Here is a 57,671-nt window from a genome sequence, read left to right on the forward strand (position 1 = left end):
CCGTGCGGGGGGCGCGGTCTTTTTAAATCCCCCCCCGCCCCCCCCCAACCCCCCCTACCCCCCCGGGCCACGCCCCCTCGTCGGTGGTTGTTCTAAACCCCCCGGGCGGTGCCCTTGGCCCCGGCCCGCGTAACCGTTCGGTCGCTTAGGCCGCGAACGCTCTGACCCTGACGCCGCTTGCCTCAAGCCGTCTCCTGACATGCGCGGCGATGGCGACGGCAGCCGGCGTGTCGCTGTGGACGCAGATCGAATCGATCGGCGTCCGCAGCATCTGCCCGGAAAGCGTCTCGATGGCGCCTTGCTTGACCATTCGGACGACCCGTTCGGCTGCCCTCTCGGCGTCGTGGATGACAGCGCCTTCCAGCTTGCGCGAAACAAGGAAGCCTTCCTCCGTATAGGCGCGGTCGGCGAATATCTCGGACCTGACCGTCAGCCCAGCGTCGCGCGCGATCCTGTCCTGGAAGCCGAGCGCAATGACCAGGCAGATCAGGCCGGGATCGACGGCCTTGACCGCGCGCGTCACCGCTTCGGCGACGCCACGATCGGTCTGGGTAAGATTGCCTAGCGCGCCATGCGCCTTCACATAGTGGATCGGGTGGCCGGCATAGGCGGAAAGCGCCTGCGCCGCGCCGATCTGGTAGGCGACCAGCCTTTCGATCTCATCCATGGAATGCGGAATGATGCGGCGTCCGAACCCCCACAGATCGGCGAAGCTCGGATGCGCGCCAACGGCAACGCCCTTGTCGCGCGCCATCGAGAAGGTGGCAGCCATGATCTCGGGGTCGCCGGCATGAAAGCCGCAGGCGACATTGGCGGAACTGACGATGTCGAGGATCGCCGCATCGTCGCCGAGCCTGTAGGCTCCAAAACCCTCGCCCATGTCGGAATTGATATCGACCTGCAATCCTTGGGCCGCCATGGCGCTTTCCTCAGTGGTTCGAACCATCGCCTTTGCTTCACACCAGCTCGTAGAGCGGCGTGCCGTAGCCGACGACCGCTCCGTCCTCGATCAGCGCCGCGCCCAGCACGCCGTCTACCGGCGCGAGCACGGCCTTCAGGCATGGGCCGACCTGCAGGACGCCGACCGTCTCGCCCTTGCGAACCACCTGGCCAGGGTCGGCAACCGGCCGACCGGTCGTTGGATGATCGAGACGGAACACGCCGACGCCGGGCGCGCGCACGCCTTTGAAGACCGTTTCGGCCTTCGGGGCTTCGGCCGCGGGTGTCGAGGGAACAACGGATTGCATGTGCAGGCGCAACGAAAAGCCGGCCTCCGACACTTCGATCTCGCCGATGCCGGCGCTAACACACCAGCCGGCCAGCCTTTCGAGCTCCTCAACCGTCATCGCCGCCTCGTCCCTGGAGCAGACCGCCTTCAATGAGACGTTCAAGATGATGGATATCGAAGCCGCCGGCGGCAAAGCCGGGCTCCTCCATCAGGAGGCCGTGGAGCGGCGCGTTGGTGGCGATGCCGACAGCCTCCATCTCGCCCAGCGCGCCGCTCATGCGCCGGATCGCCTCGGCCCGCGTCGCGCCATGCGCCAGCAGCTTGGCCACCAGGGAATCGTAGTGCGGCGGCACGGTGTAACCGGAGTAGAGATGCGATTCGACGCGGATTCCCGGGCCGCCGGGCGGCGTCCAGCGCTCGACCCGGCCCGGATGCGGGCGAAAGCTGTAGGGATCTTCAGCGTTGATGCGGCATTCGACGGCGTGGCCCTGGATGCGGATGTCTTCCTGGCTGAACGACAGGGCTTCGCCCCGGGCGATGCGGATCTGCTCGCGCACGATATCGATGCCGGTGACAAGTTCCGTGACGGGATGCTCCACCTGCACGCGGGTGTTCATCTCGATGAAAGAGAAGCGCCCGTCCTCGTAGAGGAATTCGAACGTGCCCGCGCCTGTATAGCCGATGGTTAGGCATGCGTGGGCACACAGCTCGCCGATCTCGGCAATCGCCTCGCGGGCGATGCCGGGCGCCGGCGCCTCCTCAATGATCTTCTGGTGGCGGCGCTGCATGGAGCAATCCCGCTCGCCTAACCACACCGCCTTGCCATGCTTGTCCGCCAGAATCTGAATCTCGATATGGCGCGGGTGCTCAAGGAATTTCTCCAGATAGACTTGCGGGTTGCCGAAGGCCCGGTCCGCCTCTTTCACCGCCATCGAAACGGCTTCCAACAGAGCGCGCTGCTCGCGCACGATGCGCATGCCGCGCCCGCCGCCGCCGCCCGCCGCCTTGACGATGACCGGATAGCCGATGGCCTCGGCAATGGCGCGCACTGCCTGCTCGTCCTGCGGCAGCGCCCCCTCCGACCCTGCAACGCAGGGAACGCCGGCAGCGATCATCGTGCGCTTGGCGGAGACCTTGTCGCCCAAGGTGCGGATCGCCGCGGCCGACGGCCCGATGAAGGCGAGGCCGGCATTTTCGACGGCCTCGGCGAAGGCGGCGTTTTCCGAGAGGAAACCATAGCCCGGATGGATCGCGCCCGCGCCGGTGAGTTGCGCGGCCGCGATGATCTCGGCGATATTGAGATAGCTCTCCGTCGCCGCAGCCGGCCCGATGCAGATCGCCCTGTCCGCCAGCGCGACATGGCGAAGGCTCGCGTCGGCTTCCGAGTGCGCTGCCACCGTCTTCAATCCGAGATCGCGGCAGGCGCGCAGGATGCGCAGCGCGATTTCACCGCGGTTGGCGATAAGGACGGTGTCGAACATCGCCGCTAGCCCAAATCTTCGAGAACGAACAGCACATCGCCGGACTGCACGGCGGCATGGTCGTCCAACGCGATCTGGACGATCCGCCCAGCGCGATCGGATTCCACGACGTTGAACGTCTTCATGGCTTCGAGGACACCGACCTTCTGCCCTTCCACGACCACATCGCCAACCGAAGCGAGCGGCGGTTCGCCTTCGGTGCCGGAACGGTAGAACACGCCGGTCAGCGGCGCGCGGATCGAATGCCGCGCGATGGGCGGAGCTGTCGAAGCCGGATTTGTGAAGACGGCAGGGCCGGCGGCTGACCCCGACTGCGGCGAAGGCTGCGACGCGGATTGCGCCAGCACCCCCTGCCTGGACATGCGGATACGAACGCCATCGCGCTCGATCTCCAACTCGGCAATGGGCGAACGCGAGACAAATTCGATCAGCTTCTGGACGAAGTCGAGATCCATCGCCGGCCCTACCGCAGCGCTTCGACAGCCTCGGCGATACGCCCGATCGCTTTTTCGATCAGGTCCATCGACGTGGCTATGGAAATGCGGAAATGCGGCGACAGGCCGTAGGCAGAGCCCTGCACCACCGCGACCCGCGCCTGATCGAGCAGGTAAAGCGAGAAGTCGTCGTCGCTGCCGATAGGAGTGCCGTCCGGGCGGCGACGACCGATCAGGGCCGAGCAATTGGGATAGAGATAGAAGGCGCCCTCGGGCGTCCGGCAGGTGAGACCGGGAATCGCGCGCAGCAGATCCAAAGCGCGGTCGCGCCGTGCCTGGAATTCGAGCGCCCGAGGGCGAAGAAAGTCCTGAGGACCTTCCAGTGCGGCAATGGTCGCGGCCTGCGAGATGGATGACGGGTTGGACGTGCTTTGGCTCTGCACGGTCGCCATGGCGCGGATCAGCGGTTCCGGCCCGCCGGCATAGCCGATCCGCCAGCCGGTCATGGCATAGGCCTTCGACACCCCGTTCACTGTCAGCGTACGGTCCTTCAGCCTCGGCTCGACGCCGGCGATGGTATGGAAGGTTCGTCCATCGAACAGGATATGCTCGTAGATGTCGTCGGTCAGAACGTGCACATGCGGGTGATCGAGCAACACCCCCGCCAGCCCCGCAAGTTCGTCGCGGCTGTAGACGGCGCCTGTCGGGTTGGAAGGCGTGTTGAGAAGCAGCCATTTGGTGCGCCCGGTGATCGCGGCTCGCAGGGCTTGCGGTGTCAGTTTGAAGCCCTGCGGCTCCGTGCAGGGAACGACCACGGGCTTGCCTTCGCCGAGCAGGACGATGTCGGTGTAGGAAACCCAATAGGGCGCTGGGACAACCACCTCGTCGCCGGGGGCCAGCGTTGCCAGCAGGGCGTTGTAGATGATCTGCTTGGCGCCGCCCGCGACACTGATTTGCGAAGGCTTGTAATCGAGGCCGTTCTCGCGCCTGAATTTTCCGGCCACCGCCTTCTTCAGCGCGGCGGTGCCGTCGACCGCCGTATAGCGCGTCTCCCCCCTGCGCATCGCCTCGTAGGCCGCCTCGACGATGTGCGGTGGCGTTGGAAAATCCGGCTCGCCGGCGCTCAGGCTGATGACGTCGATGCCGGCCGAACGCATTTCGATTGCCCGCGCGGTGACCGCCATGCTGGGGCTTGGCTTGATGACGTCGAGACGGGGAGCGATGAGGCCCACGGGAAATCCTCGGCATGGCTGCCGCGACGTTGCCGGGCAGGTGATATCTGTTACAAATTGGATAATGTATTCTGTTTTTCACGTCAAACCTCTTTTTCTGCATCGAAGACCGGGTTATGTCTCGTTTTGGACGTGGACCGATAGAGGAAGATATCCAATCCTTGTCGCCGCGGATGATATTCGAGATAGGGAACGCGATTGGTATGGGCACAAACTATGATGTGGTGATCGTCGGCGGCGGCGTTGTCGGCAGCTCGATCGCCTACTTTCTGTCAGCCAATCCGGATTTCGATGGCAGGATCGCGGTGATCGAGCGGGACCCGTACTACACGGCGTCCTCGTCTTCCTTGTCGACCAGCGCCATCCGCCAGCAGTTCGGCACGGCGCCCAACATTGCCATGTCGAAGTTCAGCATCGACTTCCTGCGCCAGGTAAAGACGCGGCTTGCCATCGGCGACGAGTTGGCCGACATCGGCCTGCATGAGCCCGGCTACCTCGTGCTGGCGACACCCGAGCGGGCCGACGCGCAGCGTGCCAAGAACCGCGTTCAGCGCGGCATGGGCGTCGACGCCGAACTGATCGAGCAGGCCGATCTGGCGCGACGCTTCCCATGGCTCAACACGGACGATCTCGCCCTTGGCTCGCTCGGCCTTGGCAGCGAAGGCTGGTTCGACGGCCCCGGCCTGATGCAGGCATTCCGCCGCAAGGCACGCACGCAGGGCGTGGACTATCTTGCCGCGACCGTGACCGGACTGACCATGGCGTCTCCCGGCAAGGTTGGCGAAGTGGTTCTGGACAATGGCGACCGGCTTGCCGCCGGCACGGTGATCAACGCGGCCGGGCCATGGAGCGCGGGCATTGCCAGGATGGCCGGCGCCGACCTACCGGTCGTCCCGAGCAAGCGATGCGTCTTCGTCTTCGAAACACCGGCAAGGATCGAGAACTGCCCCTTCATCTTCGACACAAGCGGCCTCTGGCTGCGGCCGGAAGGTCAGCTCTTCCTGTGCGGTATTCCACCGGTACGCGAGAACGACCCGGACGATTTCGGCCTGGATGTGGACTACGACCTGTTCGACGAGTTGATCTGGCCAGCACTCGCCTATCGTGTGCCAGGCTTCGAACAATTGCGCATGCTGCGCGCCTGGGCGGGGCTCTACGAGTACAACACCTTCGACCACAGCGGCATCATCGGCCGGCATCCCGAGATCTCGAACTTCGTCCTGGCCACCGGCTTCAGCGGCCACGGCATGATGCACGCGGCGGCGACCGGGTCGGGCGTCAGCGACCTCATTGCCTACGGCGAGTACCGATCTGTCGACCTCTCGGCCTTCCGCTACGAACGGATCGCTGGCAATCAGCCTATCGAGGAACATGTCTACTGAAGCGAAACGGGCGACATGGCATCGCAGTGACAACGGTGCTATGCGTCCACTTCTTCAATCAAAACGGCGCCAGTCAACAAACACGGCGGCCGCCTCAGGCTGATTCATGCTCGTACAGAAGAAAACCATCTCGACCCAGGTCGCCGATGCCATCAGGCAGAAGATCCTGATCGGCGAATACGAGGCCAACTTTCAGCTGCGGCAGGAGCATCTGGCCACCGAGTTCGGCGTCAGCCGAATTCCGGTGCGAGAGGCGCTGCATCAGCTTCATTCGGAAGGCTTCGTCACGCTGGTTTCCCACAAGGGCGCCGTCGTTACCTCCATTTCCCTGGACGAGATTCTCGAGCTCTACGAATTGCGAGCCCGGATCGAAACATGGCTGCTAGCCCTGGCCATTCCAAGGATGACGGAGGCAGACCTCGCGCTGGCCCGCGAGCGCGCAAAGCAGCACCAGGAGCAGGGCAAGACAGGCGAGTACTCGAACCAGCTCAACTGGAACTTCCACGCCGCGCTCTACGCGCCGTCCGGCCGCAAGGCGACGATCGAACTGGTCGGGCGCATCTACCAGCAGCTGGAACGCTACACGCGCATGATGGTGACGCTCACCGAAATCCAGGCCCAGTCCGACCGCGACCACTGGCAGCTCATCGACCTGTGCGAAGCCAAGGATACGCTGCGCGCCGTCGGCCTTTTGGAAATGCATATCATCACCAGCGGCAAATTCCTGGTCGACCGGCTTGAGGAATTGCGGGGCAGCTGATCAGTCGCCCCGTCTCCTTGTCCAGCCCCAATCCTTCGCGCGAAGATCATTTGCCGGGCAGATTGGTCGCCCGGGTCAGCAGGATCACGCCTGCCTTGTCGGCTGTGTCGTAGTAGGTGAAGCCGGTGCGGTTTTCCCGGCGCCCGCGCATCAGCACGGCAAGTCCGTCGGTTTTCGCCTTGGTTTCGGCTGCGTCCGCATCACGAACCTCGAAGCCGATATGGAAGACACCTTCACCCTTGCTGTCGAGATGAATTCGCTGCGGTGAAGGATCGCCGTTCGGCTGGCACAGCTGCAGCTGAACGTTCGGCAAGTTGCAAATCCGATATTGCATCGCCTTGAAACCCTCGGGGCTTGGGACCTGCAGTTCTTCGTATTCAGCCAGCGGCGGATAGGGCTCCCATGGCCCGATGCCGATGGAGTCGTAGTAGGCCTGCGCCTTGTCGATATCGTGCACGACGATGCAGATGTGATGCAGCTTTTCGAAATTACCCATGTCGTCACTCCCCATTCTTCTCACTCCTTGATCGGGACCGTATAGTTCAGCACGCGGCGCCCCCCGTCGGGGTAGATCGTCTCGCCGGTGATGTAGGAAGCGTCGTCGCTGGCCAGGAACGCCACGACCGAGGCGATCTCGGCTGCCGTGCCGAGGCGCCCGAGCGGTGTACGCGAAAGGACCGCCCGTCTCATTTCTTCCGAATCGATGAATGTCCCGTCCATGACCATGTCCGTGGCGATGGTGCCCGGGCCGACACCGACCACACGGATGCCATGGGGAGCGAAGGCGACGGCCGCGGTGCTGGTGACCTGGTTCATGCCGCCCTTGGAGATCGCGTAGGTGGCGACACGCGGGTTGGCGAGGCCCGAATTGATCGACGACATGTTGATGATGACGCCGCCTCCACCTTGCGCGATCATCTGGCGGGCGGCCGCCTGGGTGCCCATGAACGCGCCCTTCAGATTGACGGCGAGAACCCTGTCGTAGTCCGCCTCTGTGATGTCGAGAAAGTCCTGGACCGGAGCGATGCCGGCATTGTTGACCATGATGTCGACACGGCCGAACTTCGCCACCGCCGCTGCAATCAGCCCATCGATCTGTTCCTTCTTGCTGACATCCGTAACGACCGCCAGGACGCTGTCGGTGGTGCCGATTTCAGCGGCACATTTTTCTAGCTCCACGGCATTGATGTCGCCGAGCACGAGCTTCGCGCCTTCGGCCAAAAAGCGTTCCGCGCAAGCGCGTCCGATGCCGCGCGCCGCGCCTGTGACAACCGCCACCTTGCCTGCCTGTCTCATGTCCAATCCTTCGATCATTTGTAAGTCGGCCACCGTCTCAAGGAGTATGGGCCGAGCTTGGCTACGGATGGGGATTCTCCCACCGAAGCCTAGCCTAGCGGATAACGAAGGGATTGGCGGTCTTGCCGGCGGTGTCTATCCACACCGTCTTGGTCTGCAGATAGGAATTGATGGCATCCTGCCCGCTTTCGCGCCCGATACCGCTCCTCTTGTAGCCGCCGAAGGGCGCCATGTAGGAGACGGCACGGTATGAATTGATCCAGACCATCCCCGCCTCCATTGCGGCCGCGCCGCGCAACGCCCGGCCCATGTCGCTGGTCCATATTCCTGCCGCCAGCCCGTAGGGGCTGTCATTGGCAATGGCGAAAGCCTCTTCCTCGTCGTCGAACGGAATGACCGAAAGGATCGGTCCGAACACCTCTTCGCGCGCGATCCGCATGGTGTTGTTCACGCCAGTGAAGATGGTGGGCTCGACGAACCAGCCCTCGGCCAATTCACCCGAGGCCGGCTTGCCGCCGCCCAGCACGCAAAGCGCACCCTCGCGGCGCGCGATGCCGAGATAGGACAGCACCTTCTCGCGCTGGGCTTGCGTGGTGATCGGCCCGACCTGCGTCTCTTGCAGCGCCGGATTGCCCAGTCGAGCGCTGGCCGCCAGCGTTATGACGCTCTCCACGAACCGGTCGTGGATTTTGCGATGCACCAGCAGCCGCGAACCCGCGATGCAGGTCTGGCCACTGGCGGCGAAGATGCCTGAGATCGCGCCGTTGACCGCGCCCTCGATGTCGGCGTCGTCGAAGACGATGTTGGCCGATTTGCCGCCGAGCTCCAGCGTGACGACTTTTAGCTGTTCGGCAGCCGCTCGATAGACCGCGATCCCGCCAGGCTCACCACCGGTGAAGGCGATCTTGGCGACGTCGGGATGAGAGACGAGTGGCGCGCCGACATCAAGCGGCATGCCGGTAACGGTGTTGACCACGCCGGGCGGGAAGCCTGCCCGCGCAAACAGTTTCACGAACTCCAGCGTCGAGGCCGAGGCGTGTTCCGACGGCTTGATGACGACAGTGTTGCCTGCCGCCAGCAGCGGCGCGAGCTTCCATGTCAGGAGTAAAAGCGGCGAATTCCAGGGCACGATCGCTGCAATGACACCCAGCGGCTCGTGGCGGGTGAACGCGAACATGCCAGCCTTGTCGATCGGCAGCACCGCACCTTCGATCTTGTCGGCAAGACCGCCGAAATAGCGGAACCATTCCGGGATATAGCGCAGCTGTGCCGTCATTTCGGTGAGCAGCTTGCCATTGTCGCGCGTCTCGATGGCGGCAATGCGATCCGCGTTCTCCGCGATCAGCTCAGCCAGCCGCACGAGCAGCTTGCCGCGCGCGGTGGGCGTGATCCCGGCCCACTCCTTCGACCGGAAAGCAGCCTTGGCGGAGGCTACGGCGGCATCCACCTCGGCCTGTCCATCGCGCGGAATCAGCGCCCAGGGCCTGCCGGTGAACGGATCATGGCTCTCGAATGTATCGGCTGTCGATTGCAACCGACCGCCGACCGTGTTCTGGAAACTGACCAGCGCCATATCGGTCCTCAACAGGTGGTAAAGCCCAGATGGGCGCGAAAGCGGTTCTTGACCTCGACCGCGTCGCGCGGCGGCAGCGAGCGCGGCAGGTTCTCGGCGGTGATTTTCAGCACGAAAAGGCGCGGACCGTCGGCCGGATGCCGAAGCTCTTCACACAGCGTGTCGACCTCCTCCAGCGTACGCAGCTCGGCGGTCTTCAAAAAACCGCAAGCGGCCGCGACCTTGTCGAAACCAATGCCCTTGCCGGTATGGCTGGACTGCATGCCGGTCTCGCCGAAATGCTGATTGTCGAGCACGATCAGGTCGAGATTTTTCGGCCGCGCCACCGAGATCGTCGCCAGCGAACCGAACGCCATGAGCTGTTCGCCATCTCCGGTGATCACCATGACCCGCTTCTGCGGCTGGGCCTGGGCAAGCCCCAGGCCGATCAGCGCAGCACCGCCCATGGCGCCCCACAGATAATAGTTGTCGTTGCGGTCACCGGCAGCATGCACGTCGTAGCTCGGCGAGCCGAGACCGGTCACGACCAGGGCTCCGTCGCGGGCGTCAAGCAGCTTCTTCACCGCAACCCGGCGGTCCATCGTCGGTAAATTCATGTCGCTCACCACTTCTTCTTGCCGAGCAGCCGCTGCCCGATCAGCACGGCAATCTGCTGGTCGGCGTCGAAAGCCATCAAGGCTGCCTGCGCCACCGTCTCCACGAGATCGGGACCGGTCTCGGCGCGCAGCACCCTGAGGCCGATCGCCTTCAGCGAGGCCTCCGTCGCCTGCCCCATTGGCACCTGCCACGGATTGAACTCGGCCCACTCGCCTCGCATCGTCACCAGGACGAGCAGGGGAAAGCGCGCCTGCACGGGAAGCGACAGCATGTTGATGCAATTGCCGACGCCTGAGGATTGCATGAGCACGACGCTCCGCTTGCCGCCGAGCCAGGAGCCTGCGGCAATGGCGATGCCCTCCTCCTCCGTCGTCAGCACATTGGTGACAACCTCGGGATCCGTGCTGAAGCGCTCAATCAATGTGGTGTGGCCTGCGTCGGGCACGTAGGACATCTGGCTGATGCCGGCGGCCTTGAGCACGTCATAGACCGGATCCGGCCACTGCTTTTCAGACGCCGCCGGAGCGGCTGCAAGTGCTGCCGCTTGCGGATGTTTTGCTTCTATGCTCGCCGTCACCTTGGACCCCCGGGAATTTGGATTGGAACCAGGTTACCTCGGCTGTCCAATCTAATCTTCGTCCCTTTATTGTGATCAGATATAATGATATTCGATAGCTCATGGAGTTATCGCAGCTACGCACGCTCATCCACGTCGCCGAACTCGGCAGCCTCAGCAAGGCCGCCGACCGGCTGCACATTGCGCAGCCGGCGCTCAGCCGGCAGGTGCGCATGCTGGAGGAGGAATTGGGCTTTGCCCTTTTCCTGCGCCATGGACGCGGCATGGTGCTGTCTGAGCAGGGCAAGGAGGTGCTGGCGCACGCCATGCGCGTGATGGCCGAGATCGACGAGATCCGCGCCACGGCCACGCCCGCCGATGCGCCGCTAACCGGCGAAGTGGCCATCGGCCTGCCGCCCACCGTTGCCGACATTATTTCGCTACCGCTGGCGGCCGCCTTCGGCAAGGCCCATCCCAAGGCCAAGCTCAGGCTTGTCAGTGCCTACACCGGCTATCTGCTGGACTGGATGCACCGCGGCGAGGTGGACGTTGCGGTGCTCTACGACCCGCGGATGGCGCGTTCGCTGCGCTCGCGCCCGCTGCTCCTGGAAAACCTGTTCCTGATCGGACCGCCGGACGCGGGTTTTTCAACCGTGCGCGCCGTATCGTTCGCCTCGCTCGCGGGCAAGCGCCTGCTGCTGCCCAGCATCAAGCACGGGTTGCGCATCATCGTCGAACGCTGCGCCACGGATGCCGGCATCACGCTCGATGTCGGCATCGAAGCGGACTCATACTCCGCGCTGAAGGACCTAGTGCGCAACGGCCATGGCTGGACGATCCTGCCGCTCGCTCCTATCCATGCCGACGTGACCGCCGGGCTGCTCACCGCCGCGCCGTTGATCGATCCGGTGCCCGTGCGCCGCCTGATCCTTGCATACCCGGCGGACCGGCCTGCCTCGCGGCTGGCGCGGTTTGCCGGACAAGCGATCGAGGACATCGCCAAGGATCTTGTCGGGCGGGCCGTCTGGGTTGGCCAGCTTCTCGGTCCTCCGCCATAAGCATTTGAATTTCGTTATATCTGCTCACGCCTGCCTTGCATTGCGGATAGGGCGTCGAGGCGCGATAGTGAGGCCTGCAGCAAGACGAAAAGCCGGACAAACCTCATGGAACACTACCAGGACATTCGCGATGCCGTCGCCAGGTTGTGCGCGCGCTTTCCCGGAGAATACTGGCGCGCACTCGACAGGGACATGACCTACCCCGGTGAATTCGTCGCAGCGCTGACGCAGGCCGGTTGGCTCTCGATCCTGATCCCGGAGGCCTATGATGGCTCGGGCTTGCCGCTTTCGGCCGCCGCTGCCGTGCTGGAGGAAATCCAGCGCGCCGGCTGCAATGGTGGCGCCTGCCATGCCCAGATGTACACGATGGGCACGCTTGTTCGCCACGGCTCGGAAGCCCAGAAGCAGCGATATCTGCCGAAGGTCGCCACAGGAGAATTGCGCCTGCAGGCCTTCGGCGTCACGGAACCGAGCAGCGGCACCGACGCCGGCGCGCTCAAGACTACTGCTCGCCTCGACGGCGATCATTTCGTGGTCAAGGGCCAGAAGATCTGGACCAGCCGTGCCGAGCATTCCGATCTGATGCTGCTGCTGGCGCGGACCACGCCGCTGAAGGACGGCATGAAAAAGACCGACGGCCTCTCCGTCCTCATCGTCGACATGCGCGAAGCCGTCGGCAACGGCCTCACAATCCGGCCGATCCGCACCATGATGAACCATGCCACCACGGAAGTCTTCTTCGACGATCTGCGCGTGCCGGTCGAAAACCTGATCGGCGAAGAGGGAAAGGGATTCCGCTACATCCTCTCGGGCATGAACGCCGAGCGTATCCTGATTGCCGCCGAGTGCATCGGCGATGCGAAATGGTTCATCGAAAAGGCCAGCACCTACGCAAAGGAGCGGCATGTGTTTGGCCGGGCAATCGGCCAGAACCAGGGCATCCAGTTCCCGATCGCAAGGGCCTACGCCAACATGCGCGCAGCTGAATTGATGGTGCGCCAGGCGCTGAGCCTCTACGAGGCCGGCAAGAACCCCGGCGCTGAAGCCAACATGGCCAAGATGCTGGCGGCCGACGCTTCGAACGAAGCCGCCAATGTCTGCATCCAGACTTATGGCGGGTTCGGTTTCGCTGAAGAATACGATGTCGAGCGCAAGTTCCGCGAGACGCGTCTCTATCAGGTCGCGCCGATCTCGACCAACCTCATCCTGTCATACCTTTCCGAGCACGTGCTTGGACTGCCGCGTTCCTACTAGGAGTCGTCCGTGAACGTCCTCATCGTCTACGCCCACCCGGAAGCAAAATCCTTCAACGGCGCCATGAAGGATCTCGCCGTGGAAACCCTGACCCGCGCCGGCCACGACGTGGTTGTCAGCGACCTCTATGCGATGGGCTTCAATCCTGTCGCAGGGCCGGGCGACATATCGGGCGAGCGCAACGATCCAGACTTCTTCAGCCTGCCGCGCGAGCAGACCGCCGCCTACGAGGCCGACGCACTCGCGGCCGACATAAACGCCGAGGTCGAAAAGGTGAAGCGGGCGGATTTCGTGCTGTTCCAGTTCCCGGTCTGGTGGTTCGGAATGCCTGCAATGCTCAAGGGCTGGGCCGATCGCGTCTTCGCGCGCGGTTTCGCCTATATGCCGGGCCGCAAATACGACACCGGCATGTTCAGGGGAAAGCTCGCCATGGTGGCCGCCACCACGGGCACGTCGGCCGACACCTACGCGCCCGATGGCATCGACGGCGACATCCTCACGGTGCTGTGGCCGATCCACAATGGTCTGCTGCGCTATTCCGGCTTCGACGTGCTGCCGCCCTTCGTCGCCTATATGCCGGGCCGTGTCGGCGACGATGGCCGCAAGGCCTATCTGGAAGCCTACCGCAAGAGGCTTGAGGACATTGATGGCACGCCGCATCTGTTCTTCCACGCAGCCGAGGACTACGGCAAGAACGAGCGGCTGAAGCCTGGTGTGCTGGCGCGCTCGGGAGTGCAGCGCAATGTCTGACGGCGCCCGCCCACTGGAGGGCCTGTTTGTCGTTTCGATCGAGCAGGCCGTCGCCGCTCCGCTCTGCACGGTCCGCCTTGCCGATGCCGGCGCACGCGTCGTGAAGATCGAGCGCCCGGAAGGCGAAACCGCGCGTCACTACGATTCCGCAGTGGAGGGCATGTCCGCTTACTTCGTCTGGCTCAACCGCGGCAAGGAGAGCGCGGTGCTCGACCTGAAGACCGAGCACGACCTGGCTCTCCTGCACCGGATGGTCGCGCGCGCCGACGTCCTCGTGCAGAATCTCGTGCCGGGCGCCATCGACAGGCTCGGCCTCTCGGCCGATACAATCGCGAAGGAGTTTCCTCGGCTGATAGCCATCAACATCGTTGGCTACGGGCAGGACACGCCCTACGCGGCCATGCGCGCCTACGACATGCTGGTGCAGGCCGAAAGCGGCATCTGCGCCGTTACCGGCACACCGGACACGCCGAGCAAGGTCGGGGTTTCCGCCGCCGACATCGCCACCGGCATGAATGCCCATGCAGCGATCCTCGAAGCCTTGCTCGCGCGCCAGAAGACTGGGCGCGGTCGCATTGTCGAGATTGCCATGTTCGACGCCATGGCCGATTGGATGACCGTGCCGCTGCTGCACTACGAATATGCGGGCCGTGAGACCCAGAGATATGGCCTGGCGCACGCTTCGATCTACCCCTATCGACCCTATGCCTGTCGGGATGGCAGCGTGGTCGTGTCCATCCAGCAGAACAATGAATGGAAGCGCTTCTGCACGCTCGTGCTGCAAAGGCAGGATCTGTTCGCCGACGAACGCTTCGCCACCAATGCCTGGCGGGTGGCCAATCGCACGGCACTCGACGCCGAGATCGAACCGATCTTCGCGGCAATCGACTGCGAAGTGGCTATAAACCGTCTCAACGAGGCGCAGATCGCCTGGGGCCGGGTGAGCGCAATGAACGACCTGCCGCACCACAAGGCGTTGCGCCGGACAGAGGTGGCGCTGCCGGACGGCAGGCGCATCTCCGTGCCGATGCCGGCAGGGCGGTCGGAGGGGTTCGCAACGGTCCCCAGCGTTCCCGCCCTTGGCGCCGATACGGACCGGATCCGGTCCGAATTCGCCGCCTGACGAGGACCTGATGAGCCTGGACATAACCACGCTGCAGGAATGGGTTGGACGCACACACACGGTCGAGGACATTGTCACCCCGCGCCTGCTGGCCAGCTTTGGCGCCACGCTTGGGGACCACGCGGCGCAGACTGCCGAGGGCGCGGCCCCGCCAGGACTGCACTGGTGCCTGACGCCGGACATTGCCGCCATGCGTGAACTCGGACCTGACGGGCACCCGGCCAAAGGCGGCTTCCTGCCACCGGTGCCGCTTCCGCGCCGCATGTGGGCTGCCAGCGACGTGCGTTTCATGGCGACGATCCGCTCCGGCGACCCCATCCGCCGCCGCTCGACATTGACCGCCATAGAGGAGAAGCATGGCCGCAGCGGCCCCCTCACCTTCGTCACGGTCCGGCACGACATTGCCAACGATTCCGGTCCGGTGATCGAGGAGGACCAGACCATCGTCTATCGCGCCGCCGAAGCTGCTGCGGCGACCCCTGCCCCGCCGGCCAATTCGCCCCTGGCCGCATCGCACGAGCGCACGATCAACGTCGATCCCGTGCTGCTCTTTCGATATTCCGCGCTGACGTTCAACGGGCACCGCATCCACTATGACGCGCCCTACGCCACGACGGTCGAGCACTATTCCGGGCTCGTCATCCATGGCCCGTTGCAGGCGACGCTGCTGATGAACTTCGCCACCGCCATTGCCGGCACGTCGCCGCGCCGTTTCTCGTTCCGCGGCGTGCATCCCGCGACCGGCCCGCAGCGCCTGCTTTTGAGCGCAACATCCCGAGGCCAAGATGGCATGGCCCTCGAGGTACGGTCGGCCGACGGCCATGTGACGGTGAAGGCCACGGCGCAATGGTGAGCTTCGTCACGCCTGTGGTGCCGCTCTTCGTACCCGGCTCGCGGCCGGAGCGCTTTGCCAAGGCCGACAGCAGCGGCGCGGATGCGGTCATTCTCGACCTCGAGGATGCCGTCGCCCCTGGCGACAAGGAGCGCGCCCGGGAAGCAGTCGTTGCCCATGCAGCCGTGCTGACATCCGCGGTCGTGCTTCGCATCAACGCCGTCGGCACACCCTGGCACGAAGTGGATATCGATGCCGTGCGGCGCCTCGACGGCGTCTCCGTCATGCTGCCCAAGGCCGAGCGGCCGGAAGACATTACTGATATGACCAGGCACATGGCACGCAGCGTTTCCGTCATCGCGCTGGTCGAGAGTGCTGTCGGCCTTGCCAATCTGCCGGACATATTGGCCACGCCCGGCGTCGTTGCCGTCGCCTTCGGCTCGGTCGACTTCTCGCTCGATCTCGGTTGCGCGCATGATCGGCTGATCCTGCTTGCGGCTCGCAGCGAAATCGTCTGGCGCTCGCGCGCCGCTGGCCGGGCCGCGCCGATCGACGGCGTAACGACCGACCTGAGCAATCCTGAAATCACGGAGGATGACGCCCGCCACGCCATGAAGATGGGTTTTGGCGGCAAGATGGCCATCCATCCGAGGCAGATCGAGCCGATTCGCAATGGCTTTCGCCCGAGCGAAAATGACATCACATGGGCACGCGACATCATTGGCGCGGCCTCATCAGGCGAAGCCAGCCAGGTGAACGGCGAGATGGTGGATCGGCCGGTCATCGAACGTGCAAGGCAGGTCCTGCGCCGGGCCGCTTTGGTCTAAAGGGCATGCCAGAGGAGGAGCAACAGATGAGCACGGACACCGCCGATTGGCCGACCGCCAGGCTCTGCTCGTTCATCGCCGAACTCGACTTCGAACAGATCCCGCCGCGCGTCGTTCATTTCGCGAAAGGACTGATGATCGACTGGCTCGGCTCGGCGCTGGCCGGCAAGGGTGCGCACCAGGTCGAGATCATCGACGGCTTTGCGCGTGCCATGGGGCCGGCGGACGGCCCAAGCACCATCATCCCGACGCGGCGGCGCACAAGCCCCTATTTCGCGGCGATGGTCAATGCGGCGGCCTCCCATATCGTGGAACAGGACGACGTTCACAACGGCTCGGTCTTTCACCCGGCGGCCGTGATCTTTCCGGCGGTCCTGGCGGTTGCCGAGGCTGAGGGGAAGACCGGCCGCGACGTCCTGACTGCCTGCATCGCCGGCTATGAAGTGGGCATCCGCGTAGGAGAATTCCTCGGACGCTCGCACTACGAGATATTCCACACCACCGGCACCGCTGGCGCTGTCGCCGCGGCCGCGGCGGTCGGCAGATTGATCGGACTGGACGCAGCCGGTCTCAACCATGCTCTCGGCTCCGCCGGCACCCAGGCGGCAGGGCTCTGGGAATTCTTGCGCGATGCCGCCGATTCCAAGCAGCTTCATACGGCGCGAGCCGCCGCCAACGGCCTGTTTTCTGCCTATCTGGCACGCGATGGCTTCAAGGGGGCCGCGCAGATCCTCGAAGGGAAAAAGGGCATGGCTTCAGGCATGTCCAGCGACGCCGATCCGGCCCGCCTGACGGACGGCCTCGGCAGCCGTTGGGCAACCGAGGAGACCTCCTTCAAATGGCACGCCGCCTGCCGGCACACCCATCCGGCCGCTGATGCGCTGCAGCTTCTCATGCGCGGCGAGGGGCTCGGTCCGGACGACATCGCTGATGTGGTAACCCATGTCCATCAGGGAGCCATCGATGTCCTGGGCGCGGTGGTCATTCCACAAACCGTCCACCAGGCGAAGTTCTCCATGGGCACAGTGTTGGGCCTCATCGCCGTCCATGGCGTCGCCGATCTCGACGCGTTCGAACACCAAGCACTTGCCGACACGCGCGTCGCCCGTTTCCGCGCCAAGGTGCGGATGGAGTTCGACGCCGAGATCGACAGACTTTATCCCAAGCAATGGGTCGGCAAGGTGAGCGTCATGACCATTGACGGCCGCAAACTCGATACCCGCGTCGACGAGCCCAAGGGCGACCCCGGCAACACGCTTGCGAAACAGGAACTGGAAGCCAAGGCCATACGCCTTGCCGAATTTCGAGGCGGCGCCACCGCCGACGAGATGCGCGCGTGTATAGCCCGCATCTGGAGACTCGATCAGCCCGGAAGCACGGCGCATATATTTGCTGAGAGTTAGCCCGCTATCGCGCCGAAGGACTGCATCCGCCCGAACGGATGGAGAATTGCCCGCGGCCGGTCGTGCTATGGGGCGTGCGCAGGAGCGACCGCAGTTGACTTCAGAGGCGATGTCAGCTTTCGGGAGATCACCCAGTGTCGAACGGCCGACTTGAAGCGCATTGCTGCCATTTGCGAAGATTGAACAAACGCTACTGAATTTGGGTCGTCAATTGCGAACGAGCGCATAACGGGCAGTTCGATTCCTTTCGCGCCGCCCTGTGTTGTAAAGCAGTTTGACGATAATGGTGGGCCCGGAGGGCATATTAAAATCCTTGGTTCTGTTGAGTTTTTCGTGGGCCAGAATCTGAAAGCTTCCCGTATCGTTTCGTATGCTCCCGCGACCCCAAACTGCCGACCATAGCTGACCTCGTTTTACGAACGTTGGGAGCAGGGTCCAGAACGGCGGAAATGGGGCCGGAACCCGACTGACAGCTTCGCGACTTCGGGATGGCCCTAGCGGACGTTTTACAAGTCTGGCATGTCCCATCGGAGACTCGACGACGTCGCTAGGCGAGAAGCGCCGAAACGCTTGTCCAATTATCCCCGGCCCGTTCCGCTTCGATCGCCTCATCAGGAGGCCTCTGGTCGCGCACCAACTTGACGATCTGTTAGCCATGGCAATTGTCGACTAGTATACTTAGCTGGAGTGTTCATGCTGAGGTTCTTGTCAGCGCGCCGCAGTCGCTAGAAATCCGGCCGGGCGCCATGCCACAGCCCGGCGCCAGCGAAGTGGTCGTTCACGTCAGCCGTGCCGGCATCTGTGGCTCCGACATTCACATCCTGCATGGCTCCAATCCGTTCGCCGTTCTATCCGCGCGTCATCGGCCATGAGTTCGCGGGCACCGTCACCGCGCTCGGACGCCATGTGACCGGCGTTGCCGTGGGAGGAGGCCGCGCGGTGGTCGACCCCGTGGTGTCGTGCGGCCACTGCTATCCCTGCCGGATCGGCCGTTCCAATGTCTGCGCCCACCTCGAAGTGATCGGCGTCCATCGCGACGGCGGTTTCCGTAACTTCGTCGCCGTCCCGGCGCATAATGCCATTCCAATTCCGGCCGACATGCCGTTCAGTCTGGCGGCGCTGGCCGAACCGATTTCGATTGCCGCCAACGTCCTCGACCGCACCGGCTGTGGCTCTGTGATACTGCTGATCAGGGTGCCGGAACCGTCGGCGTCACGGTGCTGCAGGTTGGCAAAATGCATGGTGCCCGCTGCATCGTGGCCGACATCGATGAAGCTCGCCTCGAGCGGGCGCTACGCTTCGGTGCCGACAAGGTGATCCACTCCGTGCGCGATCCCGTGCCGGCTCGCGCCTGAATCGCCGGCTGTTGCCACGCGTCGTCGAATGGCTGGCCGACAAGCGGCTCGATCCGCAAGGCATGATCAAGTAGCCTATAACTCATTGAAATTGCACTAAAATATCCCTATAATCCCAAAAGAGACCGACACCAGAGCCGTCAAAAAATTACGCTTTTGGTTTTAAAGGGAATTCGCCGCAAAGAATTTTCGAGGGTTCACCAACTATCGGGACCAATCGGGCGATTTTTGTACCTCACGACGTTCGACGGCCTGCCCAAGCCGTTTAAAGAAGTACCGTCACCGCTCCAATAAGGCATTGGCATGGGCCATAACGATCGACAAGCAACCGGTGTCGCACACACCCTGCAGCGGGTGGTGTGTTGCGACCGCGCTGGCATCCACTCGATTTTTGCTGAAATTCCGGCTAGCTTGGCGACAGATGGCTCAATTTCTGGTCGGTGAATCACAATGAGACCGCCCGTCAAGAGAATAATGGGCGGCACCTTTGGTCCCGAGGCGAGTGCAATGGCGCACGAATGAGTTCTACAAGAATGCGCCGTGCGACGCCAGCGACCTTGTCCTTTCGTATACCGATCAAGCAATTGGCTATATGGGCAAGATAGGGGAATTTCACCTTTACCAGTCCGGATTGGAATCAAGAGGGATGATTTCTGCCGATTTTTTTGACATCGCTTTCCTCTTCGATCCATCCCACAATATAACAGGAAGTCTCTGCTCACACCCGCGCGGCGATATTCGCCAACCCATCTAGTCTCGGACTCGCGATCAGAAAGCATATCTGAACGGCATTCCATAGAAGCAATATAAAATTGAAAATTGCGGCCAAACCCAGGATGGTTTCGAAGCCGGCGGGCCACTCACGGTGTCAAGGCGAGAATTTTAAGAGACGTTCAAGAATGACCCAGCACGCAGAAAACGCACGAATTCTCATGTACAGCCACGACACGTTCGGGCTCGGCCACTTGCAGCGCTGCCGGACTATTGCGCATTCGCTAGTCGAGGATTTCCGTGGGCTTCAGGTGCTTATCATTTCGGGTGCGACTATCGCTGGCGCCTTCGACTACCGCGCCCGTGTCGACTTCGTGAAGATCCCCAGCGTCATCAAGCTGCGCAACGGCGAATACACCTCGTTGGAAAAGGACATCGATCTGCATGAGACGCTAAGGATGCGTCAGTCGATCATCCGCCACACAGCCGAGACCTTCCGGCCGGATATCTTCATCGTCGACAAGGAACCGCTCGGCCTGCGCGGTGAGATTGAGGACACGCTGTCCTACCTCAAGACGCGGGGCACCACGCTGGTGCTTGGCCTGCGCGAGGTGATGGATGCACCGCATCTGCTCGAAGCAGAGTGGGCGCGCAGGGATGTGATGCGCAAGATAGGCCTGTTCTACGACAAGGTCTGGGCCTATGGCCCGCCGGATTTCTACGATCCGTTGACTGGCTTGGATGTGCCGCCGGCTGTCAGGGCAAAAATGAGATTCGTCGGTTTCCTGCAACGGAGCCTGCAGCGGAACCAGTTGCCCGGCCACCGGCCAGAGGGCGACTATATCCTGGTTACCACCGGTGGCGGCGGCGACGGCGCCGAATTGATTCACGACGTCATCGACGCTTATCAGCAGGATCCGAAATTGCAGCACAAGGCGCTGATCGTGCTTGGGCCTTACATGCCGGCTCGCAAGCGCAACAAGTTGCTGAAGAAGGGGGCCACGATCCCCTACATCAAGATTATCGAGTTCGACAACCGCATGGAAGACCTGATTGCCGGCGCCAAGGCGGTAGTGGCGATGGGCGGTTACAATACTTATTGCGAGATACTATCTTTCGACAAGCCGGCGCTCATCGTGCCGCGCATCGAACCCCGCCAGGAACAACTGATCCGCGCGCGGCGCGCAGCCGAACTGGGCCTCGTCGAAATGCTTTTGCCGGAGGAAGCCAAGGACTCCCAGCGATTTGCCGATGCACTGGTGGCGCTGCCGAATCGGCCTCGTCCATCCCAGAGTAATCCACATCTGACCCTGGAAGGGCTCCCTCATATTTCCGAAATCGTCGCGGAACTGCTCGACCGGCAGGCTGGCCCTCACCTTTCGGTTATTGAAGGCATGAACTGAGTTGCAACATCGCAAGATCGTCGTGGTTCTGAAGGGTTATCCGCGGCTCTCGGAAACCTTCATCGCGCAGGAACTGCTCGGACTGGAGCGTGCGGGGTTCGATCTGATACTCGTCGCGCTCAGGCGGCCGACCGACGCAAAACGCCACCCCGTGCATGACGAGATCAAAGCGCCCGTCCATTATCTGCCGGAATATCTGCATGAAGAGCCGCTGCGCGTGGTTCGCTCGCTTTCTGCTTGTTTGCTGCGGCCGGGCTTCTGGCGTGCACTGGGATCGCTGGCCGTCGATATGCCGCGCGACTTTACGCGCAATCGCGCGCGCCGTTTCGGGCAAGCGCTCGTGCTAGCGGCCGAATGGCCCGAAGACGCGGTATGGCTGCATGCGCATTTCGCGCACACGCCGGCATCGGTGACGCGCTATGCCAGCCAGCTTCTTGGTCTGCCCTGGAGCTGCTCGGCCCATGCCAAGGACATCTGGACTTCGGCGGATTGGGATCTGGCCAGCAAGCTTTCCTCGGCGCGCTGGACGGTAACTTGCACGAAAACCGGCTTCGGCCGTCTGAAAAAACTCGCCGACGGCAACTCGTCAGTGCATTTGAGCTATCATGGGCTCGACCTTGATCGCTTCGGCATTTTCGGCGAGGCACGAAAACAGCATGACGGCTCGGCGCCGGACGAACCGGTTATCGTTCTGAGTGTCGGGCGCGCCGTTGCAAAGAAAGGTTACGACACCTTGCTGGAGGCCCTTGCCCTCTTGCCCGGTGATTTAGCGTGGCGTTTCGAGCATATTGGCGGCGGCGAGGAACTGGAACGGCTCAAGGCGTTGGCGCAAAAGCTCGGACTGGATGGTCGCATCTCTTGGAAAGGCGCGCTCGCGCAGGAAGAGGTGCTTGAGCACTACCGCCGCGCCGATATCTTCGCCCTGGCCTGCAGGATCACCGCAAATGGTGACCGCGATGGTCTGCCGAATGTTCTGGTGGAGGCGGCCAGCCAGCGGCTTGCCTGCGTGTCGACCGATATTTCCGGCGTGCCGGAGCTTTTATCGCCGGATGAAACCGGGCTGCTGGTTCCGACGGAAAACCCAATTGCCCTGGCACAGGCGCTGGAGCGGCTGATCCGTGATCCCGTGCTGCGTGCCCGCCTCGGCGACACCGCAGAGGCGCGCGTGCGCGGCAATTTCGATCACATAGCAAGCATTGGACAGCTCAAGGAGCTGTTCGAACGGGAGTGGCGGGCCGCCGAATGAAGCGGCTGCGCGCGTTCTTCTATGTCCAGCACCTGCTCGGCATCGGCCATCTCGCGCGCTCCAGCCGCGTCGCGGCGGCTCTGGTCGATGACGGGTTTGACGTAACCATCGTCACTGGCGGAGCGCCGGTCGCGGGGTTTCCGGGATTGGGGGCAATATCTGTAACCCTGCCATCTGTCACCTCCGGTGATGAAGGATTTTCCGGTCTTGTCGACCTGCAGGGCAAGCCCATCGACGATGATTTCAAGAAACGGCGTTCAGAGATGCTGCTGCAGGCATTCCGGGATTGCAGGCCTGATATCGTCATTGTCGAGGCGTTTCCATTTGGGCGCCGGCAGATGCGTTTCGAACTCTTGCCGCTGATCGAGGCCATCGACGCGGCGTCGCCCAGACCGCTGCTGGTGACGTCAGTCCGTGATATCCTTCAGGAGCGCGTCAAGCCGGGCCGAAACGAGGAAACGGTCGATCTCGTTAACAGGCATTTTGACCTTGTCATGGTCCATGGCGATCCGGCTTTCGCAACCATCGACAAGACATTTCCACTGGCGGGAGCGATCAGGGCCGAGGTTGCGTACACGGGGCTCGTTGCCGCGCCACCAGCGCCCGCGGCCTCCGAGCGTTTCGACGTTGTGGTGTCGGTTGGCGGCGGGGCCGCCGGAAAGAGCCTTGTCCGGTCCACCATCGCATTAGCGCGGAATGCCGACAACGCCTGGAAATGGTGTCTGATCACCGGCCCAAACCTGCCGAAGGACGAATTTGACGCGATTACACGCGATGCGACGCCGCGCCTGTCCATCTTCCGGTTTCGCGAGGATTTCGCCAGCTTGCTGACCGGCGCCCGCCTGTCGGTCTCGCAGGCGGGTTACAACACTGTCTGCGATGTCCTGCGCGCGCGCTGTCGCTCGCTGCTCGTTCCCTTTGCAGCCGGCGGGGAAACGGAACAGACGGTTCGAGCCCTTATGCTCGAAGAGCTCGGCCTTGCAACGGTGCGGATGGAAAAGGACCTGACGCCTGAGTGTCTGGCGCAAGCGATCGAACAGGCGCTTGCGGGACCGGCGCCAGCGGCGCATCGTCTCGATCTGGAAGGCGCCCGTCACTCTGCGCAAATCCTGCGCGAGCGGCAACGAACCTGGTCCTCGAAATCCTAACGCAGGTCGCATCTCGTTGGATTCGCGAAACGCGCTTCAAACAGTTCCAATCAGCATGAAGCGCGTATATTTTTTTGTCGGCAGTTCGCCGGAGAACCTGATCTCCCGTAGCGCCGCCATTGCTTCGAAGGCTGCAAGCGAAGCCACGCAGTTGATGTGCGTCGGCTCGCTGAAGTAATCGTTCGATTGCAGCAGCACATTCGTGCCCCGCGGAAGCAGGGCCAGCCAGGCACCCAGCTCGGCTATGTGTTCGCAGCTCGTATTGACCACTAGGTCGGGCCGCCCGGCGGCATAGTCGAGTGCGTACATATCTTCCGTCAGCGCCCGGAAGCGGTCGCCGGCTTCCCGGTTGAGGGTCCGGGCGACCGGCCCGACTTCCGGATCGATGTCGATGCTGTCGATCGCCGCAATGTCGAAACGGGCGTCGTTGAAAAGCATTGCCGGCAATACGCCGTACCATCCACCCAGCACCCATATACGCCCGAACCGGCCGCCGCAGCTTCCAAACAGCTCGTCGAGCGCCCACATCTTGCAAGCGACCTGCTTGTGGTTGAAGGCGTTGGCGATGTCGGCCGTCGGATGCTTGGCGATGACGCGCGCCAGCCCGGCGACGAGAGGGTGGTCGACATAGGCGGCAATTCCCCGGGCGAGATCCAAGGCTTGTTCGTGCCCGCCGGCATTGCGTGCTTGTGTGACATCCATCATATTCGTCCTCTATGTTGGGATTTCGGGCGACACAACGCAATATTGCCTCACGCGAGCCTGTTCGACTTGCGGATAAGACGATGCCGCCAGCCGTTTCGCCGTTGCACGGTGGCGAAGGGGGCCGATTGCGTCTGTCCCGACCAGCGGCGTCCATCCGCGAAGACATTGCCGATACATCGTTTGCCAGCAGGTGCTTTCACCGCCTGCATCCTCCAAACTGACAGTCGCATATGGAACCCAGCCTAGCCCGCTATATCTGGACGCACACCCGGAAGCAGCAGATCTGGATATTGATGATCGTCCTGCTTTCGATGATCCCATATTTCATGTCCTTCGACCTGCCGAAGCTGATCGTCAACGGCCCGATCCAGGGGAAGGGGTTCGAGCAACCCGGCACGACCCTGCCCTTCATGAGATTGCACTATAACCTGCCGTTCATTGGCGAGGTCCAGTTCTTCTCCGGTTTTCAGCTTGACCGCAAGGAGACGCTGCTTGCCCTGAGCCTTGTGTTCCTCTTGCTGGTCGTCATCAACGGCCTGTTCAAACTCTACATCAACACCTACAAGGGCCGCCTCGGCGAACGCATGCTGCGGCGTATTCGCTTCGATCTGATCGATCGTGTGCTGCGGTTTCCGCCGATTTACTTCAAGCGGGTGAAATCCGCCGAAGTGGCGACCATGGTGAAGGATGAGGTGGAGCCGCTGGGCGGCTTTATCGGCGATGCCTTCCTGCAGCCGGTGCTGCTCGGCGGCCAGGCGCTGACGGCCATGCTGTTCATCATGGTCCAGAACGTCTGGCTCGGAATGATAGCGGTGGTGATCGTGATCATCCAGATCGTACTCATCCCGCGGATGCGGCGGCGGCTGCTCGTGCTTGGGCGCCAACGGCAGCTGACGGCGCGCGCGCTTTCTGGCCGGGTTGGCGAAATCGTTGACGGCATCGGCGCGGTTCACGTCCACGATACGTCGAACTACGAGCGCGCCGACATAGCTGCTAGGCTAGGGCTCATCTTCAAGATCCGCTTCGATCTTTACCAATGGAAATTCATGGTAAAGTTCCTCAACAATTTTCTCGCACAGCTCACGCCCTTTCTGTTCTACATGATCGGCGGGTATCTGGTCATCGGGGGCCGGCTGGACGTCGGCCAACTCGTGGCGGTGATCGGAGCCTACAAGGACCTGCCCGGACCGATGAAGGAACTGATCGACTGGGATCAGGATCGGCAGGATGTCCAGGTCAAATATCAGCAGGTCGTTGAACAGTTCACCGTCGAGGATATCATTGCGCCGGGAATCGCGGCACTGACGATCGACGATCGCGGTCCGATGACAAACCCGCTGTCGGCGGTCGGTCTCTCCATGGCAGACGATGGCGGTGCAATGCTCCTCAACCGTGTCTCCATGCAGGTCAAGCCGGCTGAGACGGTGGCGCTGGTCAGCACCCCGACAGGCGGAGCGGAGGCGCTAGCAGAAGCCTTCGCGCGTCTGAACTGGCCAGAGAGTGGAAAGGTCGCTTCGGGCGCCGATGACCTGCTTGAACTCCCCGAAGCCGTGACCGGCCGGCGCATGTCTTACGCCTCGTCGGATGTTTTCCTGTTCCAAGCAAGCCTGCGCGATAACCTGCTCTACGGGTTGAAGCATGCACCGCTGACATCGGTGACTTATGACGGCGCCGCGGCAGACCAGCAGCGCTGGAACATGGACGAGGCGCGCCGGTCGGGCAATCCGGATTTCGACGTCCATAGCGACTGGATCGACTATGCTTCCGCCGGTGCTACCGGCCCGCACGACCTCTTTGAAGCGGTGCGCCGGGTGCTCGACGCGGTTCTTCTGTCGCGCGACATACTGGATCTTGGCTTGCGCTCTTCGGCCGACCTCACGCGTCACACGAAGCTCGCCGGGCGGATCGTCGAACTGCGTGCAGCGCTGCGAACCCGGCTGGAACAGGAAGGGCTGCGCGAACTGGTGGTTCCTTTCGAGCCGGGCGCTTACAACACGGAAGCGACGATCGGCCAGAACTTGCTTTTCGGCGCCGCCGCCGGCCCCGAACTGGCCGACAAGGCTCTGGCGGCCAATCCCTACTTTGCTTCCGTGCTGAAGCAGGCCGGCCTCGACAGCACGCTCTACGAGATGGGCATGGAGATCGCCGAACAGGCCATCGAGCTGTTTGCCGACCTGCCGCCAGATCACCAGTTCTTCCAGCAGCTCGCCTTCATGAGCGCCGAGGAGATCCCCGCCTACGAGACCTTGCTGCAGCGGCTCAAGAACCGCCCCTACGAGGCGGTTTCGGAGGCCGACCGCGCCATGATCATCACCTTGAGCTTTGCCTATATCGAGCCCCGGCACCGCTTCGGCCTGCTGACCGACGAGTTGATGAGCAAGATCGTCGCCGCACGCAACCAGTTCTATGAAAACCTGCCGCCCGAACTGCACAACGCGATCGAACGGTATGATCCTGCCAAATACATTGCCGCGGCCACCGTCATGGACAATGTCCTATTCGGCCGTGTGGGAAACAACCATCCCGACGCCCCGGACCGCATACGCTCCATCGTCTATGACATTCTTGACGAGCTGGGGCTCTATGCCGAGCTTCTGGATGTCGGCCTGGACTTCAACGTCGGCGCCGGTGGAAGGCGGCTGACCGGCGGACAGCGACAGAAGCTCGATGTTGCCCGGGCTCTGCTCAAGCGTCCCGATTTTCTCATTCTCAACCGGCCGCTGTCGGCGCTCGACCAGCGCATTCAGGACAAGGTGCTGCGAAACGTGCTCGAGGAAGCCAGACGCGACGGCCATTCGCCGGCAATTGTGTGGGTCGTGACGAGTCCGGCAATGGCGATGATGTTCGATCGCGTTATCGTCTTTGACTCGGGTCAATTGGTGGAAGACGGTACACACGAGACACTTTTGGCAGAGAACGGTATCTTCAAGGAACTTCTGTCATAGTCTGGCAGACGCGAATTTAGGAAGGTTTGCGACAATGCTGCTCAAGGATGAAGTTGGAATGCTGCAACGCGTTCCCTTGTTCTCTGGCATTGAGCCGGCAAAGCTCAAGCTGCTCGCGTTCACATCCGATCGCGTGAATTACAGCGCCGGCCAGATTCTTTTCCGGCAGGGCGACGAGGCAGACGCTGCCTATGTCATCCTTTCAGGCAGGGCGGATATTCTGGTCGATTCCGACAGCGGGCCGATGAAAGTTGCCGAACTGCTGCCAAATTCGATTGTCGGCGAGATCGCCATATTGTGCAACAGCTCCCGCACTGCCACCGTCAGCGCGGCAAGTGATCTGGAGGCCTTGAGAATCCGCAAGGATCATTTCCTGAGGCTTATGAAGGAGTTCCCGGAAATGACCATCGAGATATTGCGGGTTCTTGCCGATCGGCTAAGCCATACGACCGCGGATCTGATCGACGCACGAAGCGCCTAGAGCTATGATGGGCGAAAGGTAGCATGGACGACGATTTTTTCCTGGTCAGATTTTGGGGCGTGCGCGGCAGCATTGCTGTATCCGGGCCAGAATTCGCTCGCTATGGCGGCAACACAATCTGCATTGAGATGCGATGCGGCAAGCATACGCTTCTGTTCGACGCAGGCTCTGGCCTGCGGCCTGCCGGCAAGGCGCTTCAGGCGTCGGATGTGACCGATTTCGACCTGCTTTTCACCCATTGCCATTACGATCACATCATCGGGCTGCCGGCTTTTGCGCCTATCTTCGACCCGAGCGTCAAGCTTACGCTTTGGTCCGGGCATCTTGCAGGACGCATGACGACCCGGCAGATTATCGATGAGTTCATACGGCCGCCGTGGTTTCCGGTGAAAATGAACGTCTGCAAGGCAAATCTCGACTGCCGCGATTTCGTATCCGGAGACGTGCTTCGGCCGCGCGAAGGGGTGGTGGTTCGGACCGGCAGTCTCACCCATCCGGGAGGCTGCATAGGCTACCGGATCGAATGGGGCGGCCGCGTCGTGGCGGTGATCACCGACACCGAGCACGAGCCGGACAAACTCGATCAGTCGGTGCTCGACCTGATCGAAGATGCCGACCTCGTCATTTACGATTGCACCTACACCGAGAAGGAAATGGAACGCCGCCGCGGTAACGGTCACTCGACATGGCAACAGGGCGTCAAGCTCTGTGAGGCGGCCGGTGCACGGGCGCTTGCGCTGTTTCACCACGATCCGACACGCACCGACGAGCAACTGGACGAGATGGAGAAGCTGGCCAAGGACAGGTTTGCCGGCGCTTTTGCCGCGCGGGATGGCCAGATGCTCAAATTCCCGGTCTCATCGCACAGAAAGCGCTGAGCTATTTTCCTTTACCCGCGTGGCGCCCGATCAATGTCCTGATCGGAAGCCATGCACAGGGTTCAGCCTGTGCGGTGACTGTCAACAATCGTTCGAGGAAAAGCCAGGCCGATTCATCATGTACAAGATGGTGGGTGAGCAGGCCGATCGGCTCGCCGTCGGATGCATGCTGCAAGTGTGCGATGATAGCCTGGACCAATACACCATGATCGCGGCAGCCGCGCGTGCCATGCCAATCCATGATGTCGACATTGCTGTTGATGACCGCCAATGAAGCCGGCTTCGGCGGCCCATAGACTGACAAGGCCGCAAAACCTATCGATCCAAGGTGGGATACCACGCCGGCGTCGATCCTGTTCCAGGGCGGCACCAGCATCGGAACGGCACGTGCGCCGTGCAGGCCGGTTACTCGCGACAGTCCGCGAGCCAGATCATCGAGCACCGCCTCGCGTGGCCGATGCGCGCCGAGCTCCTGCTTTTTCTGGTCCTCGGGCGCATGAGTCCGGTGCGCCCAGCCATGGATGGCGACCGTGGCATGCGGGGCCTCGTCGAGCCGGGCGACAAGCTTCGCGTCGGTCAGGGCCGGAATGACGGCCAGAGTGACCGGAACCGCGAATTCACCGGTGAGGTCGAGCAGCCGATCAAGCGCAGGCGTCGGATACACGGCGTCGTCGTCGCGCAGCCAGAACTCCGCCTTGCGGCCCGCCCGTTGCAGGCGCGCCAGCTCTTCCACCAAGGGCTGCCAGATCGGATCGGACGTCATGAGACCGGGACCTTCGCAATAAGTTCGGCCAGACGCGCAGCTGCGCCACCGAGGGAACGTTCTTCGAGAACGAAACGCCGGGCTTCCGCGGCCATGATGGTTCTTTCGTCGTCCCGGGCCAGAAGCCTTTCAATGGCGGAAGCGAACGCCGCGACATCGCCCGGCGGGGTGAGAAACCCGGTCTGGCCATCCCGCACGACCTCCGGCACGCCGGCGATGTCCTGAGCCACCACCGGAAGGCCGGCGGCCTGTGCTTCAAGATAGGCAACGCCGTAGGCCTCGCCATAACCCGGCCAGACATAGATTCCCCCGGTATAAAGGACATCCGGCACGGCGGCAGGCTCGATCGAGCCGATCCATTCGATACGATCGGCGGGCAAGCCGGCGAATTGCGCTTCGACCTCGTCGCGAGCTGGCCCGTCTCCGACGACCGACATGGTCCAGGGCATATGGCCGATCAAGCCGAGCGCTTGCGCCAGCATGCGATAGCTGCCCAGTTTGTCGCCCGGGCGCATCATGGCGACGGTAACGAGGCGCGTCGGACAACCCCGTGCCGGGATTTCCCGGAATGCCGATATGTCGATGAAGGGCGAAAGCATACCGAAAGCGGCCTTGGGAATAGCATCCGCCAGTCCCTGACGATCCCTTTGGGTGAAGCAGATGTTCAGAGCCGCTTGTTCGATGGCTCGCGCCACCAATGCTTGGCTATCGGCCCACAAGCCGGCATTGCGTCGCCTGGAATAGGAGGCTTCCGCTGTCACATAGGGGACAGCAAAGGCCGACGCCAGCTCCGGCCCGATCAAGTCGGGCGCCTTGTAATAGGGATGGTAGGTGAACCAGAGATCGGGCTTGCCGTCACGATCCCAAAGCTTGGTCAGCCGCGCGGCTTCCTCTGCGGCCTCGATCTTGAGTGCCTCGAAACTTTTCGACTCCGGCTGGCGTAGATAGAAGCGCAACTCAGATGCCAATTCGACGCTATGCCCTCCGTACTCCAGCGCTTTGACAAGCATCCGTGCCATCTGGCGGTCGCCGGAGACAACGGGATGATTGGGTGACTTCAGCGGCGCGTAGAAGGCAATTCGCATCGCGCGACCCTATCATCGGAAAGCCTGCGCAAGTCAATTTCCAAGCGTGATCGACTTCACCTTCAAGTCGTGGAATGTGCTATCTGATGGCCATGGAAACAGCTGTCGCGTCCGACCCTTTTGTCGCTTCTTTGCCGGTCTTCGCAAAGTTCGAAAGCGTTGCCGATATCGATAACTATCGGCCCCTCCCCGATGGCTGGGCGCTGGCCACTGCCGACATTGTCGGCTCGACCAAGGCGATCGAGGCGGGGCGCTATAAAACCGTCAATATGGCCGGCGCAAGCGTCATTTCGGCGCTGCTCAATGCGCTGGGTCGGCAAGATCTCCCCTTTGTCTTCGGCGGCGACGGCGCACTCGTGGCGTTTCCCGGCTCGGCGCTGGAGATCGCCCGCAACGCGCTGGCGGCCGTCCAAAGATGGGTGGCGGACGAACTGGGCCTGACCTTGCGCGCCGCGATCGTGCCGATAGGGGACATAAGGGCGCAGGGCCTCGACGTTCGCGTGGCGAGGTTCCAGGCCTCCGAAGCGGCCTTCTATGCCATGTTCGCCGGCGGTGGCGGCAGTTGGGCGGAAGCTGAGATGAAAGCGGGGCGCTACCGCATCGATCCTGCGCCGGTCGGCGCGCGGCCGGATCTGACCGGCCTTTCCTGCCGTTGGAACCCGATCGAAGCACGGCATGGCGAAATCGTCTCGATCATAGCCACACCGGGGGCGTCGCGCGACTTGCGCGGGTTTCAGTTTCTGGCTTCCGACATCATCGCCCTCGCCGGCAGGCAGGAGCGCGATGGCCACCCGGTGCCGGTGGACGGCCCGGGCTACAGTCTGCTGCCCGCCGGCCTGGATGTCGAGGCGCGGGCGATGGCCACGGCAGGATGGCGGTGGCGGTCGAAGCTGTGGATCGTGTTCCTGATGACGCTTACGGCTGTAACCGATCGATTTGGCTGGACGATTGGCCGTTTCGATCCGAAGGTCTACAAACGCGAGGTGGCCAGCAATTCGGATTTCCGAAAGTTCGACGACGGCTTGAAGATGACCATCGACGTTGACGCGGATGTGCTGCATCGGATCCAAGACCGGCTGAAGCAGGCGGAAGAGGCGGGCATCTGCAATTATGGCCTGCACCGCCAGAAGTCGGCCTTGATGACCTGCCTCGTCATCTCGCCGCTGCAGCGCGATCATGTTCATTTCATCGATGGCGCCGCCGGCGGCTACGCGATGGCTGCCGCAAGCCTGAAGGCGAAGGCGCCGGTCTGCTGACTGCTTGCGGAAATCGATTTCCGCAATATGCCCTCACTCATGGTTCTTGGCACCGGTGAGCCGCGCCATGGGAGCGGGTAGCCTGTCCGAATTGACGGGAAAGCAGATTTTTGGACGCCTAACGATCAACATATGACCGTCTTCTGAACCGGATTTCGAGGTGCGTCGCGCAAGTCGGCGTGATCGGACCGAGCTATGTCGGGTTGCCGCTGTCGGTTGCGATCGCACGCGCCGGGTTCCCGGTTTCCGGCTTCGACATCGAAGCCCGGAAGGTCGATGCCTGAGCAACGGCCAATCCTACTTGAGGCAGTGACGTCGACAGCCGTGCCGGCCGGGCGGTTCCGCACCACTGCGGATTTGCCGAACTAGCCGTCTGCGATGCCATCATAATCTGCGTTCCGACACCGCTGACGAAACACCGGGAGCCGGAGAGGATCCCCGAAGGATCCGATGCTGTCGTCGTGGCAACCTACCACGACGCGATCGACTATCAGGCGATCGCTGATCACGCTCCTCTGGTCGTCGACACACGCAATGATTTTGGCCGCCTCGGGCTGGTCCAAGCGACAGTGGTGGTGAAGGCCCGACGATGTCTGAGACGGCGAATTCTTTGCCCGATGTCAGGATCGAGATTGCACTCCGCCGGAAGCCTCGCCACATAGGGTTCCAGGTGATAGATGCTGTTTACGCTGCTTCCTTCCTGCAAGGAGTTATTTAGGAAATTCTTCGCCGGCTTTCGTCGCCGAAGCCGGCTTCACTGCCTTCACTTGTGTGGCGGATCAAAGGAGATGGCTCGTCTTCGACGGGTTTGAGATAGCATGAGCACAGCGCAAGCAGAAGTTTCCACTATTCTCATGGATAAAGTTGCCGACTGGCTGAGCCAATCGGCGCTGGCGGGCAACGACCTGGAAACATTGGTAAAGGGCTTTTGTGAACGGTTGGCTGCTGCCGGCCTGCCGCTGAAGCGGGTGCATTTGAGCTTTTCGATGCTTCATCCGCTCTATGACGCGCTTGGTTTTACCTGGCTTCGCGGCCAGGGCCTGGAAGTGGAAGGCTTCCGCAGTGAGAACGGCGTTCATTCCGACAGATTCCTGACCAGCCCATACTACCATCTGCTCAGCAACAAGCTCGACCACCTGCGGCGCCGGCTTGACCCCTCGGTGCGGTCGGAGTTTCCTGTTTTCGACGACCTCAGGCGTATGGGCGTCACCGATTACATGGCATTCGTGCATCCCTTCAACGGCGATACCAGCCAGGGCATGATGGGGTCGTGGTCGACCGACAGTGCGTCTGGCTTCAGCGACGGCATGATTTCGGCGCTATTGCGGATCCAGAACTATCTCGCTATCGCCACCAAGATGGCGGTGCTCACCAAGCTCGCCGACAACATGATGACCACTTATCTTGGCGGCGACGCCGGCAGACGTGTGCTGGACGGCCAGATCAAGCGCGGCGAGGGTGACACAATCCGGGCCGCACTGGTCATGGGCGATATGCGGGGGTCGACAAGGCTTGCCGAAACCTCCGGTCGCGAAATCTACATCGATACGCTGAACCAGTTTTTCGATGCCATCGCTGCACCTTTCAATCGCAAAGGCGGGCAGATCATGAGTTTCCTGGGGGATGGCTTCATCGCCGTCTACCCCTGCGAAAGGCATCGCTCGCAGTCCGAGATCGCCTGCCAGGCTGCTCTTGCGGCAGCGCACAAGGCCAGCGCGCGCATGATGGAGCTCAATCTGCGCAGAAAGGAGCAGGGGTTGGGCGACATAAAGTTTGGTATCGGCCTGCATGTCGGCAATGTGATGTTCGGCAACGTCGGACTTACCGACCGGCTGACATTCTCTGTCTTCGGCTCGGCTGTAAACGAGGTCCAGCGTCTCCAGACCCTGACCAAGAAATATCCGCACAGCGTTCTCGCCAGCAAGGACTTCGCCAGCTATTGCGGCGACAACAGTTGGCTGACGCTCGGCACAGAGGAACTGGCGGGTATCAAGCAGAAGCTGACGGTGCTTTCACCCGATTTGTCGGGTGCTCTCGCGCTCGATGAAGACGCTGCGCCGATTCAGGACCGGATATCGGACGCCGAGCAGGTCATGCTGCTTCATCGCGATGCCGCGCGGTTGTCGGCAAGCGACCGGAGGAAGCTCCAGTAACCGACACGATCCGGTCCGAAAGCCTTGGTGTGCAGCCCGGTCGCCGGTTCCGTCGCGGAATTCGATTCGAATCCAAGTTGCTCTAGGCTGGCAATACGCTAGTCTCGCTTTTTGGGTCTGCCGCCCGGCAGACTGCCAGAGTGGGGCTGGTGTGAGGATGAATTCGGGCATTGATCTGCTGCGGATCGAGGATCTTGGCATCTCTTTTGCCATGATCGGGGGACCGTTGCATGCCGTCAGACGCGCAAATCTCCGCGTCCTGCCCGGCAAGGTTACCGCGCTTGTGGGCGAGTCCGGTTCCGGAAAATCGGTTCTCAGCCAGGCAGTGATGGGCATTTTGCCGAATACGGCCCACGTTCGCGGCCGTATCCTGTTTTCTGATCCTGAAAAGCCTGGCACGACGCAAGACATCCTGCAGATGCAGCGTGACGGAACCGAAATCCGGGCGTTGAGAGGCAGCCGCATCGGCAAAATCTTTCAGGAGCCAATGACATCGCTCTCGCCGCTGCACACGATCGGCAACCAGGTCAGCGAATCCTTGCAGATTCATACGCCTATGGCTCGGGCGGAGCGCAAGGCGCGGACCGAGGAAATGCTCGGCCTTGTCGGCTTCCCCAATCCCAAGCGCGCCTACGACATGTATCCATTTGAACTTTCGGGAGGATTGCGGCAACGCGCCATGATCGCCATGGCGCTTATCTGCCGGCCTGCTTTGTTGATCGCCGACGAGCCGACGACGGCGTTGGACGTCACCATCCAGGCGCAAATCCTGCAATTGCTGCGCGGGCTTCAGACCAAGCTGAACATGGCGATGCTGCTGATCACGCACGACCTCGGCGTGGTCGCCAATGTCGCCGACGAGGTGGTGGTCATGTACCATGGCGAGATCATGGAAATGGGGCCTGTCGAGGCGATATTCCGCCGGCCGGGCCACCCTTACCTGAAGGGCCTAATGGCAGCCGTTCCGCATTTCGACCTGAAGCCCGGTGAAAGGCTAAAGGCGCTCCGCGAGGTGCCGGTGAATGTCGGGAACCTGCTCGGCAAGCAGACTGCCCCGGCATCGAAGGGGCCAGACGACATCCTGCTGTCGGTAAGGGATCTGACTAAGACCTTCACCATCCGCAAGTCAGGATGGTTCAGCGGGGGTCATCAATCCTCTGTTCGCGCCGTGGACGGCGTGAGCTTCGACATCAGGCGGGGTGAGTGTCTGGGTCTGGTCGGCGAAAGCGGCTGTGGCAAAACAACCGTCAGCAAGATCCTCATGCGGGCCATTACCCCCAGCGGCGGTTCTGTGATCTTCAACGGCCGCGATGGACCGACCGACGTCCTGGGCGCAGAGGGAGATGCCCTGCGCATATTGCGCGCGAAAATCCAGATGGTCTTCCAGGACCCGGTTTCGTCGCTTTCACCTCGCATGACGGTGGAGAACATCTTGAGCGAGCCGCTGGAGATCCATGAGCGTGGCAATGCGGCGTCCCGACTCGCCACGGTCAAGAGCCTGATGCAGGCAATCGGGCTCGATCCGCGCTTCATCAAGCGTTATCCGCACAGTTTCTCCGGCGGGCAGCGTCAGCGCATCGGCATCGCGCGCGCATTGGCGCTGGGGCCTGAACTCCTGATCTGCGACGAGCCGGTTTCGGCGCTCGATGTCTCTGTCCAGGCGCAGATCCTGAATCTTCTGAAGGACCTGCAAAAAGAACTGGGCCTGACCTACCTGTTCATATCCCACAATCTGGCGGTGGTGGACTACATGGCAGACCGCATCGCGGTGATGTGCGGCGGGCGTATCGTCGAGCTTGCGCCGCGCGAAATTCTGCTCAGGAAACCAATCCACCCCTACACGCGCTCCCTGGTCGCCGCGGTACCTTTCCCCGATCTCGACCGGCCGATGGATTTCAAGACGCTGAAGCTCGGCGGCGCTTCTGACACCAGCGCATGGGGACCACAATTCCGCGAAGAAGGCGACGAGGATGTCCTGGCGCCGCTCGATCTTGGCGGCGGCCACCTCGTGCTGGCCCGACGTTCGGCCGATGTCAGCGAGTTACGCCATTGATCAGCCGTCGCACCGTCCTTGGCGTGATGGCTTCGGCACTCCTGCCGGGCACGTCGCGCGCTGGCGACCTGGAGCCGGAATTTCTTCGGCCGCAGCTGACGGCCAGGGCGCTGCCAGCACTCACCGAGCGCCTGCCCAAGAGCCCGCGCGCCTTGAATCTCGCCACGATGGGCCGGCAGCCGGGCCAATATGGCGGCACGCTGCGTACGATCATCGGCAGCCAGAAAGATATCCGGATGATGACGATTTACGGATATTCTCGCCTGGTCGGCTACGACGAAAAGCTTAGCTTGCAGGCCGACATTCTCGAAAATTTCGACGTCGCGGATGATCGCATCTTCACGTTCAAGATACGGGAAGGACACAAATGGTCCGACGGCAGCCTGCTGACGCCGGAGGATTTTCGCTATTGTTGGGAAGATGTCTGGCTGAACGATGAGCTTTCGCAAGGCGGGCTCGCCCCGACCCTGATGGCGGACGGCAAGCCGCCACGCTTCGAGATCGTCGATCCGTTGACGGTGCGCTATAGTTGGGATGCGCCCAATCCCGACTTCCTGCCCAAGCTCGCTGCCGCTTCGCCGATATCGCTTGTTCTGCCATCCGCCTATCTCAAGCAGTTCCACAAGAAATATCAGGATCCATTCCGGCTCGCCGGCCTGATGAAGGAGAACCGGACCCAGAAATGGACGCTCCTGCATATCCGTATGTCGCGGCAATATCGCCCGGAGAACCCGGAACTGCCGACGCTCGACCCCTGGCAGAACCGAACCAAGCCGCCGGCCGAGCAATTCATCTTCGAGCGCAACCCCTTCTTTCATCGGACAGACGAGAACGGCCGGCAACTGCCCTATGTTGACCGAATCATCATGAATGTCAGCTCATCGGCGATCATCTCCGCGAAGACCGGGGCGGGCGAGAGCGACCTGCAATGCATGGGAATTGACTTCAGCGATTACTCCTTCCTGAAGGACGCGGAGAAGCGCTATCCGGTGAAGATGCACCTGTGGAAACGCACACAGGGTTCTCGGCTGGCGCTGCTGCCGAATCTGAATTGTGCCGACCAGGTGTGGCGTGGCCTTCTGCGTGACGTGCGCGTGCGCCGCGCACTTTCGCTCGCCGTGGACAGGCGCGAGATCAATATGGCCGTGTTCTACGGATTGGCGCAGGAAAGCGCCGATACGGTTTTGTCCGAGAGCCCGCTCTACCGGCCGGAATTCGCTAAAGCTTGGGTTGCCCATGATCCCGACCAGGCCAACGCGCTGCTCGACGAGGTCGGGCTTCTGGCACGTGACGATGACGGCCTGCGGATACTTCCCGATGGACGCTCTGCCCAGATCATCGTGGAAACCGCCGGCGAAAGCACGCTGGAAACCGACGCGCTCGAACTCATCACCGATCACTGGCGAAAGATCGGCATCGCCCTGTTCATCCGGACTTCGCAGCGCGACATCTTCCGCAGCCGCGCGCTTGGCGGCCAGATCATGATGTCGATGTGGTCGGGCATCGACAATGGCGTGCCGACCGCCGACATGAACCCGAGTCAGTTGGCCCCCACAATCGACGATCAGCTGCAATGGCCGCTCTGGGGTGCTCACTACTTGTCTCATGGCAAGATGGGCGAGGCGCCCGATCTTCCTGCAGTGATCGAGTTAATGGTTTTGCTCAAGCGCTGGAACGCATCGACCGAAGCGACAGAGCGCGCCGAAATCTGGAATTCGATGCTGTCGATCTACACCGATCAGGTGTTTTCGATCGGGACCGTGAACGGAACGCATCAGCCGATTCTGGTGTCCTCACGGCTGCGCAATCTGCCTGACAAGGCGCTCTTCGGCTACGATCCGACCGCCTATTTCGGTGTCTACATGCCGGATACATTCTGGCTTGGAGAGTCCTGAGCGTGCTTCGATATATTGTCTGGCGCATTACTGTGATGGTTCCAACGCTGCTGGTGATATCAGCGCTGGTGTTCACGATCATCGAACTTCCCCCCGGCGACTATTTCGACAGCTATGTCGCCGAGCTTCGGGCACAGGGCGAAGGGGTGGATTCCGATCGCATCGAGATGATGCGCAAGGAATATGGTTTCGACAAGCCGCCGATCATTCGTTACTTCTATTGGGTCGGCGGGATGCTGCACGGCGATTTCGGCTATTCCTTCGAGTATGAGTTGCCGGTTCGCGACGTCGTCGGGGACCGAATGTGGCTGACTGTGCTGGTTTCCTTCGTCACGATCATCTTCACTTGGCTCATCGCCTTTCCGATCGGCATGTACTCCGCGACGCATCAATACAGTTGGGGCGATTACGGCCTGACCTTTTTTGGCCTCCTAGGCCTTGCCATTCCGAACTTCATGCTGGCGCTGATCCTGATGTATTTCGCCAACATCTGGTTCGGCACGTCCATCGGCCATCTCATGGACCCGCAATATCTCAGCGAGCCGATGAGCTGGGCCAAGGCGAAGTCGATACTCTCCCATCTCTGGATCCCGGTCTTGATCATCGGCACCGGCGGCACGGCAAGCATGATCCGGCGGCTGCGCGCCAATCTGCTCGATGAGCTACACAAGCAATATGTGGTGACCGCGCGCGCCAAAGGTCTTCATCCGTTCAGGGCGCTGGTCAAATATCCGCTGCGCATGGCGCTCAATTTCTTTATTTCCGACATCGGCTCCATCCTGCCGGCCATCATCTCCGGCGCCGAAATCACCGCGATCGTGCTGTCTTTGGAAACGACCGGGCCGATGCTGATCAAGGCGCTGCAAAGCCAGGACATGTATCTGGCGGGGTCGTTCCTGATGTTCCTCGCCTTCCTGACGGTTATCGGCGTCCTGATTTCCGACCTGGCGCTGGCGCTGCTGGATCCACGAATTCGTTTGCAGGGCGGCAGCACCAAATGAAAACGGATTCGCCGCTCCCCGCACCGAGTGCTCCACTAGAACACTATGTTTCCAGCGCGCCCTTTGACCTGCAGTCGGTCGAGGCGATGACGGTGGAGCAGTCGAAGGTCTTTCAGGCGTCGCAGTTGCGGCTGATGTGGTGGAAATTCCGCTTGCACCGGCTCGCCCTTGTATCCGGCATATTCCTGGTAGTGCTTTATTTCGGGATATTAATCTGCGAGTTCCTGGCGCCCTACAACCTGCACACGCGCAACATGGACTACATCTATTCGCCGCCGCAGCAGGTGCACCTGTTCCACAACGGCCAGTTCGTCGGGCCGTTCGTCTATGGCCGCCAGATGACGCTGGACATGGACACGCTCAAGCGGAACTACATCGACAACCAGGACGATGTTCAGCGGCTCCGTTTCTTCTGCAAGGCCGATCGTTACCGGTTCTGGGGCCTGATCGAAGGTGACAGGCATTTTGTCTGCGCTGCCGAAAACGGTCAGCTTTTCCTGGCGGGCACCGACCGGCTGGGGCGCGACGTGCTCTCGCGCATGATCTATGGCGCACGCATTTCACTGACAATCGGCCTCGTCGGCATCAGTTTCAGCTTCCTGCTGGGCATCGTCATCGGCGGACTGGCCGGTTATCACGGCGGTATCTTCGACCTGATCGTTCAACGAATAATCGAAGTTCTGCAATCGATTCCCAGCATTCCGCTATGGTTGGCCCTGGCGGCGATCATGCCGATAACCTGGAGCCCAATCCTGATCTATTTCGGCATCACCGTCATCCTCGGAGTGCTCGACTGGACCGGACTGGCGCGGGCCGTGCGTTCAAAGCTTCTGGCCTTGCGCGAGGAAGATTACGTTCTCGCCGCGCAGTTGATGGGCGCCGGAAGCAGCCGCATCATTAGGCGGCATCTCATTCCCGGCTTCATGTCGCATCTGATCGCGACGGCGACGCTCTCGATTCCTGGCATGATCCTGGGCGAGACGGCGCTGAGCTTCCTCGGGCTCGGCCTGAGGGCGCCGATAACCAGCTGGGGAATCCTGCTCACCGAGGCGCGCAGCGTCAGCGTGATCGCGTTCTATCCATGGCTTCTCCTGCCGATGCTCCCCGTCATTCTCGTCATCATGGCGTTTAACTTCCTCGGTGACGGCTTGCGGGACGCCGCAGATCCCTACAAGTGAGGTCGTTATTTTGCCGCGCGCCGTGCCGCCTATTCCACCCGGTATGATCCTTGCCGGCTGCCTGTACGGTTGTTGCAGTGTTCATCGTCCGCCTCTATATGTTCCGACACGTGATCGAGTTTGGCACTACGCCTTCGGGATACACCCGTGAACAGTTCGTGTCGGAGGCATTGCCGATCTTGAGCTGGTTCAGGACACACAAAGCATATGAGTCGCCTTGAGAATTTCATCAGCAGGATGACCGCACAGCGCGACATTCTCGACCAAGTCTGCGTCGAGGTGGCGAAGATGGAGGGGCTTGTGCTCGAGCTCGGCCTCGGCAACGGACGGACGTTCCACCATCTGCGCGAGCGCCTGCCCGGGCGCCGGATCGTGGTGTTCGACCGCGAAGTCGGTGCACATGCCAGCTCAATTCCCGAAGCCGAAAACCTCGTGCTCGGCGAAATACGCGAGACGGCCCGCAAGTTCATTGGCATCGAAGCCGCCCTTGTTCATGCCGACATCGGCACCGGCTATGACGATCGCGATGCAGTGACTGCTACCTGGCTTCCCGATCTGATTGCGAGCCTGCTTCGCGTCGGCGGCTTCGCGGTCAGTGGCACGCCGCTCGATCACCCGCTGCTGCAACGCCTCCCGGCGCCGACTTCAGAGCCCGCCGATCGTTATTTCCTCTGCAAGCGCGTGTGAGCGGCCGAGAGCCCTCATCTTTTCACGCAAACGATGCTCTACCGCAATTCCAAGGGAAAGTGCTAGGCGCTTTTCCCGAAAACCGTTTACACTTCCTTGGAATTGCTCTGGACGGCCCAATTGCTCAGGGGATTGTATACACCGCTATCTCCCGCTCGATGCCGCGCAGCGAGACTTCGTGAAGCACGGGCGTCAGAGCGTTCCTGCGCAACAGATCGGCGGTGAGATTGTCGTCGACCACTGCACGGGTGGCGAAGATAGCCTGTGCGTTGGCCAGGTTCTGGACCCGTGAAGCAATGTTGACCGTCTGGCCGAAATAGTCCTGTCGCTCGTTCATGGACACGGCGATGCAGGGGCCGGCATGGACACCGATCTTGAGCAGCAGATCCTCGCGCCCGCTTCTGTCATTGAGCGCACGCATGGCATCACGCATCCTGAGGGCCGCAGCCATCGCGCGATCAGGCGTCGCGAATGTCGCCATCACCGCATCACCGATGGTCTTCACCACCGCGCCTGCCTCCGCCGCGACGATCTCGTGCAGAACCTGGAAATGCACGTGCACGAGATCGAAGGCTGAAAGGTCGCCCACCCGCTCGTAAAGCGCGGTCGATCCGCGCAGGTCGGTGAACAGGAAGGTGAGGCTGGTGATCTTCAGGCGCTGGTTGATGTCGAGCGTATCCGTACGATAGAGGTCGCGGAACGTCTGGTTGGTGAGCAGGCGCTTGGCGGTCAGAAAAGGCCGGCGTTTGCCCAGGAGATTATGCAATGCCTCGCCGGCGATGAAGACTGCCGGCAGCACGCGGGTGTCGGTCCTGTTTTCCAGCGAAATACGCAGCGGACCGGGTAGCATTTCCAGTGTCTGGTTCTGGACATGGTCGCGGTCGAAAGCCAAAGACAGGCTTCGCCGCTCTTTTGTTGGTTTGCCCTTCGCGTCGATGAACTGCGCTGAATGGGTGACCGGCTCGAAGACGATGATGAATTCGGGCGGAAGCTGTATAAGCAGGACGGCCTTTTCACCCGGCGCCAGCTCGATATCCTCCAGCGAGAACGCTCCTATGTTTTTCGCCAGATCCTCTTCCGGCAGATCGACGCCGGATCCCCAGTAAATCTGGCGAAAATATTCCACCAACGGCAGTTCGTGTGGATTGTGGGCGGCAATCCTGCGCACGCGAGGGCTGACGGTGAATGTCACCTCGACCATCTCATCAAGGGTCGGCGAATAGCCTTCGGAGCATAGCGCGCAGGTGTATTCGTCCTTCTGCAGGGTTTTCAGCGTAGCGTTGGTGTCGAGCACGCCGCCACAGCCGGGGCACAGAACATTCCATGAAATGTCGAAGATGCCCACCCGCGCCGCATGGAGGAAGGCGCTTATGGCGCGTTCCTCGTCGAGGCCATGCTTGCTGGTGAAAGCCGGCACATTGATGCGGCAAAGTTCATAATCCTTGCCTTCCGCGATGGTCCGCCGGATCGCGTCGATTGCCTGGAGATCGACATCGGTTGATTGCCGCAAAAGCGAGAACAGATCCTGAATTTCGGTCATCGTGCAGGCTCCGGAAAATGCGCCCCCTAGGTGGTTCACCGGAACCGGTCTTTGTTCCGAGCGCTCCATCTTACTTCGAAACGGATCGTACGGCCATTCGAATGGCAAAGCCCGCGCGACGGTTCAATTTCCGTCGGGATTTTCACCGATCGCAAGCGGCACTATGGTGAGTCCATGGGGTATTCATCTTTGGGACTTTCTCCCGCGCCGACACCCGGCAACCCGCCATTTCCCGCGGCCCTGCGGCTTTTCTCGGCGGGGGTCATCATCGTCCTGATCGTCGGCGCCGGCCTGTTTTTCGCGCCTGCGCTGGTCAAGCCGCGCTGGCCCTGGGCCGTCACGCCGTTCAATGCCCGCTTCCTCGGCGGCTTCTACACCGCCGAAATGGTCGTGATGGCGGCGCTGCTGGTCTGGAACCGCTGGTCGCCAGGCAGGCTCGTGCTTGTCATGGCCTTCATCTTCACCGTCATCGTGTCGGCGGCTTCGTTCTTCAGTCTCGGCTATTTCAACTTCGAGCGCAAAGCGCCCTGGCTCTGGTTCTTGGTCTATCTTGCTTCGGTCGCGGTATCCGGATCGTTCCTTTGGCGGGCCAGGGGCCGTCCTTCCGCAAAGGGCGTGACCTTAAACTCTGCATGGCGCGGCTACATGTCGATGGAAATGGTGATCCTCGGGCTCTATGGCGTCGGTCTGTTGCTGTTTCCCCTGACATTCGGCGGCTTCTGGCCGTGGCCGATCGACGCCTTCCACGCTCAGGTCTACAGCGCCATCTTCCTCGCCGGAGCGGGCGGCACATATCTCGTCAGGAAAAGCGCGCCGCGCGAAGAGCTGCTGGTGCTCGGTCTGGCGCAGTTTCTGGTCGGCTTGTTTGCCATCCTTGGCCTTGTCATCACCGAGGCCGCAGTGCACCGGATCGACTGGACGGCGACGGGAACATTGTGCTGGCTCGCCCTTTTCGGCTGGATCGGAATCAGCGGCATCTTCAAACTCTACGCCGTCTCCTGGTACTTCAGCGCGCAATCGGCATCATAGGATGATGAGATGGCTGGATTTTCAGATGATGTCCGGTGCATCGTGCCGGGCCCATTGCCTTTGCCGGGAAAGCCATGACCAGCACGACCTCGCCATTCCCAAAGAAAATCCAGCCGCAACTCCGGGCCATTCGGCCAAGCGATGCGGAGGCGCTTTGCGCCATCTTCAACATGCCGGGCTTCCGCTGGGGCACGCTCAGGATGCCATTCGAGATGGTGGAGCAGGTAGAACGGCGTATCGCCAAGTCCGGCCAGGAAACCACCTGGATCGTTGCCGAGCTGGACGGCAAGGTCGTCGGCCATGGCAGCCTGGTCGTGCAGGGTTCGCCGCGCCGTTCGCACATCGGTGAGATCAATATCGGCCTTGACGATGGCTTTGTCGGCAAGGGTATCGGCTCTGCCATACTTGGCGCGCTGCTTGACGTGGCCGACAACTGGCGCGCCCTGAAGCGAGTCGAATTGACCGTCTATGCCGACAATGAACCGGCCATCCGCCTCTACACAAGCCACGGCTTCGAGGTCGAAGGCCGGCATGTGAAGGCCGGCTTTACCGAAGGGCGGTATCACGACCTTCTGAGCATGGCCCGGCTGCGGTTCTGATGACCACGGACTTTGATCCGACCCTTAAGGCTCCGGTGGATGTTCTGGCAGTGCTATCACTGCTCTGCCCGGAAGTCGTGCGTGACATCGAGCAGAACTGGAATGCACCGGTTTCCGAATACGCCCGCCATCTGTGGCGGCCGGTGGCAAGGCCTGCATCGAGTCCGGCGATCGCTGCCCGTTCGATCCTGCTTGATATACTGCATCAGCGCCTTGATTTGATCATGCAGCCTGAAGAGGTCGGCAAGGCCCTTGAAGAATTCGACCACAGACCGGTGATTCAGTCCGGCCTCCACTGCCTGCTTCTGATGGACCGGATCACCTTCGATGCCCTCCTGTTTGCCTGGCTCGGCGCGGTCGAAAACGGGCTGTCGGCCTTCGTCGGCTTCATGGGAACGACGATGACCATGGAGACAATTGGCCGGGAGGGGCCGGGATGGCTCGATGTCGGCGACGACAAGGTCAACTTGTTTGGCATGGGGCGCCACAAACTATGCCGCAAAAGCGCCTGCGCGGCCGGCCCGGTCACCCTCAACAAGCGGGCGCTCGAAGCGGTGGGCGACGAAACGGATGCCAGCCGCTGGCTGGGCACACTGCTCGCCAGCCAGGACAAGGTGTTTGGAACCGCCGCCGATGCACTGACAGAACTCAACGAGGATCTGGTCGCCGATTGGGATCGTTCCGGCATGGCTCGGCCGGTGTTCATCGATGACCGGCTCGCGGCTTCCGTCGTGGCGCGGCATCTGGACCATGACAGCAGCCTTCTTTCCAAGCTGCTCCTTGAGCCCGCAAGGCGTCAGCGTCTCGAACGTACCCTGCAAGAGACCGAATCGAGCCCATTTGGCAGATTCCTGCCCAATGCCACGGCCTATTTCTGGGGCATTCGCGAGGAGCGCGTGCGCAAGCTCGTCCTCGAGAACGGGCACCTGATCGAGCCTGAAAGGCCGAATGGTCTTTCCATCCCGTTCGAGCGGGCGCATCTCAAGCAGGCGCTGCTGGACGGCGTGCTGCTGCCGAACTTGTTCCTGACGTTCCTCGTTCTTGCCATATTGCCGCGCGTGCGGGTCGTGGGCGGCCTGAGGCAGATCGGTTATGTAGCGCTTTTCCATTCGATCCTGCTGGCCGCGCTGGATGAAACCGCGCCGGAAGAGCGCGGTCTGGCTGCCGAGTTGCAGGTTCGGGAAAATGCCTGGGGCACCCGGGTCATCGATGAAAAAATGTCGGTCCGCGAACAGGTTGCCGGCCTGCCGGCAGGGAGGCTGTTTCCTGACCTGCTCGGGCACTACCGTTCGCACACCTTTGCCGAGACGACCGACGACCTGAAACTGGTTCGTGAAAACGCCCGATGGCGCAAGATAGGCCGAGCCTTTGGCGTCTGATCCGGGCCGCATGCCCTCATTTGTCATTGCACTATTCCGGCCTTGCGGAGCCCGTCGACCGTGAGTTCGATATCGGCAGGGTTCTTGTAAGGCAAGACTTTGCGACGGTATTCCAGCGAATAGTCAGGATTGACGCGAGCAGTTCCTGCCATGCCGCCACGCGTGGGGAAAACGGCCCAGATGGCCGTAACTGTCGTTGCGAGCCAGCCCCAAGTCGCCCAATGAGGGTCACTAGTTGGGTCAAATCTTTGCGTTGATCATTTGCGGCTTGAGATGCAGTGCGCTCCAGGATCGTCAACCGGAAATCAGGCTGGGAGCCGCCACATTCGTACACGACCTGCACCACGCAATTCCGTTTCCTCAAGTGGGTCGCAAGCAAATTTTGGCCCAAGCAGTTGGCGCGTTGCATCGGAGATACGGATTTCACCGGGCTCCGCGGACGTTTGAATACGTGAGGCGAGATTAACGGTCTCGCCCCACAGGTCATAGGCGAACCGCCTTTTGCCTATGACGCCAGCGACGATCGGTCCCGAGTGAATTCCAATTCTCAGCCTTATCGGTTCTCCTGCGAAGAGTTCGCGCTTGACCGCCTTGCGCAGTTCAACTGCATAGTGCGTGAGGGCTCGTGCATGATCGGATCGCGCGGTGGGCAGGCCAGCGACCACCATGACACAATCGCCGATAGTCTTGATCTTTTCGCAGCCGTGTCGTTCCGAGAGCCTATCCGCCGCCTTGAAGAAGTAATTCAAGATAGCGAGCGTAGTCACCGCTCCGACGCTGCGCGCTCTTTCGGTAAAACCGACGATGTCGGCAAAAAGCACACTCACCTCCGCGTGGTTGTCGGCAATTTTCTTTTGCGCTTTCAACCGCTCCGCGATCGACGCCGGAAGAATGTTGAGGAGCAGGGATTCCGCGCGCTGGTATTCACGCGACAATCCCTCCTGACTCTTCCTCAACGCCTCATTGGCCGAATGTAACTTCTCGTTGAGTTGGCGCTCCCTCTCTTGCAGAAGAGTCATTTCATAAGCCTTCTGTTGAAGCCGCTGCTTGTTGTCGCGTTCGGCAGTGGCATCAAGAAAGAGCAGCCACACGCAGTCATCATCAGCAAAAAGATGAAGGTCCGCGACACGCCCGCTGGGCAGTTCGACCATAGGCATATGAAATGGAAGCTCCGGGCAAGGCAGCAAACCTTCCATGAATTCAAGCTGGTCGGCTACAGGCTTACCGATGCGAAGGCATGAGAGCCCGTAATGTTCAACGTTACCGCCCTTCGCCGCTGTCCGCAGCTGGGCGTCAATTTTCACATACGCAATAGCACGCTCGTTGTAGAAGAAATCGTAAATCCAGCTTCCGACCTCTCTTGGCAATCTTTGCATGGTCTATTTGGTGACCATCGAAGCGAGTTTAAGAAACGCATCATCGACATGCTCACCCGAGAGCGCACTTGTCAGATAGACTTGCCATCCGCGTTGCCTCAGTTCGTCAATTTCTCTATCTGGTATTACCCACCGATCGGCCAGATCTGATTTGTTGAAAAGCAGTACGAACGGCATAGCACCGAATTCAGCCTCGACCCGCTCGCGCAGCGTGAGTGCAGCGGTAAGGGTAGCGGCGCGGGTTCCATCGACGACAAGCACGAGGCCTGTCGCACCTCGCACATGGCTGACGCGGAATGAGCCGATATCATCTTCGCCGGCCAAATCCCATAAAATCAGATCCACTGTTTTGTCCGGGAGTGCGACACTCTTTTTGTCGATTTTCACTCCCACCGTGGTCAAGTAGGTCTCTGAAAAGATGCTTTTCACAAACCTGCGAACCAGGCTCGTCTTTCCAACAGAGAACCCGCCCAACATACAGATCTTTTTTTGCAACATCTTGGGCTCCCACCTAGTCCAAGTTTACCGTAACGGAAACCCGGCGATTGGTGGAGCTACCAGCCTGACTATTTTCAGGCACCGCCGGTTCAAAGGTGCCCGCGCCCCGAACCAGCAGCAGTTCCGGGGCGACGCCGCGCTTGTTGAGAAGCGCACGAACTGTCTCGGCACGGGCGGCGCTGATCGACGCGTTGGCCGTCTCACGGCCCGTGGTGTCCGAATGGCCGGTCAACATGAACCGCGCAGTTACGCCTGACTTGCGGGCATTTTGGGCGAATTCCTTTATTTGATCCGCCAATCTGTCGAGAACCGGCGTCTGCTCTGGTCCCGGCACAACTTTGCCGGAAGAGAAGAAAATGTCGGTCGTCTGGATAGACTCTCTCAAATGATTGAGCTCTGCAAGGTCCAGCTCACGCAGTTGCGAGACATCCAGAACCACTCCGTCCGCCGAAAGTTGTTCAGCGGCGGCCTGCGCCCGGTCGATCCAGGCGGCAGGAGCCTCGCCCACGACAACGATGCGACCCTGGATGATCGAAAGTCGGACCGATTTCGGCGGCGTCAGCGACGCCGTCAGCCGCTTCACCACAAACTTCGGATCAAGGCTCTGGTAGAATTGCCACTGTGAATGAACGCGGGCAGGATCGACCTCCGTTCCGGACAGCAGAGCTTGCGGGTCGGCGGCAAGCGGGTCTCGCAGGCCGGAAATATAGAAATGTCCACCCCTGGTCGATTGTTGGGCGACGACAATTCCCGGTTGGGCCTCAAGTCGCGACACATAATACTGCCAGTGCTCCGCCGCGCGTGCTTCGGGGCTCACATCACGAACCTTGGAAATGTCGAATTCCGGTCCACCTGCCGAAAGCTGTCGGGCCGCTGCGCGCGCCCGATCTATCCAGGTGTCGGGAGCCTCGCCCTCGGCAATGATGCGATTATTGACGATCGAAAGTCGTACTGTATCCGGTGGATACAGCGACGCCGTCAGCCGTTTCAACACGAACTCCGGCTCAAGGCTCTGATAAAATTGCCATTGTGAATGAACCCGGGCGGGATCGACCTGCGTTCCAGACAACAGCGACTGCGGGTCGTCGGCAAGCGGGTCTCTCAGGCCGGCAATATAGAATCGGCCATCGCGTATTTTTTGTTGTGCAACGATGATGCCCGGCTGGGCCTCCAGTCGCGACACGTAGGCCTGCCAGCGCTTCGCCTCGAGTACTTCGGGGCTTACGTCACGAACCGTGGAGATGTCGAATTCCGGTCCGCCTGCCGAAAGCTGTCGGGCCGCTGCACGCGCCCGATCTATCCAGGTGTCGGGAGCCTCACCCTCGGCAACGATGCGCTCATTGTCGATTGATAGTCGTACTGAATCCGGCGGAGCCAGCGACGCCTTCAGCCGCTTCAGCACGAACTCCGGTTGAAGGCTCTGATAGAATTGCCACTGCGAATGAACCCGGGCGGGATCGACCTGCGTTCCAGACAACAGCGACTGTGGGTCGGCGGCAAGCGGGTCTCTTAGGCCGGCAATATAGAATTGGCCGTCGCGCGCCTGTTGTTCGGCAACGATGATGCCCGGCTGGGCCTCCAGTCGCGACACGTAGGCCTGCCAGCGCGACACATAAGCCTGCCAGCGCTGCCCGGATTGCCAGGAAAGAAAGAACCAACCGCCTGCCAGAATCAAAAACAGCAGGGCCACGGCGGCCACCAGCCACGGAAATCCCTCGTTTGATTCCTCCTGCTTCTGCTCCACGCAGGTCCGCAATTGCGCCTCTACCCCGGCCAACTGCGAACTGTCGCCGTCAAACTCTACTAAAGCCTGTGAGCATTCCTCATGGATGCGAAGCAATACATCGCGAACTATTTCATGCAATTCCTCTGGCGGATTTCCCCGGATCACCGAAACCAGGGTCGCAAACGGTCCAACTTCCGACCAGAGACGAAGGTCGCCAAAACGGATAGTGTCCAGGCCGCTCTGCTCTCTCTCGTTGAATGAATCTTTCACAAAATCTTGAATTGCACTAAGCATCGACGAAATCAGCTGGGGATCTTCGCTCGTCGCATTGTCGGCAGCTACATGCGCTATCAAAAGCCCGGAATTACGATTAATGAGAAAGGCATGCTCTACACGATAGATAAGAGAATGCTTTAGGACAACTTCCGAGAAGCTCGCACCTGTCCTCCAAGCTTCAAATCTCCACTTGAGCCCATGCCAGGTAAATATATGTCTTAAAGTTTCATTCAGTGACTGAAATGTCTGGTCGATCTTTTCCCCGATCGACTTGCGGATTGCCGGCAGAAACACCGGGTATAATATATCCGTCAGCGTGCGCGGGCTCTTCTGGATTGACCGTTGCACAGCCCGTTCGACAGCTGGCGCAAGCGCCTCGCCGAGCTGCGCATGAGTCGCTCGCGCGACCGCAATGGGAAGAACATCGCCCACCGCTGCCGCAAGCTGCTCGGGTTCGTCCAGCAGATGCGTAACTCGTGAAAGCTCCGAAATTTCGCGGCTGACCAGCAACTGGCGCAGCGTTTCCATGCGAGGATCGGCGGTTGGAACTCCGTCGAAACGCGCACGATAGTCCGGATCAACGTTCCGGGCAATTTCGACCAAAAGACGAGCCAGAGCCTCGCGATCAATTTCTGTATCGTTCGAGGCTGTTCTTTGTGGAAGACTGATTGGGTCGACGGTTGACGTCAAGGTCCCATCAACTCACTTTCCAGCTACGATCCGAGTTGCCCTTGCTGCCGACGGGATCCTGATTCAGACATTTCGCAACCTCTACAAACAGGCCAGCCAAAAGATTTCGGTCGGTCTTAACGTTGCTGAGATCGGCAAACATTTTCTCTATCAGCATCTGAACGCCTTCATTCTTCTGCTTAATTTCCTCACGCAACAAATGATCGTTTCGATTTATCCGGTCCGAAACGTCCCGCTCAAGCGCGCTCAATTGATCCGACAACGCACGCACCTGCTTTTCAAGTGCCTGGTTTTGCTCGCGAAGATTCCGGTCAATCTCCTTGTCGGCATCGGCTCGTGAGTCTTTTTCGTTCCGCAATTGCGCCGCGAGCGAATCGATCTGCTTCTTTGCATTTGACTCGTACATCTCAAGATTGCGCTTGGCTTCGGATTCGACATCCTTGAAGCGCTGCAACACCCGTTCTTCAAGCTTGGAAAAACGGCGGTCATAGTCCTGCATCTGGTTGCCGAACAGCAGATCGCGTATCTTGTCGACACCTACGGCGTCGCCGGCGCCCCCGTTTTCGCGAACCTGGGCCGCCATGAAGTTCAGCCCGCTTCCGTCTGCATTACCAATCAAATTTGCGTCCGCTTTGTTTGCGGAGGAAACGGCACTCGAAGTACTCGAAGATTCCTTGGCCATCCTTATACCCCTCTATTTGAACCACCTGCCACAGTGCAGAGACCCATAAACAGGTGAAGATGCCAGCAAAATCCGCAACCTGCAAGCCGGAATCTTCTTGGCGCAAGCCAATTTGCGTGCTCTTTTTACACGTCTTGGACCGGCCGAAAAAGCACCAGTACCGCTAGGTGTTGCTCTCGCCCCTCTCTGTGATAGCAACCATAGCCGTTTAATCTAATTGGTTATCGAGCGAAATCTACTATGAAGCCGAGTGATACAATGGCATTATGTATATCTATTTAGAAATATGTAAGTAATGAGTTTTCATTAGAAATTGCTAAAATAGCTGTTCCAGCGGGCAGCATATTGGCTCTCGCTCCGCTATATACTGCCACCATCAGCTTCCGGCGCGAGCTCAACAGTAGAAGGAGAATCTTCTTTTCACACGCGGAATCGCCGATCAAGAATGCAGCCCGGAATCGAGGTGTTTCGGTCGATAGGAGAGAGCAATAGGTCCCAATAGCTGGCAGTCATTCAACCAAAGCTTCAGTGGGCTTGCATTGTTGCGTCGTCGATTGCAAAGGACGGCAGTTTGCCATAGCCAGGCCAGGGACCGCAGCTTGTGGTCATGGCGCCGAGTTCAGGGATCGACATGAGTATGCGGCATGCTTGGCTTTGACGTGCATCTGCGACAGCCGGCGTCCGATCTCGGCGGCACGGATGAAATGCTGCGCCAGGCTTCTAACGTCGCTAGCAGGACAGGAGCAAGCTCGCACTGCAGCCAAATGGCGGCGCGACGGCTCGGAAGAGTTCACGGGAGACTGTTTGGATGCAGCATCCTCGGTGACCGTTTCCTTTGGCGGGAAATCGCCGGCTATGTCTCGGGGCTCTTGTACCTTCGAACCAGGCTTGGGTAAGACGGCATGGCGCATAATCCATTGGTTTCAATCGTGGTTCCTGCGCACAACGCAGAGGTGACGCTGGCGCGCGCACTCGATTGCCTTCTCGATCAGGAAATCGTGGATTGGGAGGCGATCATCGTCGACGACGCCTCCACGGACCGCACCCCCGCGATCATTGCCAGTTATGTGGAACAAGATTCCCGATTTCGGACGTTGAATTCTTGCGCCCGTGGCCCCGCCGGCGCGCGCAATAGCGGGATTTCGACGGCGCGCGGCCACTGGCTCATGTTTCTGGATGCGCACGATTGGGTAGACGCCAGCTTCCTCGCGAAAATGCTAGCCGCACTGGAGGCTGCGCCCGATTCAGTGGCCGCCTATTGCGGCTCCCAATGCGTGATGCCCGATGGCGAACTTATCTGGTTGAGCATCTCGTCAGAGGTTGCGATCCAGCCCTTTGAAACATTTGCCCGCCGGTGTGCCATCGCCACCCACGCGCTGCTGCTCGACCGGGAGACAATCGTCGAGTTGGGCGGTTTCGATGTGTCGCTGCGTACATGCGAGGACTGGGATCTGTGGCAGCGCCTCGCCCGTCTCGGCAGAAATTGGGTAATGGTCGACGAGCCGCTCGCCTTCTACCGGGCTAGCCCCAACTCGCTCACCCGCAATTCATCTCAGATGCTGGCCGACGCGGAAATCGTCATCGCCCGTGGCTTCTCTGCCGACTCCAGAGTCAAACACCCGGTGACTATCCACGCCAACGGAGCGAACTCGGCGGATGGCCGCACCGCTTCCGAAGCACTCGCGTGGTTCGCATTTTGGAACGCCGCGTCGGATTGCGGCGGCGGCTCGGGCTCAATCAACCCGCAGTCCCTGCGCGCGCTTCCGGCCGGACGCAAGTGGGCGAGTGAGATCGCCAAGGTAGCCATCAACGGCCTTGCGGTGGGAAGCCTGTCTGTGCCGGCGCAACTGGCTGCCAGGTGGGGAAGGTTCGGCCGCGCCATCACCGAGTTGATTACCGAACTCAGCAAGGTCTGGGACAATCCCGCAGCGGCTCGCCGCATCCAGTATCAGCTTGAGCAAATGCTTCTCGACGCCGACGATCTTGGCGCGCCGCGCAGGCTGGCGCGAACACTTGGAATCCGCGTCGACGCTCGAAATCCGACCTCGACCGAACTGCCGGAAGGAATCGACCAAATCTATGCCTACCTGATGATGGATGGCCACATCGAGGCCGTCGTACAATTCGGCGTGCTCGGGACAGTGACAAGGGATCATTGGATTGAACTGATCCGGAATTTCGCACCGCAAAAGGAGGCTGGCGCCAACACTCCGAACACGCTTCCAGCCCGGGCATTGTCAGGCACAGCCGAACGCGAGCCTGATCCGGACAGCCATTTCGGCAAACTCGCGAGATTGGCTGCGCAAGCGCGGGAGTTGGTCCGGTCGAGCGCCGAACCTGCGGAGCCTTCTGCCGCGCCGCGCCGTGCACGGCCCAGGCACGACGAGAATCGCACGTTGTTCTGGAATGGCTATTTCACGACCGAGGATCCCTGGAACTACGGTTCGTCCTATGAGCAGGAAAAATATGAGCGGCAACTCGAGATTCTGCCTGCGGGTCCCATCGGACGGGCACTTGAGCTCGCCTGCGCGGAGGGCCACTTCACGCGGCAGCTGGCGCCGCGAGTGGGCCATCTGACCGCAACCGACATCTCCGCCATAGCCGTGGGACGGGCCCGCGCGCGATGCAGCGATCAGCCGAACGTCGAATTCGGCGTACTGGATTTCTCCGCAGACACGCTGCCGGGTGAAATGGATCTGATCTTCTGTTCGGAAGTGCTCTACTATCTGGATGATCTCGCCGAGTTGCGGCGCATTGCCAAAAAATTCGCAGAGGCGTTGGCGCCTGGCGGCAGTTTCATCAGCGCCCACGCATTCGTGCTGCGTGACAATGTTGAAAGGACGGGCTTCGACTGGAACACATTCGGGGCACAAGCGATCTCAGAGGCGCTCGCAGCGACCGAAGGTCTCGTCCTCGAGCAGTCGATCCAGACCGAGCTCTATCGCATAGACCGCTTCCGCCGCCTGTCACCGCACGATGTAGTGACGGAACCGAGGATTGATCATGCGCCGATCCGCGCGCCCATCGGACTCGGGGTCGCCCGAAATATCGTCTGGGGCGGGGCGCGGGCCTTGCGCCGCGACGTCGCGCGCAGCGAGCGGCGGCCACGTATCCCTGTCCTCATGTACCACAGCGTCGCCGAAGAAGGTCCGGCTGCCCTCGCCCGTTTTCGGCTAACGCCCGCCGCATTCGCCAGCCAGATGGCATGGCTGCGCGCCAATGGCTTTCACGCGACCACGTCCGAGCAACTGGAACGGTCCATCGCCAACCGTCAGCCTTTCGCTGGCCGCCCAGTGCTCATCACCTTCGATGACGGCTTCCAGAATTTTGCCGACCAAGCCTGGCCAACCTTGCGCGCGAACGACCTGACCGCGGAAGTGTTCCTGGTGACTGACCTGGTGGGTGAAAGCGCGCAGTGGGATGCCGAAAACGGTCCGCCGACGCAGCTTATGGATGCCGGGACGGTGCGGCGGCTCGCCGCCGAAGGTGCGTTCTTCGGAAGCCATCTCGCGACGCATCGCGCGATCGATGGTCTGTCGAGCTCTGACTTGGCCGCCGAACTGCTGCGCTCTCGTATGTTCATCGAACGTTGGACCGGTCGGCCAACCTCGGCGTTCGCGGCACCCTTCTCTGTCACCGACCGACGGCTCGGCAGACTGGCCAAGGAGTCCGGCTATCGGATCGGCTTCGGCAGCAGACACGGGCCGGCGGACCTTAATTGCGATCCCATCGATCTTCCACGCATCGAGATTCGCGGGGATCGCTCGCTCGACGACTTTGTCGCCACCGTCGAGGCCATGCTCGATTAAACGGTGAACTTTGTCACGGTCATCGGTCCCGCTCACGTGCGCAAGATCGACGAAACGCTCCGCACTCGCCAGACTGCTGCGATCGCCCGATGTCACCCCGAGATCGGAATGACCTGCCCCGGCGGCTGAGTAAACACTGCCAAAATACCCGGCGCATCAGCATCTTCAAGCGCGGCATGCGTGGCACCTATCAGCCTTGCGCAAAAAAGCATCTGCACCGCGACCTCTCCGAATATGACTTCCGCCATAATTCACGCGTAGCCCCTGGCATGAACGACGATGCACGGGCCGGTCGCAGCCTCGATGGTATCGTCGGCAAGCGCCTCGCCTCGGGTTACTTCACACGGAAGCGAGCGACGGCGCTTAAGCCGACCCAGTGCAGGCTAACTGTATTGGATAGCCGCTTTTCCCTAGCAGATGGATTTCAGATTACGAGCAAATAAGGAAACGTCTCCGAAGTAATTCGGATACATTTCCACAAGCTTTTCTTGCTTATCCACCTCGACCAAGACAGCCTTTATCTCACTGCCCCTTAGCTCGATTTTTTGCTCGATCTCTTTCAATTTTCGTGCGCCTAATATAAGTGCCGTGAAAGGCTCGACGGTCAGTTTACGATCTTCCCGATATTGAAGCAAATAGAATCGAGTTTTTTCCGCTTGATGTACGAAATTTTCTGGGCATCGGGTAGTATTCTTGATTTTTTCTAGTATGCCGATCGCATCTATACGCTTGTTGAGATCCCGCAATTCTCGAACCCGGTCATTGTGATCCGGAACACTTACATGAACGGGGCACTGCTCAACGTGCGCGAATTCCGCCGACATAAGCTGGAAAAGGCGAAGCCAATCCTGGTCGCCCTCTCCGTGCTTCAAATCCTGGCCCCGGAATAGCCCGACAGCCTCAACCGCAGTTGCCCATGAGTGCTGAAGCTTGGTACGAACTTGCAACTCGATGCGTCGTCCGTCGAAAGCCTCGGTGTCGGCATCTCTGGGTCGGTATTTGAAAACAATATGGTGACTTCGATACCCGTCCGGCTTCGGCTCATCGATATAGTTAAACTCCCTAGAGTGGATCTCATGGGGGAACTTGTCTCGCATCGATGCGAGAAGCGAGCGAACACCTTTGATATCGGCCATGATCGCTCGGCAACCGCCGATGTCGTTCATGGTGTCCAAATTGGTGGTGGACTCTCGAAGCTTCCGACGAATGGATGCCATGCGCTTCGGCCGGGATGCCATGTCGCCCTCCAGTCGCAGGGCTCTTATGTGATGACCGACAGAGAACCGAACGCTGCGCATCGGCAGAAAGTGCGAGTCGCGCCAGCTATTGGCGATTGAGAAGATTTCGAGTGCGTCCACATACTGGCCGACAGTGATGTCTCGTCCGAACTGAATAGGTTTTGCCAGCCGGTCGCCTGCCTTGCGAACGGCTTTCATGCTGTAGGCAAGGCGCGGGTACTCAGTCATTGGAGCCAAGAAATCAAGATAGCCCGCCTCATTCTGGACTGGCCGGACTATCGCAGGGGAATCAGATCCCAAGAGTCATATCCGTTTGGGTAAGCGAAGTACCATAGCGCGCGACATCGGATCTCCGCGAGCGATCGTCTCGGCCGTATCTGCCTAGATCGCGCCCCTGGACATGACGCGGACGTAGATGCCGTCACGGTCAGCCAGCTTATAGTTCTTTTCAGTGCTTTAAGGGCGACGCCGACAACATAGCAATTGCCTCCTGAAAGATACCTCAGGACAATTGAAGGCTTCATGGCAGGAAATTGCCTTTTCTCCATCGCATTGGGCATTAAAAAGCACCACCGTGAGCCTTATTGCTCTGATGGTGGTACCTAGAAATCCGGGTGGGCGATATGCGAAGGTTCATCAAAGCCAATCGACGTTTGAGTGGGCCTGAATCATTCCCACTCGATTGTTCATGTCGGCGACGATCAGCGTCGGTGGCGGCAGTTCATCGAGGATTGGTCTTCGAACGATCTCCTCCCCATCGGCGGTGGCGCGACCGATAGGCCGCATGTTGAGGACGGCCATGCCGAAGCCGGATGCGACGGCCGAGCGCACCGTTTCGTAAGAGCGCGTGCGAAAGCGCACCTCCGGCCGTTTCGCCAGCTCCTCGATCGGCTCTCGAACGCGTGAGGACGATGCTGGGAAATCTTCCTGAATGATCCGTGCGGAACATTGGAAACCTTCGGACGGGTTCGTTCTGGAGCCCAATGCCCTAGAGGCAGCAACAGAGACCGAAGCCAACCTAGCGCTCACTGCCGGACCGGGAGCCGGCAAGACGGAGATGCTCGCAACGCGCCGACTTTCTCCTGCGGACGCGAAGCTGCAGATACCCAAAGCGTATCCTTGCGATCTCCTTCAAGGTCGATGCCAGCACGAACCTCAAGGCGCGCGTAAGGCGCCGGTGCGGCCACCAGCTTGGGGAACGCTTCGACAGCTTCACATTCCATCGCTTCGTGCTCCGCATAATCCAGCAGTTCCGCCTCGCGCTCACCGGGCAGGACGTACTGGCTGCGGACTTCTCCGTCGGGCCGGCTCGCATCCAGGGCCAGTCGATTACATTCAGGGACATGATCCCTCTTGCGAAGACGATCGTCGAGGGCAGCGTGATCGCGCGGAACGCGCTGAGGAAACGTACAGCCAGGTATTCTTGGACGAGTTCCAGGACTGCACCGATCTCCAGTACGGCCTCATTAAGGCCTGTTTCCTTGGAACCGGCGCGCAACTCGTAGGGGATGTCATGGAAAGACAGTCTATCGCTATCGTGCAAAGGGAATGCCTGAAATCCGCCTCCCCGGTCAGCCCGGCGATCCGGAATTCGAGGCTGCCTATGAAAGGGCAACGCAGGGTCAGGGCCTGAAGGCAATTATTATCGACCTACCCGGTCGGGCGTTGCCAAAGACGTTCGGTCATGCTGCGCGGCGACTTGAAGCGACGATGGAATGGCTGGACTTTGACGAAGCGACGCAACGGAAAAATGCCCGGCTTATTGAACGCTTCCTCCGAATGCAGGTGGATCCTGCCTGTCCGCTGACTTGGCGCGATACGCCAGTAGAACATCTCGACGCCGACCATCTGCGCGCGATTGTCGAAAGCGTCTTTGCCGCCAACCGGACGGTTGCCAAGCACCTGCTGGTCGCAATCAAGAAGCTCCTGTGGGTGGGGATCGAAGTTGAGAAATGGATAAAACCGCAGGACGATCCCTCACTGTCGATCCGCGTCCGCATTCCTAAATCGACCGCCAATCCCGCGTGGCCCGTCCCCATTCGTGAAAAGTTCGAGGCGCGCCATCCGATCGGCTCCCCGCCGCGCACCTGTTACGCGCTC

General features: G+C 60.9%; 50 protein-coding genes and 1 pseudogene (1 of these 51 running past the window's edge). 31 read left to right on the forward strand and 20 right to left on the reverse strand.

Annotated features, from left to right (window positions below):
* Positions 1-145: 145 nt before the first annotated feature.
* From NKI99_RS26460 to NKI99_RS26480, 5 genes are read right to left on the reverse strand one after another with little or no spacing between them, the layout of a single operon-like run.
* On the reverse strand, positions 146-919 hold the full coding sequence (locus tag NKI99_RS26460) for a LamB/YcsF family protein (RefSeq protein ID WP_031212611.1): 774 nt from the start codon (positions 917-919) through the stop codon (positions 146-148).
* A gap of 37 nt (positions 920-956) precedes the next feature.
* On the reverse strand, positions 957-1,346 hold the full coding sequence (locus NKI99_RS26465) for an acetyl-CoA carboxylase biotin carboxyl carrier protein (RefSeq protein ID WP_023809521.1): 390 nt from the start codon (positions 1,344-1,346) through the stop codon (positions 957-959).
* Positions 1,336-2,709, reverse strand: a complete 1,374-nt coding sequence (accC, locus tag NKI99_RS26470; RefSeq protein WP_023809522.1) for an acetyl-CoA carboxylase biotin carboxylase subunit — start codon at positions 2,707-2,709, stop codon at positions 1,336-1,338. The genes NKI99_RS26465 and accC overlap by 11 nt, the downstream gene beginning before the upstream one ends.
* Before the next feature lie 5 nt (positions 2,710-2,714).
* Positions 2,715-3,164 (reverse strand): acetyl-CoA carboxylase biotin carboxyl carrier protein, encoded by a 450-nt coding sequence (locus NKI99_RS26475; RefSeq protein ID WP_023809523.1) that lies wholly within the window; start codon positions 3,162-3,164, stop codon positions 2,715-2,717.
* 8 nt (positions 3,165-3,172) lie between these two features.
* Complete coding sequence (locus NKI99_RS26480) at positions 3,173-4,375, reverse strand: pyridoxal phosphate-dependent aminotransferase (protein WP_352442509.1); 1,203 nt, start codon at positions 4,373-4,375, stop codon at positions 3,173-3,175.
* Between the two features lie 203 nt (positions 4,376-4,578).
* Here NKI99_RS26480 and NKI99_RS26485 point away from each other — a divergent pair, with 203 nt between their 5' ends.
* Both NKI99_RS26485 and NKI99_RS26490 read left to right on the forward strand, forming a co-directional pair.
* Positions 4,579-5,757, forward strand: a complete 1,179-nt coding sequence (locus tag NKI99_RS26485) for an NAD(P)/FAD-dependent oxidoreductase (RefSeq protein ID WP_352442508.1) — start codon at positions 4,579-4,581, stop codon at positions 5,755-5,757.
* A gap of 106 nt (positions 5,758-5,863) precedes the next feature.
* Entirely contained in the window at positions 5,864-6,517 is a 654-nt protein-coding gene (locus tag NKI99_RS26490) for a GntR family transcriptional regulator (RefSeq protein ID WP_023809526.1), read from the forward strand.
* Positions 6,518-6,563: 46 nt separating this feature from the next.
* Here NKI99_RS26490 and NKI99_RS26495 read toward each other — a convergent pair whose 3' ends face one another.
* From NKI99_RS26495 to NKI99_RS26515, 5 genes are all read right to left on the reverse strand, one after another.
* Complete coding sequence (locus NKI99_RS26495) at positions 6,564-7,013, reverse strand: VOC family protein (RefSeq protein WP_023809527.1); 450 nt, start codon at positions 7,011-7,013, stop codon at positions 6,564-6,566.
* Between the two features lie 20 nt (positions 7,014-7,033).
* Positions 7,034-7,813, reverse strand: a complete 780-nt coding sequence (locus NKI99_RS26500) for an SDR family NAD(P)-dependent oxidoreductase (RefSeq protein WP_023809528.1) — start codon at positions 7,811-7,813, stop codon at positions 7,034-7,036.
* A 94-nt stretch (positions 7,814-7,907) separates the two neighbouring features.
* Complete coding sequence (locus tag NKI99_RS26505; protein ID WP_352442507.1) at positions 7,908-9,386, reverse strand: aldehyde dehydrogenase; 1,479 nt, start codon at positions 9,384-9,386, stop codon at positions 7,908-7,910.
* A gap of 8 nt (positions 9,387-9,394) precedes the next feature.
* Entirely contained in the window at positions 9,395-9,982 is a 588-nt protein-coding gene (locus NKI99_RS26510; RefSeq protein WP_023809529.1) for a thiamine pyrophosphate-dependent enzyme, read from the reverse strand.
* 5 nt (positions 9,983-9,987) lie between these two features.
* On the reverse strand, positions 9,988-10,560 hold the full coding sequence (locus NKI99_RS26515) for a thiamine pyrophosphate-binding protein (protein ID WP_023809530.1): 573 nt from the start codon (positions 10,558-10,560) through the stop codon (positions 9,988-9,990).
* 101 nt (positions 10,561-10,661) lie between these two features.
* On the opposite strand from NKI99_RS26515, the gene NKI99_RS26520 reads away from it, so the two are divergent.
* The 11 genes from NKI99_RS26520 to NKI99_RS26575 all read left to right on the forward strand — a co-directional run bounded on the left by NKI99_RS26520 (position 10,662) and on the right by NKI99_RS26575 (position 23,649).
* Positions 10,662-11,597 carry a LysR family transcriptional regulator gene (locus NKI99_RS26520; protein ID WP_127267891.1) on the forward strand — a complete coding sequence of 312 codons (936 nt, stop codon included), beginning with the start codon at positions 10,662-10,664 and terminating at the stop codon, positions 11,595-11,597.
* 105 nt (positions 11,598-11,702) lie between these two features.
* On the forward strand, positions 11,703-12,851 hold the full coding sequence (locus NKI99_RS26525) for an acyl-CoA dehydrogenase family protein (RefSeq protein ID WP_352612682.1): 1,149 nt from the start codon (positions 11,703-11,705) through the stop codon (positions 12,849-12,851).
* A 9-nt stretch (positions 12,852-12,860) separates the two neighbouring features.
* Positions 12,861-13,601, forward strand: coding sequence for an NAD(P)H-dependent oxidoreductase (locus tag NKI99_RS26530; RefSeq protein WP_023809533.1), 741 nt, complete (start codon positions 12,861-12,863; stop codon positions 13,599-13,601).
* Positions 13,594-14,724, forward strand: a complete 1,131-nt coding sequence (locus NKI99_RS26535) for a CaiB/BaiF CoA transferase family protein (RefSeq protein ID WP_352442506.1) — start codon at positions 13,594-13,596, stop codon at positions 14,722-14,724. Before NKI99_RS26530 ends, NKI99_RS26535 begins: the two co-directional genes overlap by 8 nt.
* A 10-nt stretch (positions 14,725-14,734) precedes the next feature.
* Positions 14,735-15,577 carry an HTD2 family dehydratase gene (locus NKI99_RS26540; RefSeq protein ID WP_023809535.1) on the forward strand — a complete coding sequence of 281 codons (843 nt, stop codon included), beginning with the start codon at positions 14,735-14,737 and terminating at the stop codon, positions 15,575-15,577.
* On the forward strand, positions 15,571-16,383 hold the full coding sequence (locus tag NKI99_RS26545; protein ID WP_352612684.1) for an HpcH/HpaI aldolase/citrate lyase family protein: 813 nt from the start codon (positions 15,571-15,573) through the stop codon (positions 16,381-16,383). Before NKI99_RS26540 ends, NKI99_RS26545 begins: the two co-directional genes overlap by 7 nt.
* Before the next feature lie 26 nt (positions 16,384-16,409).
* Positions 16,410-17,786, forward strand: coding sequence for an MmgE/PrpD family protein (locus NKI99_RS26550; RefSeq protein WP_023809537.1), 1,377 nt, complete (start codon positions 16,410-16,412; stop codon positions 17,784-17,786).
* 825 nt (positions 17,787-18,611) lie between these two features.
* Complete coding sequence (locus NKI99_RS26560) at positions 18,612-19,103, forward strand: alcohol dehydrogenase catalytic domain-containing protein (RefSeq protein ID WP_023809539.1); 492 nt, start codon at positions 18,612-18,614, stop codon at positions 19,101-19,103.
* 937 nt (positions 19,104-20,040) lie between these two features.
* On the forward strand, positions 20,041-21,255 hold the full coding sequence (locus tag NKI99_RS26565) for a glycosyltransferase family protein (RefSeq protein ID WP_023809540.1): 1,215 nt from the start codon (positions 20,041-20,043) through the stop codon (positions 21,253-21,255).
* Between the two features lies 1 nt (position 21,256).
* Positions 21,257-22,501, forward strand: a complete 1,245-nt coding sequence (locus NKI99_RS26570) for a glycosyltransferase (RefSeq protein WP_352612686.1) — start codon at positions 21,257-21,259, stop codon at positions 22,499-22,501.
* Entirely contained in the window at positions 22,498-23,649 is a 1,152-nt protein-coding gene (locus tag NKI99_RS26575; RefSeq protein ID WP_023809542.1) for a glycosyltransferase family protein, read from the forward strand. The genes NKI99_RS26570 and NKI99_RS26575 overlap by 4 nt, the downstream gene beginning before the upstream one ends.
* Positions 23,650-23,685: 36 nt before the next feature.
* On the opposite strand, the gene NKI99_RS26580 is transcribed toward NKI99_RS26575, so the two are convergent.
* The gene (locus NKI99_RS26580) at positions 23,686-24,351 is read right to left on the reverse strand and encodes a class I SAM-dependent methyltransferase (protein ID WP_081734794.1); all 666 of its coding nucleotides are present in this window, start codon (positions 24,349-24,351) and stop codon (positions 23,686-23,688) included.
* Between the two features lie 233 nt (positions 24,352-24,584).
* Here NKI99_RS26580 and NKI99_RS26585 point away from each other — a divergent pair, with 233 nt between their 5' ends.
* From NKI99_RS26585 to NKI99_RS26595, 3 genes are read left to right on the forward strand one after another with little or no spacing between them, the layout of a single operon-like run.
* Positions 24,585-27,299: an ABC transporter transmembrane domain-containing protein gene (locus tag NKI99_RS26585; protein ID WP_352442505.1), complete on the forward strand. Its 2,715-nt coding sequence runs from the start codon at positions 24,585-24,587 to the stop codon at positions 27,297-27,299.
* 34 nt (positions 27,300-27,333) lie between these two features.
* Complete coding sequence (locus tag NKI99_RS26590; RefSeq protein ID WP_031212612.1) at positions 27,334-27,780, forward strand: cyclic nucleotide-binding domain-containing protein; 447 nt, start codon at positions 27,334-27,336, stop codon at positions 27,778-27,780.
* A gap of 23 nt (positions 27,781-27,803) precedes the next feature.
* Positions 27,804-28,658 (forward strand): MBL fold metallo-hydrolase, encoded by an 855-nt coding sequence (locus NKI99_RS26595; protein ID WP_023809545.1) that lies wholly within the window; start codon positions 27,804-27,806, stop codon positions 28,656-28,658.
* Between the two features lies 1 nt (position 28,659).
* On the opposite strand, the gene NKI99_RS26600 is transcribed toward NKI99_RS26595, so the two are convergent.
* On the reverse strand, positions 28,660-29,421 hold the full coding sequence (locus NKI99_RS26600; protein ID WP_352612688.1) for a polysaccharide deacetylase family protein: 762 nt from the start codon (positions 29,419-29,421) through the stop codon (positions 28,660-28,662).
* Positions 29,418-30,506: a glycosyltransferase family 4 protein gene (locus NKI99_RS26605; RefSeq protein ID WP_023809547.1), complete on the reverse strand. Its 1,089-nt coding sequence runs from the start codon at positions 30,504-30,506 to the stop codon at positions 29,418-29,420. The genes NKI99_RS26600 and NKI99_RS26605 overlap by 4 nt, the downstream gene beginning before the upstream one ends.
* A gap of 74 nt (positions 30,507-30,580) precedes the next feature.
* Between NKI99_RS26605 and NKI99_RS26610 the strand changes: the two genes are divergently transcribed.
* The 8 genes from NKI99_RS26610 (at position 30,581) to NKI99_RS26645 (ending at position 40,729) form a co-directional block, all read left to right on the forward strand.
* The gene (locus tag NKI99_RS26610; protein WP_081734769.1) at positions 30,581-31,762 is read left to right on the forward strand and encodes a DUF3095 domain-containing protein; all 1,182 of its coding nucleotides are present in this window, start codon (positions 30,581-30,583) and stop codon (positions 31,760-31,762) included.
* Between the two features lie 179 nt (positions 31,763-31,941).
* Positions 31,942-32,046, forward strand: a complete 105-nt coding sequence (locus NKI99_RS26615; RefSeq protein WP_023809549.1) for a hypothetical protein — start codon at positions 31,942-31,944, stop codon at positions 32,044-32,046.
* A 534-nt stretch (positions 32,047-32,580) separates the two neighbouring features.
* Positions 32,581-33,915, forward strand: coding sequence for an adenylate/guanylate cyclase domain-containing protein (locus NKI99_RS26620; RefSeq protein WP_352442503.1), 1,335 nt, complete (start codon positions 32,581-32,583; stop codon positions 33,913-33,915).
* A gap of 157 nt (positions 33,916-34,072) precedes the next feature.
* Complete coding sequence (locus tag NKI99_RS26625) at positions 34,073-35,968, forward strand: ABC transporter ATP-binding protein (RefSeq protein ID WP_023809553.1); 1,896 nt, start codon at positions 34,073-34,075, stop codon at positions 35,966-35,968.
* On the forward strand, positions 35,965-37,863 hold the full coding sequence (locus NKI99_RS26630; protein WP_023809554.1) for an ABC transporter substrate-binding protein: 1,899 nt from the start codon (positions 35,965-35,967) through the stop codon (positions 37,861-37,863). Before NKI99_RS26625 ends, NKI99_RS26630 begins: the two co-directional genes overlap by 4 nt.
* A 2-nt stretch (positions 37,864-37,865) precedes the next feature.
* Complete coding sequence (locus NKI99_RS26635) at positions 37,866-38,864, forward strand: ABC transporter permease (protein WP_023809555.1); 999 nt, start codon at positions 37,866-37,868, stop codon at positions 38,862-38,864.
* Positions 38,861-40,042: an ABC transporter permease gene (locus NKI99_RS26640; RefSeq protein WP_031212616.1), complete on the forward strand. Its 1,182-nt coding sequence runs from the start codon at positions 38,861-38,863 to the stop codon at positions 40,040-40,042. The genes NKI99_RS26635 and NKI99_RS26640 overlap by 4 nt, the downstream gene beginning before the upstream one ends.
* Before the next feature lie 207 nt (positions 40,043-40,249).
* Positions 40,250-40,729, forward strand: coding sequence for a class I SAM-dependent methyltransferase (locus tag NKI99_RS26645; protein WP_023809557.1), 480 nt, complete (start codon positions 40,250-40,252; stop codon positions 40,727-40,729).
* 124 nt (positions 40,730-40,853) lie between these two features.
* Here NKI99_RS26645 and NKI99_RS26650 read toward each other — a convergent pair whose 3' ends face one another.
* Complete coding sequence (locus NKI99_RS26650) at positions 40,854-42,269, reverse strand: adenylate/guanylate cyclase domain-containing protein (RefSeq protein ID WP_352612689.1); 1,416 nt, start codon at positions 42,267-42,269, stop codon at positions 40,854-40,856.
* A gap of 189 nt (positions 42,270-42,458) precedes the next feature.
* Between NKI99_RS26650 and NKI99_RS26655 the strand changes: the two genes are divergently transcribed.
* The 3 genes from NKI99_RS26655 (at position 42,459) to NKI99_RS26665 (ending at position 45,276) form a co-directional block, all read left to right on the forward strand.
* Entirely contained in the window at positions 42,459-43,298 is an 840-nt protein-coding gene (locus tag NKI99_RS26655) for a hypothetical protein (RefSeq protein WP_023809559.1), read from the forward strand.
* A 74-nt stretch (positions 43,299-43,372) separates the two neighbouring features.
* Positions 43,373-43,897, forward strand: a complete 525-nt coding sequence (locus NKI99_RS26660; RefSeq protein ID WP_023809560.1) for a GNAT family N-acetyltransferase — start codon at positions 43,373-43,375, stop codon at positions 43,895-43,897.
* On the forward strand, positions 43,897-45,276 hold the full coding sequence (locus NKI99_RS26665) for a hypothetical protein (protein ID WP_031212620.1): 1,380 nt from the start codon (positions 43,897-43,899) through the stop codon (positions 45,274-45,276). Before NKI99_RS26660 ends, NKI99_RS26665 begins: the two co-directional genes overlap by 1 nt.
* A 305-nt stretch (positions 45,277-45,581) precedes the next feature.
* Here NKI99_RS26665 and NKI99_RS26670 read toward each other — a convergent pair whose 3' ends face one another.
* The 4 genes from NKI99_RS26670 to NKI99_RS26685 are packed head-to-tail and all read right to left on the reverse strand — an operon-like array spanning position 45,582 to position 50,524.
* A complete protein-coding gene (locus NKI99_RS26670) occupies positions 45,582-46,652 on the reverse strand; it encodes an adenylate/guanylate cyclase domain-containing protein (RefSeq protein ID WP_023809563.1) in 1,071 nt (356 codons plus the stop codon).
* Between the two features lie 3 nt (positions 46,653-46,655).
* A complete protein-coding gene (locus tag NKI99_RS26675) occupies positions 46,656-47,150 on the reverse strand; it encodes a Rab family GTPase (protein ID WP_023809564.1) in 495 nt (164 codons plus the stop codon).
* 13 nt (positions 47,151-47,163) lie between these two features.
* Positions 47,164-49,842: an OmpA family protein gene (locus NKI99_RS26680; RefSeq protein WP_352612691.1), complete on the reverse strand. Its 2,679-nt coding sequence runs from the start codon at positions 49,840-49,842 to the stop codon at positions 47,164-47,166.
* Between the two features lie 7 nt (positions 49,843-49,849).
* The gene (locus NKI99_RS26685) at positions 49,850-50,524 is read right to left on the reverse strand and encodes a coiled-coil domain-containing protein (RefSeq protein ID WP_031212622.1); all 675 of its coding nucleotides are present in this window, start codon (positions 50,522-50,524) and stop codon (positions 49,850-49,852) included.
* Between the two features lie 902 nt (positions 50,525-51,426).
* Here NKI99_RS26685 and NKI99_RS26690 point away from each other — a divergent pair.
* Together NKI99_RS26690 and NKI99_RS26695 are read left to right on the forward strand one after the other, a co-directional pair.
* Complete coding sequence (locus NKI99_RS26690; RefSeq protein WP_352612693.1) at positions 51,427-54,333, forward strand: glycosyltransferase; 2,907 nt, start codon at positions 51,427-51,429, stop codon at positions 54,331-54,333.
* Between the two features lie 158 nt (positions 54,334-54,491).
* Positions 54,492-54,659: pseudogene (locus NKI99_RS26695) on the forward strand (IS1595 family transposase); the annotation flags it as partial.
* A gap of 84 nt (positions 54,660-54,743) precedes the next feature.
* On the opposite strand, the gene NKI99_RS26700 reads toward NKI99_RS26695, so the two are convergent.
* Both NKI99_RS26700 and NKI99_RS26705 read right to left on the reverse strand, forming a co-directional pair.
* Positions 54,744-55,871, reverse strand: coding sequence for a RelA/SpoT domain-containing protein (locus NKI99_RS26700; RefSeq protein ID WP_352612695.1), 1,128 nt, complete (start codon positions 55,869-55,871; stop codon positions 54,744-54,746).
* A gap of 336 nt (positions 55,872-56,207) precedes the next feature.
* Complete coding sequence (locus NKI99_RS26705) at positions 56,208-56,588, reverse strand: type 2 periplasmic-binding domain-containing protein (protein ID WP_206638033.1); 381 nt, start codon at positions 56,586-56,588, stop codon at positions 56,208-56,210.
* Positions 56,589-56,686: 98 nt separating this feature from the next.
* Between NKI99_RS26705 and NKI99_RS26710 the strand changes: the two genes are divergently transcribed.
* Positions 56,687-57,076, forward strand: coding sequence for a DEAD/DEAH box helicase family protein (locus NKI99_RS26710; protein WP_502905562.1), 390 nt, complete (start codon positions 56,687-56,689; stop codon positions 57,074-57,076).
* A gap of 43 nt (positions 57,077-57,119) precedes the next feature.
* Positions 57,120-57,671 carry the 5' portion of a tyrosine-type recombinase/integrase gene (locus NKI99_RS26715; protein WP_352612697.1) on the forward strand. The gene runs 549 nt beyond the window's last position, so only the first 552 of its 1,101 coding nucleotides appear in the window; the start codon lies at positions 57,120-57,122; its stop codon lies beyond the right edge, outside the window.

The sequence above is a fragment of the Mesorhizobium sp. M0239 genome (genome assembly GCF_040321815.1).
Classification (GTDB): domain Bacteria; phylum Pseudomonadota; class Alphaproteobacteria; order Rhizobiales; family Rhizobiaceae; genus Mesorhizobium.

Coding starts and splice junctions, on each gene's coding strand:
- NKI99_RS26460 (WP_031212611.1), bottom strand. CDS start 919: ATGGCGGCCCAAGGATTGCAGGTCGATATCAATTCCGACATGGGCGAG.
- NKI99_RS26465 (WP_023809521.1), bottom strand. CDS start 1,346: ATGACGGTTGAGGAGCTCGAAAGGCTGGCCGGCTGGTGTGTTAGCGCC.
- accC (WP_023809522.1), bottom strand. CDS start 2,709: ATGTTCGACACCGTCCTTATCGCCAACCGCGGTGAAATCGCGCTGCGC.
- NKI99_RS26475 (WP_023809523.1), bottom strand. CDS start 3,164: ATGGATCTCGACTTCGTCCAGAAGCTGATCGAATTTGTCTCGCGTTCG.
- NKI99_RS26485 (WP_352442508.1), top strand. CDS start 4,579: ATGGGCACAAACTATGATGTGGTGATCGTCGGCGGCGGCGTTGTCGGC.
- NKI99_RS26490 (WP_023809526.1), top strand. CDS start 5,864: ATGCTCGTACAGAAGAAAACCATCTCGACCCAGGTCGCCGATGCCATC.
- NKI99_RS26495 (WP_023809527.1), bottom strand. CDS start 7,013: ATGGGTAATTTCGAAAAGCTGCATCACATCTGCATCGTCGTGCACGAT.
- NKI99_RS26500 (WP_023809528.1), bottom strand. CDS start 7,813: ATGAGACAGGCAGGCAAGGTGGCGGTTGTCACAGGCGCGGCGCGCGGC.
- NKI99_RS26505 (WP_352442507.1), bottom strand. CDS start 9,386: ATGGCGCTGGTCAGTTTCCAGAACACGGTCGGCGGTCGGTTGCAATCG.
- NKI99_RS26510 (WP_023809529.1), bottom strand. CDS start 9,982: ATGAATTTACCGACGATGGACCGCCGGGTTGCGGTGAAGAAGCTGCTT.
- NKI99_RS26520 (WP_127267891.1), top strand. CDS start 10,662: ATGGAGTTATCGCAGCTACGCACGCTCATCCACGTCGCCGAACTCGGC.
- NKI99_RS26525 (WP_352612682.1), top strand. CDS start 11,703: ATGGAACACTACCAGGACATTCGCGATGCCGTCGCCAGGTTGTGCGCG.
- NKI99_RS26535 (WP_352442506.1), top strand. CDS start 13,594: ATGTCTGACGGCGCCCGCCCACTGGAGGGCCTGTTTGTCGTTTCGATC.
- NKI99_RS26540 (WP_023809535.1), top strand. CDS start 14,735: ATGAGCCTGGACATAACCACGCTGCAGGAATGGGTTGGACGCACACAC.
- NKI99_RS26545 (WP_352612684.1), top strand. CDS start 15,571: ATGGTGAGCTTCGTCACGCCTGTGGTGCCGCTCTTCGTACCCGGCTCG.
- NKI99_RS26550 (WP_023809537.1), top strand. CDS start 16,410: ATGAGCACGGACACCGCCGATTGGCCGACCGCCAGGCTCTGCTCGTTC.
- NKI99_RS26560 (WP_023809539.1), top strand. CDS start 18,612: ATGGCTCCAATCCGTTCGCCGTTCTATCCGCGCGTCATCGGCCATGAG.
- NKI99_RS26565 (WP_023809540.1), top strand. CDS start 20,041: ATGACCCAGCACGCAGAAAACGCACGAATTCTCATGTACAGCCACGAC.
- NKI99_RS26575 (WP_023809542.1), top strand. CDS start 22,498: ATGAAGCGGCTGCGCGCGTTCTTCTATGTCCAGCACCTGCTCGGCATC.
- NKI99_RS26580 (WP_081734794.1), bottom strand. CDS start 24,351: ATGGATGTCACACAAGCACGCAATGCCGGCGGGCACGAACAAGCCTTG.
- NKI99_RS26585 (WP_352442505.1), top strand. CDS start 24,585: ATGGAACCCAGCCTAGCCCGCTATATCTGGACGCACACCCGGAAGCAG.
- NKI99_RS26590 (WP_031212612.1), top strand. CDS start 27,334: ATGCTGCTCAAGGATGAAGTTGGAATGCTGCAACGCGTTCCCTTGTTC.
- NKI99_RS26595 (WP_023809545.1), top strand. CDS start 27,804: ATGGACGACGATTTTTTCCTGGTCAGATTTTGGGGCGTGCGCGGCAGC.
- NKI99_RS26600 (WP_352612688.1), bottom strand. CDS start 29,421: ATGACGTCCGATCCGATCTGGCAGCCCTTGGTGGAAGAGCTGGCGCGC.
- NKI99_RS26605 (WP_023809547.1), bottom strand. CDS start 30,506: ATGCGAATTGCCTTCTACGCGCCGCTGAAGTCACCCAATCATCCCGTT.
- NKI99_RS26610 (WP_081734769.1), top strand. CDS start 30,581: ATGTGCTATCTGATGGCCATGGAAACAGCTGTCGCGTCCGACCCTTTT.
- NKI99_RS26620 (WP_352442503.1), top strand. CDS start 32,581: ATGAGCACAGCGCAAGCAGAAGTTTCCACTATTCTCATGGATAAAGTT.
- NKI99_RS26625 (WP_023809553.1), top strand. CDS start 34,073: ATGAATTCGGGCATTGATCTGCTGCGGATCGAGGATCTTGGCATCTCT.
- NKI99_RS26640 (WP_031212616.1), top strand. CDS start 38,861: ATGAAAACGGATTCGCCGCTCCCCGCACCGAGTGCTCCACTAGAACAC.
- NKI99_RS26645 (WP_023809557.1), top strand. CDS start 40,250: ATGAGTCGCCTTGAGAATTTCATCAGCAGGATGACCGCACAGCGCGAC.
- NKI99_RS26650 (WP_352612689.1), bottom strand. CDS start 42,269: ATGACCGAAATTCAGGATCTGTTCTCGCTTTTGCGGCAATCAACCGAT.
- NKI99_RS26660 (WP_023809560.1), top strand. CDS start 43,373: ATGACCAGCACGACCTCGCCATTCCCAAAGAAAATCCAGCCGCAACTC.
- NKI99_RS26665 (WP_031212620.1), top strand. CDS start 43,897: ATGACCACGGACTTTGATCCGACCCTTAAGGCTCCGGTGGATGTTCTG.
- NKI99_RS26670 (WP_023809563.1), bottom strand. CDS start 46,652: ATGCAAAGATTGCCAAGAGAGGTCGGAAGCTGGATTTACGATTTCTTC.
- NKI99_RS26675 (WP_023809564.1), bottom strand. CDS start 47,150: ATGTTGCAAAAAAAGATCTGTATGTTGGGCGGGTTCTCTGTTGGAAAG.
- NKI99_RS26685 (WP_031212622.1), bottom strand. CDS start 50,524: ATGGCCAAGGAATCTTCGAGTACTTCGAGTGCCGTTTCCTCCGCAAAC.
- NKI99_RS26690 (WP_352612693.1), top strand. CDS start 51,427: ATGGCGCATAATCCATTGGTTTCAATCGTGGTTCCTGCGCACAACGCA.